The sequence below is a fragment of the Aquimarina sp. AD10 genome (assembly GCF_003443715.1).
GTDB lineage: Bacteria > Bacteroidota > Bacteroidia > Flavobacteriales > Flavobacteriaceae > Aquimarina > Aquimarina aggregata.
Genome location: NZ_CP031965.1, coordinates 4,958,373 through 5,016,043 on the forward strand (window position 1 = coordinate 4,958,373; position 57,671 = coordinate 5,016,043).

At 31.4% G+C, this 57,671-nt stretch carries 45 protein-coding genes and 12 tRNA genes (2 of these 57 cut by a window edge); 39 read left to right on the plus strand and 18 right to left on the minus strand.

Annotation, left to right across the window (positions count from 1 at the left end):
* On the plus strand, positions 1-713 hold the final stretch of the coding sequence (locus D1816_RS20535; RefSeq protein ID WP_118505344.1) for a hypothetical protein. The gene continues 793 nt to the left of window position 1, outside the view; the window shows 713 of its 1,506 coding nt (coding positions 794-1,506); the start codon falls outside the window, past its left edge; the stop codon is at positions 711-713.
* Positions 714-830: 117 nt separating this feature from the next.
* Here the strand turns inward: D1816_RS20535 and D1816_RS20540 are convergent, their stop codons facing one another.
* The 6 genes from D1816_RS20540 to D1816_RS26305 form a co-directional block, all read right to left on the minus strand.
* Complete coding sequence (locus tag D1816_RS20540) at positions 831-1,565, minus strand: LytTR family DNA-binding domain-containing protein (protein ID WP_118505346.1); 735 nt, start codon at positions 1,563-1,565, stop codon at positions 831-833.
* Positions 1,562-3,289, minus strand: a complete 1,728-nt coding sequence (locus D1816_RS20545; protein WP_118505349.1) for a tetratricopeptide repeat-containing sensor histidine kinase — start codon at positions 3,287-3,289, stop codon at positions 1,562-1,564. Before D1816_RS20545 ends, D1816_RS20540 begins: the two co-directional genes overlap by 4 nt.
* Before the next feature lie 134 nt (positions 3,290-3,423).
* A complete protein-coding gene (locus tag D1816_RS20550) occupies positions 3,424-3,948 on the minus strand; it encodes a hypothetical protein (protein WP_118505351.1) in 525 nt (174 codons plus the stop codon).
* An 810-nt stretch (positions 3,949-4,758) separates the two neighbouring features.
* Positions 4,759-7,890, minus strand: coding sequence for an SIR2 family protein (locus tag D1816_RS20555; RefSeq protein WP_118505353.1), 3,132 nt, complete (start codon positions 7,888-7,890; stop codon positions 4,759-4,761).
* A 1,488-nt stretch (positions 7,891-9,378) separates the two neighbouring features.
* Positions 9,379-10,356 carry a lipocalin family protein gene (locus D1816_RS20560; RefSeq protein ID WP_066308232.1) on the minus strand — a complete coding sequence of 326 codons (978 nt, stop codon included), beginning with the start codon at positions 10,354-10,356 and terminating at the stop codon, positions 9,379-9,381.
* 276 nt (positions 10,357-10,632) lie between these two features.
* The gene (locus tag D1816_RS26305) at positions 10,633-10,950 is read right to left on the minus strand and encodes a transposase (RefSeq protein WP_118505355.1); all 318 of its coding nucleotides are present in this window, start codon (positions 10,948-10,950) and stop codon (positions 10,633-10,635) included.
* Between the two features lie 105 nt (positions 10,951-11,055).
* On the opposite strand from D1816_RS26305, the gene D1816_RS20570 reads away from it, so the two are divergent.
* From D1816_RS20570 to D1816_RS20680, 23 genes are all read left to right on the plus strand, one after another.
* The gene (locus D1816_RS20570; protein WP_162900346.1) at positions 11,056-11,616 is read left to right on the plus strand and encodes a Crp/Fnr family transcriptional regulator; all 561 of its coding nucleotides are present in this window, start codon (positions 11,056-11,058) and stop codon (positions 11,614-11,616) included.
* Between the two features lie 134 nt (positions 11,617-11,750).
* Complete coding sequence (locus tag D1816_RS20575; RefSeq protein WP_118505359.1) at positions 11,751-12,641, plus strand: hypothetical protein; 891 nt, start codon at positions 11,751-11,753, stop codon at positions 12,639-12,641.
* A 96-nt stretch (positions 12,642-12,737) separates the two neighbouring features.
* The gene (locus tag D1816_RS20580; RefSeq protein WP_118505361.1) at positions 12,738-14,579 is read left to right on the plus strand and encodes a tetratricopeptide repeat protein; all 1,842 of its coding nucleotides are present in this window, start codon (positions 12,738-12,740) and stop codon (positions 14,577-14,579) included.
* A 318-nt stretch (positions 14,580-14,897) separates the two neighbouring features.
* Positions 14,898-15,617, plus strand: a complete 720-nt coding sequence (locus tag D1816_RS25995) for a putative quinol monooxygenase (RefSeq protein WP_199729955.1) — start codon at positions 14,898-14,900, stop codon at positions 15,615-15,617.
* A 73-nt stretch (positions 15,618-15,690) separates the two neighbouring features.
* A complete protein-coding gene (locus D1816_RS20595) occupies positions 15,691-16,554 on the plus strand; it encodes an AraC family transcriptional regulator (protein WP_118505365.1) in 864 nt (287 codons plus the stop codon).
* Between the two features lie 678 nt (positions 16,555-17,232).
* On the plus strand, positions 17,233-18,633 hold the full coding sequence (locus D1816_RS20600) for a CapA family protein (protein ID WP_233565272.1): 1,401 nt from the start codon (positions 17,233-17,235) through the stop codon (positions 18,631-18,633).
* A gap of 32 nt (positions 18,634-18,665) precedes the next feature.
* Positions 18,666-21,089: a DUF3160 domain-containing protein gene (locus D1816_RS20605; protein WP_118505369.1), complete on the plus strand. Its 2,424-nt coding sequence runs from the start codon at positions 18,666-18,668 to the stop codon at positions 21,087-21,089.
* Positions 21,090-21,877: 788 nt separating this feature from the next.
* Positions 21,878-21,951: transfer RNA gene (locus D1816_RS20610), tRNA-Lys, on the plus strand.
* A gap of 386 nt (positions 21,952-22,337) precedes the next feature.
* Positions 22,338-22,410, plus strand: a tRNA-Cys gene (locus tag D1816_RS20615).
* 102 nt (positions 22,411-22,512) lie between these two features.
* Positions 22,513-22,595 (plus strand) — tRNA-Tyr (locus tag D1816_RS20620).
* A 5-nt stretch (positions 22,596-22,600) separates the two neighbouring features.
* Positions 22,601-22,673: transfer RNA gene (locus D1816_RS20625), tRNA-Asp, on the plus strand.
* Between the two features lie 10 nt (positions 22,674-22,683).
* Positions 22,684-22,755: transfer RNA gene (locus D1816_RS20630), tRNA-Pro, on the plus strand.
* A 6-nt stretch (positions 22,756-22,761) separates the two neighbouring features.
* Positions 22,762-22,826 (plus strand) — tRNA-Glu (locus tag D1816_RS20635).
* 135 nt (positions 22,827-22,961) lie between these two features.
* Positions 22,962-23,035, plus strand: a tRNA-Leu gene (locus D1816_RS20640).
* Between the two features lie 4 nt (positions 23,036-23,039).
* Positions 23,040-23,113, plus strand: a tRNA-Leu gene (locus D1816_RS20645).
* 7 nt (positions 23,114-23,120) lie between these two features.
* Positions 23,121-23,191 (plus strand) — tRNA-Arg (locus D1816_RS20650).
* A gap of 5 nt (positions 23,192-23,196) precedes the next feature.
* Positions 23,197-23,267 (plus strand) — tRNA-Gln (locus D1816_RS20655).
* A gap of 6 nt (positions 23,268-23,273) precedes the next feature.
* A tRNA-His gene (locus D1816_RS20660) sits at positions 23,274-23,347 on the plus strand.
* A 910-nt stretch (positions 23,348-24,257) separates the two neighbouring features.
* Positions 24,258-24,357, plus strand: a tRNA-Lys gene (locus D1816_RS25865).
* Positions 24,358-24,785: 428 nt separating this feature from the next.
* The gene (locus tag D1816_RS20665; protein ID WP_118505371.1) at positions 24,786-25,886 is read left to right on the plus strand and encodes a slipin family protein; all 1,101 of its coding nucleotides are present in this window, start codon (positions 24,786-24,788) and stop codon (positions 25,884-25,886) included.
* A 418-nt stretch (positions 25,887-26,304) separates the two neighbouring features.
* Positions 26,305-26,811, plus strand: coding sequence for a hypothetical protein (locus D1816_RS20670; protein ID WP_118505373.1), 507 nt, complete (start codon positions 26,305-26,307; stop codon positions 26,809-26,811).
* Positions 26,808-27,275: a hypothetical protein gene (locus D1816_RS20675; RefSeq protein ID WP_118505375.1), complete on the plus strand. Its 468-nt coding sequence runs from the start codon at positions 26,808-26,810 to the stop codon at positions 27,273-27,275. Before D1816_RS20670 ends, D1816_RS20675 begins: the two co-directional genes overlap by 4 nt.
* Positions 27,276-27,460: 185 nt before the next feature.
* On the plus strand, positions 27,461-28,273 hold the full coding sequence (locus D1816_RS20680) for a hypothetical protein (protein ID WP_118505377.1): 813 nt from the start codon (positions 27,461-27,463) through the stop codon (positions 28,271-28,273).
* A 287-nt stretch (positions 28,274-28,560) separates the two neighbouring features.
* Here the strand turns inward: D1816_RS20680 and D1816_RS20685 are convergent, their stop codons facing one another.
* Positions 28,561-29,313, minus strand: coding sequence for an SDR family oxidoreductase (locus D1816_RS20685; RefSeq protein WP_066308207.1), 753 nt, complete (start codon positions 29,311-29,313; stop codon positions 28,561-28,563).
* Positions 29,314-29,744: 431 nt separating this feature from the next.
* On the opposite strand from D1816_RS20685, the gene D1816_RS20690 reads away from it, so the two are divergent.
* From D1816_RS20690 to D1816_RS20745, 12 genes are all read left to right on the plus strand, one after another.
* Positions 29,745-30,149: a nuclear transport factor 2 family protein gene (locus D1816_RS20690; protein ID WP_118505379.1), complete on the plus strand. Its 405-nt coding sequence runs from the start codon at positions 29,745-29,747 to the stop codon at positions 30,147-30,149.
* Positions 30,150-30,384: 235 nt separating this feature from the next.
* Complete coding sequence (locus D1816_RS20695) at positions 30,385-30,939, plus strand: peroxiredoxin (protein ID WP_118505381.1); 555 nt, start codon at positions 30,385-30,387, stop codon at positions 30,937-30,939.
* Positions 30,940-30,985: 46 nt separating this feature from the next.
* Entirely contained in the window at positions 30,986-32,083 is a 1,098-nt protein-coding gene (locus tag D1816_RS20700; protein ID WP_118505383.1) for an NADH:flavin oxidoreductase, read from the plus strand.
* A gap of 22 nt (positions 32,084-32,105) precedes the next feature.
* Positions 32,106-32,531, plus strand: coding sequence for a nuclear transport factor 2 family protein (locus D1816_RS20705; RefSeq protein WP_118505385.1), 426 nt, complete (start codon positions 32,106-32,108; stop codon positions 32,529-32,531).
* Between the two features lie 68 nt (positions 32,532-32,599).
* The gene (locus tag D1816_RS20710; protein ID WP_118505387.1) at positions 32,600-33,229 is read left to right on the plus strand and encodes an NAD(P)H-dependent oxidoreductase; all 630 of its coding nucleotides are present in this window, start codon (positions 32,600-32,602) and stop codon (positions 33,227-33,229) included.
* A 115-nt stretch (positions 33,230-33,344) separates the two neighbouring features.
* On the plus strand, positions 33,345-34,187 hold the full coding sequence (locus D1816_RS20715; RefSeq protein WP_066308195.1) for an AraC family transcriptional regulator: 843 nt from the start codon (positions 33,345-33,347) through the stop codon (positions 34,185-34,187).
* Between the two features lie 133 nt (positions 34,188-34,320).
* Positions 34,321-34,854 (plus strand): NAD(P)H-dependent oxidoreductase, encoded by a 534-nt coding sequence (locus D1816_RS20720; protein ID WP_118505388.1) that lies wholly within the window; start codon positions 34,321-34,323, stop codon positions 34,852-34,854.
* A 75-nt stretch (positions 34,855-34,929) separates the two neighbouring features.
* Positions 34,930-35,421, plus strand: coding sequence for a hypothetical protein (locus tag D1816_RS20725; RefSeq protein WP_118505390.1), 492 nt, complete (start codon positions 34,930-34,932; stop codon positions 35,419-35,421).
* Positions 35,422-35,568: 147 nt separating this feature from the next.
* Positions 35,569-35,865 (plus strand): putative quinol monooxygenase, encoded by a 297-nt coding sequence (locus tag D1816_RS20730; RefSeq protein ID WP_118505392.1) that lies wholly within the window; start codon positions 35,569-35,571, stop codon positions 35,863-35,865.
* Positions 35,866-35,913: 48 nt separating this feature from the next.
* A complete protein-coding gene (locus tag D1816_RS20735) occupies positions 35,914-36,678 on the plus strand; it encodes a DUF6503 family protein (protein ID WP_118505394.1) in 765 nt (254 codons plus the stop codon).
* 132 nt (positions 36,679-36,810) lie between these two features.
* Positions 36,811-37,035: a tautomerase family protein gene (locus D1816_RS20740; protein ID WP_066308180.1), complete on the plus strand. Its 225-nt coding sequence runs from the start codon at positions 36,811-36,813 to the stop codon at positions 37,033-37,035.
* 117 nt (positions 37,036-37,152) lie between these two features.
* Positions 37,153-38,220: an alkene reductase gene (locus D1816_RS20745; RefSeq protein ID WP_199729954.1), complete on the plus strand. Its 1,068-nt coding sequence runs from the start codon at positions 37,153-37,155 to the stop codon at positions 38,218-38,220.
* Between the two features lie 204 nt (positions 38,221-38,424).
* Here the strand turns inward: D1816_RS20745 and D1816_RS20750 are convergent, their stop codons facing one another.
* Genes D1816_RS20750 through D1816_RS20765 form a run of 4 tightly spaced genes read right to left on the minus strand, consistent with a single transcriptional unit; the run spans position 38,425 to position 43,472 of the window.
* Positions 38,425-40,623, minus strand: coding sequence for a PepSY domain-containing protein (locus tag D1816_RS20750; protein ID WP_118505398.1), 2,199 nt, complete (start codon positions 40,621-40,623; stop codon positions 38,425-38,427).
* Positions 40,624-40,635: 12 nt separating this feature from the next.
* Positions 40,636-41,130, minus strand: coding sequence for a DUF2271 domain-containing protein (locus D1816_RS20755; protein ID WP_118505400.1), 495 nt, complete (start codon positions 41,128-41,130; stop codon positions 40,636-40,638).
* A 1-nt stretch (position 41,131) separates the two neighbouring features.
* The gene (locus D1816_RS20760) at positions 41,132-42,523 is read right to left on the minus strand and encodes an ankyrin repeat domain-containing protein (protein WP_118505402.1); all 1,392 of its coding nucleotides are present in this window, start codon (positions 42,521-42,523) and stop codon (positions 41,132-41,134) included.
* Between the two features lie 46 nt (positions 42,524-42,569).
* Positions 42,570-43,472, minus strand: coding sequence for a DUF6607 family protein (locus D1816_RS20765; RefSeq protein ID WP_118505404.1), 903 nt, complete (start codon positions 43,470-43,472; stop codon positions 42,570-42,572).
* 105 nt (positions 43,473-43,577) lie between these two features.
* Between D1816_RS20765 and D1816_RS20770 the strand changes: the two genes are divergently transcribed.
* From D1816_RS20770 to D1816_RS20780, 3 genes are all read left to right on the plus strand, one after another.
* The gene (locus D1816_RS20770; protein ID WP_118505406.1) at positions 43,578-45,659 is read left to right on the plus strand and encodes a TonB-dependent siderophore receptor; all 2,082 of its coding nucleotides are present in this window, start codon (positions 43,578-43,580) and stop codon (positions 45,657-45,659) included.
* A gap of 11 nt (positions 45,660-45,670) precedes the next feature.
* Positions 45,671-46,297 carry an HmuY family protein gene (locus tag D1816_RS20775; RefSeq protein ID WP_118505408.1) on the plus strand — a complete coding sequence of 209 codons (627 nt, stop codon included), beginning with the start codon at positions 45,671-45,673 and terminating at the stop codon, positions 46,295-46,297.
* 562 nt (positions 46,298-46,859) lie between these two features.
* Positions 46,860-47,774 (plus strand): LysR family transcriptional regulator, encoded by a 915-nt coding sequence (locus D1816_RS20780; RefSeq protein ID WP_066308176.1) that lies wholly within the window; start codon positions 46,860-46,862, stop codon positions 47,772-47,774.
* A 120-nt stretch (positions 47,775-47,894) separates the two neighbouring features.
* Here D1816_RS20780 and D1816_RS20785 read toward each other — a convergent pair whose 3' ends face one another.
* The 7 genes from D1816_RS20785 to D1816_RS20815 form a co-directional block, all read right to left on the minus strand.
* Entirely contained in the window at positions 47,895-49,505 is a 1,611-nt protein-coding gene (locus tag D1816_RS20785) for an isocitrate lyase (RefSeq protein ID WP_066308175.1), read from the minus strand.
* Between the two features lie 845 nt (positions 49,506-50,350).
* Entirely contained in the window at positions 50,351-50,794 is a 444-nt protein-coding gene (locus D1816_RS20790) for a glycosyltransferase (RefSeq protein ID WP_118505410.1), read from the minus strand.
* 452 nt (positions 50,795-51,246) lie between these two features.
* The gene (locus D1816_RS20795; protein ID WP_118505412.1) at positions 51,247-51,858 is read right to left on the minus strand and encodes a hypothetical protein; all 612 of its coding nucleotides are present in this window, start codon (positions 51,856-51,858) and stop codon (positions 51,247-51,249) included.
* Positions 51,859-52,321: 463 nt separating this feature from the next.
* A complete protein-coding gene (locus tag D1816_RS20800) occupies positions 52,322-53,521 on the minus strand; it encodes a metallophosphoesterase (protein WP_118505414.1) in 1,200 nt (399 codons plus the stop codon).
* A gap of 130 nt (positions 53,522-53,651) precedes the next feature.
* Positions 53,652-55,145: an IPT/TIG domain-containing protein gene (locus tag D1816_RS20805; protein WP_118505416.1), complete on the minus strand. Its 1,494-nt coding sequence runs from the start codon at positions 55,143-55,145 to the stop codon at positions 53,652-53,654.
* 106 nt (positions 55,146-55,251) lie between these two features.
* Positions 55,252-56,406: a hypothetical protein gene (locus tag D1816_RS20810; RefSeq protein ID WP_118505418.1), complete on the minus strand. Its 1,155-nt coding sequence runs from the start codon at positions 56,404-56,406 to the stop codon at positions 55,252-55,254.
* Between the two features lie 17 nt (positions 56,407-56,423).
* Positions 56,424-57,671, minus strand: partial view of a SusD/RagB family nutrient-binding outer membrane lipoprotein gene (locus tag D1816_RS20815; RefSeq protein ID WP_118505420.1) — the 3' portion only. 309 nt of this gene lie beyond the right edge of the window; only the last 1,248 of its 1,557 coding nucleotides appear in the window; its start codon lies beyond the right edge, outside the window; the stop codon is at positions 56,424-56,426.

Consider the following 57,671-nt stretch of genomic DNA (forward strand, 5'->3'; position numbering starts at 1 on the left):
GCATTGGTTTTATGCCGGTCAAGTCTAACTATTTAAGTTTTTCAGGATGCGCGGCAATAGAGATTAACGGTTGTTGTGATGATTGTCATGGAATGTCTGCGTTTGATGTCGATAATGTTGAAATCACTAATTTTACTGCTAGTCATGTTCATGATGGATTAGGTCCTCAAAAAACAGGCGCAAAAGCAACTGGATTAGAAGTATATGGTAGCAATGTTACAGTGACTAACAGCCATGTTAATGACATTACTGCAATTGTACCTCAAGACTTGCAGTCAACAGGATTTAGTGCCAATGGTACTAATATTATTTTTAATTCTTGTACGGCAACACAAGTGACTGTTTTTGATGCGAACGATTGTCCAGACACAGCATATGGTTACGGAACAGGTTTTGGGTGGGCACCAGATCCACGACCTCAATTTGTACATTCTCCTGCAAAACAAGTCGCCTATATTAATTGTATAGCTAATAACTGTCAACTGGGTTTTGACACTTGGAATCATCAAGAGTCAACATGGATTAATCCTTTAACAATAGACTCCGGAAATGATTATTTAATTCAGATCCAAGGTGCAGAGCGAGTTTACTCTATGAATTTCTGCTCAGAATTGCCAAATTCAACTCCATCAAGTCCATCACAAAAATTTCAATGCTATAATCAAATAAACGGGAATGTGTATCCAGAAGAATGGAGTATAGAGGAGGAGTAACAATAAAAAATATTTTTATACAGTTTTTAGATCAGTAATTTCAAACAATAATTAATATTAATGTATTGTTTTATGAAACTAATTTGAAACCCAAGACCTCCTTTTTCAAAGGAGGTTTTACTTTATAATATCAAAACGACGCGTTAACTGTTTTTTATAGCGATCACTAATGGTTATCTTAGCATTAGAGTTTAGATATACCGTGTTTTCGGCTAAATTAATTTGCTTTATTTTGTTAAAATTTACTAGAAATTTTCTGTGAATTTGCTCAAAGTTTTTACCTGTTAGTAGTGGTTTAAGTTTTGCTAATGATTTTTTAACCACATATTTTTCATCTAGCGTATATAATGTGCTATAATTCTCTTCTACCTCAATATATTCAATATCATCCAAGATGAGTTTACATATAGTCTGTTGCTTTTTAATCATTAGGTAACCCGTTGTAATTAAAGGGGTATTTGTGCTTAGTGTATCTTCTTGTTGAAAGTACTTTTCTATAGCCAACTCAATAGTATATTGTAATTCTATCGTGTTAAAAGGCTTTAGTAAATAGGTAAAAGGTTTGGTTAGTTTAGCGGCATTAAAAACGGTTTTACTTTGCATACTAGTAAGAAATAAAAAAGGGATCGATGAAGATGTTTGTTGAAGGTATTTAGCAAATTCAATACCATCCAATTTTCCATTAATATCGATATCTAAGATAGCTAAATCAAAAGTAGAAATGCCTAAAGCTTCTTTAGCTTTTACTAAAGTGTTGACTAAAGTAATGCTATATTCTTGTGATAAAAGATTGATAATGTTTTGTGCATCGTCTATATTATCCTCTAATATCAATATCTGTAGAGTTTTCATGCTGCATCATTTTTTAAGGGTAACTCTAGCGTAATGGTTATACCTTTATCAGTATTGTTAGCTATAGTTAGCTCCCCTTTATTTTTTGTAATTAGTGTTTTGCTTAGTACCAAACCAAGTCCCAATCCTTTAGATCTATCTATTTTTTCTATAGTTAAGCTCTCGTAAGTATTAATGGTATGTAAAACTTCTGAAGACATTCCAATTCCGGTATCTTTTATCGTAATGATACAGTGTTCCGGGGTTAATATTGTCTGTATCCAAATGTTGCCTCCCTCTGGCGTATACTTAATAGCGTTGTCGATTAAATTTCTAAAAGCAATTTTAAATAGTTCCTTATCTAAGCATACTTTAATACTTGGATTGTCAAAAGAAGTGGATAACGAAATATTTTTTGAAAGCGCAAGAGGGGTAAAGTCGAACACAAGTGCATCTATTAAAATTTTGATATGGTGGTTTTCAGGCATACAGAGTAATTGATTGTTTTGCTCTAATGCCCAGTTCAAGATATTATTTAGTGTTTGTGCTGTATTTTCCGAAATAGCTTCACTTTTCGTATTTAACGTTATCGCTTCGTTTATGTCATTTATTTTTAATAATTCCGTTACTTTTTTATGTTGTTTTTTTAGGGTATTTACGGGGGTTCGTAAATCATGAGAAATTACAGAAAGTAAATAATTTTTTGTAGAATTTAAGTTTTCTAGTTGTTCCTTTTGCGTAGTAATTAAAATATGTTGTTTGGTTTTAATTCTGTACAGATAAAATAGAAGTGTTAAGAATAATAAGGCTCCAATAAGCGAAATAGTAACTAATTGTATTCGTTCTTTTTGTTTATTGGTAATTTCTTTTTGTACTGCTACTTCTTTGTCTTTTACAGCTAAAGCAATTTGTTTGTCTTTTTTTAGTAAACTTGATATTTTATCTCTATTCCATAAAGAATCTTTCCATTGTATATATTCTACATAATACTCCACACTTTCTTTGTAACGCTTTCTGTTTTTTTCGACTACTGCCATATTGAGTGTCGTATTTTCCTTGAGTTCAAAACTAGATTGTGTTTTAGCTAAGGTATACGCTTCTTTAAATAAGGGTATGGCTTTATCATCTAGATATTGTTCATAATATGCATTGGCAATATCCTTAGTGGCATAAATAATACTTAGTGTATCATTTTTTTTTTTCGCTAAATTTCTTTCTTTATAGAGATAAGCTGTTGCTTTTTTATAGTTTTTAAGGTGCAAATGGCAGATTCCTATATTATGATATATTGACCCATAATTACTATCCTTTTCGGTTTTTTCTCCCTCTGATTCCCATTCATTAAAAAAAGACAAGGCTTTTTTATACTCTTTTTGATTTGTATGTATGATACCAAGTTTTAGTTTTTTTAAATAATTAAATTGAAATGTATCCGATATTTGGCTAAAACTTTCTTTTGCTTGACTCCAAAGTTTCTTTTTTACGGCACAAGAGCCTTTTAAATAATAGGCATAATCAGACAGTGTAGTTTTCTTCCTTTGTAATAAAAACTCGCTAATATTTATATAGGTAGAGTCAATCTGATTGTTCAAAAAGTTATGTATTGATTTATGAAATAGTGCATTGTGACCAGATGTTTGGCAAATCTCTAGTATAGATGTATCAAAATTCTTAAAATTATGCTGCGCAGACATAGTAGTGTTAACTATAAAACATAGGAGAATAATTGATGTTTTGATTTTCATTTTTTAGGGCTAGTATATAGTTTTTTAGAGTTAGGACTCCAAAGCTTTTTAATAGAACTACATCTGTTTTTTTAAAATAAAACAGATGTAGTTTAGTAATGCTAAAAATAATATAGGTAATCTGGCAAGAATACTTAGGTGGTTTGTGTTTCACTTATATCTCTTACGGTGGTAACGGTTCCTCGCGTAGTTTCTGGGTCATCATATACATAGTTTACAAATATCTTCTCTACAAGATCTTCCTCTTTAGTATGATATTTAAGTTGTAAGGTATATAAATCAAATTCTATTACTTTTTTCTTTAATAATGTAGGTAAAAACTTAAACTGATTAAAATCAAAAAACATATCAATATTATCGAACTCTATAGTAATCTGACGAAAATTACCTATAGGAGGATTTATAGTTTTAGGATTAAGAGTAGTAGGAGGGCATTCAGAAATAAATAAATTATTACTCCATTTTACTAATCCAAGATTGGTTATCTCAGTAGGTAGATAAACAGCTATATCTATCTGATACATATAATTACCATTGTTAAAACTTGGATCTTGAAAATAAGAAGTGGCAACCATAGGTTTTGTTGGTGCATTATGAAGAAAAAAGAGTTTTTGTGATACTTTATCAATAGATAAAGAGTCCATTGTAATTTCAGACATAGTTTAATAGGTTTTAAGGTTTATTAGTTATTAAAAATAAAAATAAAGATAAAGGTATTAGGGTAAATTCCCTTAATGTGCAATAAAAATTAAAGTTAAAACTTAGATTGGTTTATAGATTTTATCTGGGGTACGTACTTCAATATCTTATTTGCCCTGAAATATATTCTGTGAAAACTAGGATATTGAGTTATGCTATCTCGCTTATTAAAATAACTCGTGATAAAAGTCAATGTTTTTATACTTGTTTCTATTTGTTGGTGTTTGCATACTTTAAATAGGTACTTGATAAAAAAGTACCCATTTTAAGTACCCATTTGTAGGTATTTGCAAGTTTTTAGGTACTTCAAAAAAGTTAAAACACTGATAATCAATATGGTTTGAGTGCAACCGAAATGGCTCATAACCCGAAGGTCACAGGTTCGAGTCCTGTTCCCGCTACAACAGATAACCTCTTCATTTTGAAGAGGTTATTTTTGTTTGAGGAAGTTTTTTGTGACCACAAAAGTGTCAAGTTATTGGCTGGAGTACGGAATTGGAGTACGGAATTGGAGTACGGAATTCATATGGGATATAGCTTTTTATGGTTATAAACCGAAAAATTAAATCTGTATTTTTAATCTCTTTTTTATCAATGTAAGGCCTGGTTTATAGTTAATAATCTTATTTTTAAAGATTTGTATTTTTCTAAATGTTCTTATGGTTCTTTTAAATGATTAATTTGCGGTATCCTTTATATCTATGACCATCAGGTAGATTATACGACAGGGCTGAATTTATTTAATAACGAAGGTGTCATTTGGGCATTTTTTACATAAAATATCTATAATCATACTCTACCTTTTCTCTACTCTCTATTAGTTTTCCAATCCTAGCAATTTCATTTGAAGATGAAATTGTCGCTGGTAACTGAGAATACATATTTAAGGAATTCCAATTCATTTTCGTCAATCCTAAAATCTCATTAGCAATTTGCTCTAAACTACCAGTTCCATAATGCTTAATTATCTTTAGAGGTTTAGGAATATATCTGCCTCCTGGATAAAAGTTGTACTTTGGATTTTTTACTGATGGGATAACTCCGTGGGAATATAATAATGCCTCTTTTTCATTTAATTGAATACATGTACCTCGAGAAACTGAGAAACCATCTATATCAGCTTTCCCATTATATATTTTACTGGACACATATCTAATATCATCTTCAAAATTGATTTCTATTAAATCAATATTCTCAATTTTCTTGTTGTCATACAAACTATCCAAAATACCTTGCTTTTCTTCTTCAGTAAAAAATGTTCTTTTGTGAATAACAACCCTTTTAGGAACTTCATTCATAGATTCATAAAATAGGTTTAACACACTTCTTCCAAATTCATATGCATCATCATAGCTTAAATGAGGTTTCCTATTTCTCCATTGAATTTTATCATTACTTATTTTTGACAACTTGTATCTAAGACCTTCACCTGTAGAACTGTATATATGGCTACATCCTAAAACTATATGACTATCATTTTCATCATTCTTATTATTAATACTATAGCCTATTCCTGCAAATGCAGTTGTTTTATTGGTATTATTGATTATCCAAGGGGTTCTAAATGATTTAACAAAATATGATAATGACAGCCACCAATTAATTTGGCAACTTTGACTATTGTCTAAAATTGTTTTTTCTCTAATAAATTGAGAAGTTACTCCTTTTTCTGCACAAAATGCCTTTACATAATCATGTAGATCAAATGATTCTACTCCATCATTATAATGTATAAATTGTTCCCATCTATTTGGGATGTAGATAACCATTATTTTTTGACTACCAATAGTACTCAGTTTTGTTATTTTATCACAAATATTTCTTTTAATTTCATGTACTGTTTCTCTATGAGTTTTATTAATTGGTTCATTTAAGGTTTCCCAGTTTGAAGAAGACTTTAAAGGTATGTTTAGGCTCACACCATAAATATTATAAAACCCTTTAAAATCTATAATATAGTTATCATCAGGATTATTCTTTTGAATTTCTTGATTTTGTTTACTCAAAAAATTATAAAAATTCTCAGCATCATTATCAGGACAAATGACACCTAGATCTATTGTCTTATCTAAAAAACTATTTAAACTAGTTTCAAAAGGTTTGAAATTTACTAATCCTCTCATTGGATGTACATCAAATGCTTCTTTGGTCCCATTGATAGTTGAAAATAACAAGCTTGTTTCCTTAAACTGGACTCCTTTAAGTTTGATTAAATGTTCAGGAACGTTGTGGTGATTTGTATATCTATTGTTTAGATCACAAACATTAGTAAAAATAGGAGCTTTGTTTATACCAAAAGTAAAACCACTACCTGAATTTAACGGAAATTCATATTTTTTTTGATTAAAAAGTTTTTTTCTCCAATTAGTAACATAGTTATTATATTGTTTATTCCATATTTTTTGAAAAAATGCTAAACCTATTTGCTGTTTTATATCCTTTGTTAGATTGTTATTTTCAATATAAAAGTCTGGATTTAAGGATAGATAATATTTACCTTTAATTTTTTCTAATGCAAACCTCAAAGCATTAAAAACCTTTTGATTATGGATTGTTTTATAATCTGATTCAGACCATACTTTGTCCTTGTAGTTTGTTTTTAAATTATTGGTATTAGAAAATAATTTGCATAGGGTTGATAACAGAAGAAAACTCATACTGGAGTTATAAATTTTAATATCTGTTAATGGTTTTCTTACAATATCACCTTGAATTACATCTTTAAATGTATTTTGGATTTCTTCCAATGTTCCAAAAGACCAAATGCTCTTACTATAAGGAACTGCCGTAATATTATTGTTAAGCAGAGTTCTCTCTTTTACAAACTTCCAAGGTTTATCTTTTAAAATTGCATCAAAAACAAAGACTTCTTTAGGAAATTCAATAGGAAATATATTGCTTTTTAGTACTTTGTTTATTCTGTCTAACTTTAAATCAAATGGAGTAAAAGAGTCAATTTTATTGTTAGTATGTTGCAATACATTTAGCTCATTTTTGAGTTCAGCATTCTCTGCAACAACTAACTTTGTAAGACTAATCATTGTAGTATCAAACCCATCTGTAGGGATGTAAAATGCACTTCTATTGTTTTTATTTACATGATTAATTAAATCGGATACTTCTGAGTTTATAGAATTGCCATAACCACACCAAAATAGTCTTCCAGCCCCAGGTTTTGAGTACGCATCCTTTAAAGTATTCATTAGAGATTCATCCCTGCCACTATATCCTAAAATAATTAAATGCTTATCTCCTAAATATTCTATTAGTTTATTCCTAAATGTTTCATCCTGTTTTTGAAGTTCTTCACTTGTGTTTTTTAGTTCTCCATATTTAAAATCACCGTGTAATTTTACTACTGGCAATTCATTACTATTCTGAGCTCTTTGATTTATTCTTTGGACAGAATCCAAAGCAATATCAATTCCCTGAATACCGCCATGGACACAGGAATCATTTACCAAATTATCAAAATTGGTTGTCCATACAGAATCTAATGTACCCTGTTTAACTAAAATAGGAATAGTTCTATAACCAACTGATGGTTTTTTATTTGAACATATTTTTTGAAAGTATTGCCTCCTGTTTTCTTCTATGGGAAAACATTTTTTAGCATAAAATGAGTATTCTTCAAAACTATCTTTTTCAACATAATTACCTTGGTTATCAAGCCAGTTTTGAATTATTGCTTGTACCTTAGGACTTTTATAATTTTCTATCCATTCCTGAGAATTAGCATTATTACTTTGATAGATAATCTTTTTCCATTCCCAAATGCAATCATAAGCAGATTGTATATCTGAACTAATGGAGCATCCTGCTCCTAAAAGTAAAGAATAAGAATCATTTTTGCTTATAGTAACAGATCTAAGAAACTCATCAAATTGTAGTTGGTTAATCATTTCCTATTGTTTTTGTAAAATATCTTATAGGATTTAATATACAAATCATTTTTGTAGCAAATAAAAGATGTAAATAATTTTTATAAAAAATTCTCAACCCTTTCAATAGCTCATTCATATATTTTCCTTCTTAATCATCTCTATCTATTTTAAATGAGAAAAACCTTCTTTATATGAGAAAGAAAAAAATTGAGCTGATAGCAGATTTTCTTATTATTAAGGAAATATAATTTTCAACTTAAAATGCTATTCAAGGTGGTGTAATGGAGTTTGTGATTCATTGAAATTGGAGTATAACCAATGGAAGTGTATTTGTTTTGATTTGTATACAAATGTTGCTGTTTGTTGCCAAATGCAGGTGTTTTCAGGTTGAAAAATAGAGTGAGAAGTGAAATCACGGTACTGACTTTGACAATAATTAGTAAATAGGAAACCATACTCCGTTTTGGAGTATGGTTTTTAAGTATGGAAATGTAGTTAAATGTCACTATTTGCGTACTTCAAAATATTCAAAGTGCTTGTTTTTAGTGATTTGTGTGACCAAAGAATCGTTCTCATAACCCGAAGGTCACAGGTTCGAGTCCTGTTCCCGCTACGAAGAAAACCAGTTGTGAAAGCAACTGGTTTTTTTATACCCGAAAATCTGAAGCACAGCATCAGGTTTTCGGGTATAAAAAAGGTATATGATGCAGTACATCATTGGTTTTCTTTGTGCAAGGTTCCTTAAAAGGGCCAACGACCATAGGGAGTTAATCCTGTTCCCGCTGCTAAGAATAAATTATTGATTTTTAATAAGTTACTTTCGTTTGTGAGAATGAATATCAATTTCATTGTATAGCTATTTAAGTACTGGCAGGGGATATTGGTGGGGTGCAATTTTTACGTTTATTTTATAAAAAAGCGTTGCTTATAAGGTACTATGCTAAAAACAAGTTAGTCGTGAGTCATGGGGTTCCATTGCTATCTCTATCTCTATGGTTATTTTATGATTAGGGTTTCTATATTTAGGATTTATCAGAAAATGAGATGGTTCTGGGTAGTCTTTGAAAACGGGAAGGTATATTAAAAGCAACATTATTTTATCAATGTTGTTTTTCATTTTTATAGTAGTTGATTAATTTTAGAAATATACTTTATAGGCACTTTTTTTGTTTTGTTGGATTCTACTATTTTTTTGTTTTTTGAAATTGTTAGTATACCTAGAAATATCAATAGATAGATCTTCAAAGGATTCTTGGAGAGTATTTCCTTGCATAGCTTATTTAAAAATAGCAATAAAAGTATCATTAATGAACGATACAAATAAGTTATGTTTTCATGTGTTAAGTTCCTTATAAGGAACTAATTATTTTAGTATTAAGATAGAGGTTGCGGAGCATTTTGTTATACTTGATTCTTTTAGGAGTACGTGATGTTATTAAGGATATTAAAAAAATGGAGGTAAACCCTCCATTTTCTTCCTATAACTGATGTATAAACGAACTAATTTTATAGCTTTCTATAAACAAATTCTCTTACCTGTTCATTGGCATTACTATCTATGAATGTGTATATAAGCTTAATGGTATTGTTGTTTTCTAGCAAAAGTTTGACTCCTGAAATATTTTTAAGTGCTATGGTCTTTTCATCTTTTACAATATACTCTAGAGTACTCGTTTTAATAAATTGACATTCTGCACTGGTATCAAAAACAACCGTGCTATTTCCTTTGATAATTGTTGCGTTAATACTTTCTGGTAAAGGATAACTCACACTTACATTATAGTCTAACAAATCTCTACGATTAAAGGTTTTTTTATGTTGAATAAATTCAAAAATACTTTGAGGTTTAAACTCTATTGTATTTTTTTGAAGGCAATCTTTATCAGAGTCGATTTTCCACTTTCCTAATATATTTTGAATTACCTCGGTTCCATCAAAAGTGTCGTCATTATTATCCTCATCTGTCTGGTTATCTGTTTCCACATTATCTGTTTCTTCCTGATTTTCTCCTAATTCGGAATTGTCACTTCTAATAAAAATATCTATTTGATCTTGTTGTTCATTACCATTGGCAACTTTGGAAGTAATCTGTAAAGTATCGTCAATCAGCTCGATTTCAGAATCAAAGTTAAAAAAAGTGACTCTGTTCAAACCAACAACCGTGTAGGTCCCGGATTGTGTAACTGTTCGAGAACAAAGAGTTGTAGAATTACTCCCTAGTTTTAAAAAAGTTACTTCATAGGTGTCGTCTTGATTGAAAGTAGCTGTTGAATTTTTTAAGCATTCGAATTCAGATGGTGAAACATTTTTATTGTCAATAGTGCTGCTTACCAATTTCCAGTTTCCAACTAATTTTTCTTTGGTAACTAGTACTTCTTGAGAAACTTGTTCATTGTTTTCTGGATTAGAATCAGAATCACAAGAAAAAAGAGTTAGAGAAAACAGAATACATAAAATTGATTTGTGGGTTTTAATACGGATCATTTTTGTCTTTTTTAATGTTCGATTTTAATTTTTATCTTTTTTTAGAAAACTTTTTATTTTTCCAGTGTATTAAAGTTTTGCTACAAACATATTTATCAGGTTGATCTTTCACAAAAATAGAAGGTGGACAAAGGGGGGACAGCCTAGATATATGCTCCTAGAATCTGCTACAATTGGTTATAACGAGAAAAAAATCAGAACATAATGAAAAAGTAGTATGCTAAATTATATTATTCTCAAACCTAGACAAAGTAGGCTGATAGGCTAAATCACCTTTCAGAATATTTTATACAAAGGATCGCGTTGTAGATGCAATACATCATAGTAATCGTCATAACCCCGTATCAGCATAACTATTCGATATTTCACTAGCTTATGGATACTATGAGTGATCAAAAGAGAATGATGCTTATCTAGAATCAGATTACTGAAATAATTGATGACCTTATGACTATGTTCCAGTTTTTCTAATAAAACAATAGCACTATCAGAATGTATTTCTTCCGAAGAGAAATCAACAGAAATACATAAAATACTGTATTTTAATACTCCCTTTTGGGTGTGATCAAAAGTGTTAATTCTTTGGTTTGTTATTTAAAGTTAGCACTTAATGCCTTAAGTCAAACAAATACCGTGAATTTTTCGGGTTAACTTTTGTAAACTATGTATCTTTATGAGCATTTTGAATCATCTAAGATAATGCTAAATAACTTCATAAATCAGCTACGAATTACAGAATTAGAACTTCAAGACGAACTTCAAGAAAAATCATCTATAACAATACATAAAAAAGATGATATTATAATAAAGAACAATCAATACATTAAAGTTTTAAAAATTGTTTTAAAAGGAAAAGTAAGGGTATATCAAGAAAATGGAGAACGTGAAATTCTTATTTATTATTTAAATCCTATAGAAGCTTGCACTTTGTCGCTTTCAGCTTGTTTTGAAGATTGTAAGAGTACGGTAAATGCAGTGGTAGAAGAAGACTGTACTATCCTAAATATACCTGTGAGATTTGTTAGAGATTGGAATTTTAAATACAAGTCTTGGAACTCTTTTACCACGAATACGTATAGAGAAAGTTATAATCATCTTATTAATCAATACTCAAATTTAGCATTTCAACCGCTTAAAGATAGATTATTTGATTACTTAGTCTCCAAAGCAAATGATATGGTTGTTAAAAAAACACATCAAGAATTAGCAAAAGAATTAGGAACAACTAGAGAAGTTATTTCTAGGTTGCTAAAAAATTAGAATCTAACGGAAAACTAAACCTAAGACAAAAAGAAATTCAAATTTTAAAATAATTTTTTTACTGTTGTGCCAAAAGTCACAAATAATTATTCTTAAATACTTCTTCCTTTGTATTAAATTAAAATATAAAGAAAATGAAAAGTATTAAAACAGTAATTACAGTCGCAGTATTAATGACAAACTTAACTTCTTGCGGGCAACAGTCGAATACTGAAAAAAACCAAATTAAACAATCTTTTGTAGCACATACACCTACATCACATCACGAAGTAGCATTAGAAGTGTTAAATGCCAGTAAAAATTGGATTATAAATTTTAATTCAGGAAATGCTGCAGCTTGTATAAAAGGATATGATACAAAAGCAATAATGAGAGCTATGCCATTTGGAATCAAAAAAGGGGTATCAGAAATTTCTGGATTTTGGAAGCCTTTCATCTCTTCTGGGGCCACGAATTTAATTTATACAAATGTAAGCATCGAAGTAGTCAATAAAACGACTGCATTTTTATCTGCAAACTGGAGTATGAATGTAGGAAAAGGCATTATTTATCAAGAAAAATGGGAGCGAATAAATGGTAAATGGCTTTTAACTTATGATGATTTTGAGGTTTTAGAGAAATTTGAAACACCAATTAAAAATGATACAAATCCTGTCGCAAATCATATAATTTTAGAAGAAGTTATACAAGCTTCTATTAAGTGGACCAATTCATTTAACTCAGGAGATAATAAGGCTTGTGGAAATGGATATTCTAAAAATGCTTTTATGAATGCTGTACCATTTACTTCTATTCAAGGAAAAGAAGTAATTGAAGATTTTTGGACGAAATTGATTAATGATGGTACTAAAAATTTAACATATCATAATCCAACATTTAAAGTTAAAACGGATAAAAGTGCAACGTTATCATCACAATGGAGCATGAATATAGGTGAAGGCAAAATCTATCAAGAAAAATGGGAACAAATAAATGGCAAATGGCTTTTAACCTATGATGAATTTCAAGTACTGAAACAGTATTAAAACAATATAAAATAAAGAGACGGAGTTAGTACCTTACTTTATTTCCTATGAATGTCATAAATAAACAAAATTTAACTTGATTTAAAAAATCTAAAAATGTTTCTTAAAACCTTTATGTTTTTTTGTTTTTCTATTATTTGTGTTGTTGCAAATGCACAAAATAATAAAGTAGTGGATAGCCTTCTACAAGTTATACATCGAAAATCAGTAGCAGATACAACCCTAGTAAAAGCCTTTAATGATTTAGGGGTTCAACATGCTATTTCAAAACCTTTATTGGCAAAAGATTATATAATGAAGGCATTAGCGATTTCAGAACAAAATAATAACTCTATAGGAATAGCTGGTTCATACAATAGTTTGGGTAAGGTTTATCTTTATCAGAATGAGTATGATACTGCTCTAAAATATTTTGAGAAAGCGTTACAGATTAATAAAAAATCAAATCATATTTGGGGACAGGCTTCTGCACTGCATCAAATTGCTGCTACCCACGTTTATTCAGGAAATTATCTTGAAGGAATCACTGTACTTGAGCAATCAGGAGCGTTGTTTTTGAAAAAGAATGATTCTCTCTCTTATGCAAAATCCCTACAAACTTTAGGGGTTGCTTATAAAGGATTGGGGCAGCTAAGCGTAGCGACTAAGAAATACTTAGCCTCAATAAAAATCTATCAAGAACTTAATATTACAACGGGAATAACACATTCAAAATATCAATTAGGGGATATTTTATCGATAAAAAAAGAATATAGAAAAGCTTTACCTTATTTGAACTCGTCTTTATCAGGCTTTCAAGAAATGGGTAATTTTAAATTCATATTAATTAATCATCAAAATTTAGGATGGTGTTACAAAGAATTAAAAGATTATGATAATGCCATTAAACACTATGAAAAAGCATTAGAAATTTATAAAAACAAATATTCAATATCTAATAGTTCTTATGTATTATCCATGTTAAGTGAGATCTATTACGATTTAGATCAGCTGGATAAAGCTACCTACTATCAAAAAAAAGCCGTACAGGAATTGAATTCCAATAAAAAAATGTACAAGCTAGGGAAAGCGTACACCTATATTTCTATGGGCACACTTTTTCTAAAGCAAAAAAAAACGGACTCAGCAGTCTTTTATGCACAAAAGGCATTAAAATATACACATAAAAATAGTTTTTTACGAGCAAAAATGGATACCTATCATCTATTGGCGCTTGCTGCGGAAGAAAAAAACAATAACATTGTTGCTCTTGAATATTTTAAAAAATTGGCAATATTGAAAGATTCTATACAAGAGTTAGAAAATAAAACGCTGGTTTATGAACTGAGTGCTCAATATGAATCCAACGAAAAAGACTTAAAGATTAAGCAATTCGAAAAAACTACTAAAACGAAACAAAAACAAATTGGGGTATTAATAATTTTGGGGTTAGTTTGTATTGCTTTTTTGCTTGTAGGTGGGAAGATATTAAGAAAAAAAAATAAGCAAAAACGAAAATTAGAGGAAATGGTGAAACGAAAAAATAAAGAGTTAACCGCCAATACACTTCATTTGCTAAGAAAAAATAACACCCTTAATAACGTCAAAGAAAAATTAACAAACTTATGCAACACACCAGGTGAAAATGTATATCCGTATCGCAAGGTGCTACAGGTTATAAATTTTGATGAAAAGGAAGATCAGAATTGGGAACTTTTTAGAGAACTTTTTGAAGAAACCCATCATGGTTTTTACAAAAAAATAAACGATAGGTTTCCTTCTATTACTTCAAAAGAGCTAAGACTTATTTGCTTGTTAAGACTTAACCTTTCTTCAAAAGAGATAAGTAAGTTTCTTAATATATCTCCAGAGGGAGTTAAAAAAGCTCGCTACAGACTAAGAAAAAAAATGAACCTTACTACAAAAGAATCACTTGAAGATTATATTATAAATATTTAATACAAACTTAAACCTTAAGTATTTTGGCTACTAACATGGTGAAATTTTGAGGCATAGTTAAACTATTAAATATGTTTTATTCTAGGAGGGGTTAATACTCAGAGACTGGTGTATATCATAACAATTATGTGAAAGCAGCATACTAAATTGTTTATTGGTATTGACCTACATAAGCTAGTTAGAAAATTATATTACCACAGATCTTTTACTGGATTTAATAGTATTTTTTTGAAAATTATCCATGCATTAGTAAAGAACATCCATTCTATAGTCCTTTGTTTCGCCTCAAATTTGCACCGTAACAAAAAACAAGAAAAGATGAAAACTAAAGTCCCATTAAAATTAGCACTCCTAGTTTTTTTACTAGGATGTACACTTCCAACATTTTCTAATATTAAAAAGAATACTAACATGAGCGACCAAAAAAAAGAAACAATCGGATTACTAGTAACGATGAAAGCTAAACCAGGAAAAGAAAAAGATGTAAAAGATTTTTTACATGGCGGATTGGGATTAGTAAACCAAGAGCCGCTAACGGTATCCTGGTTTGCCTTTCAAATAGATCATAACACCTTTGGAATCTTTGATACTTTTGAAATAGAAGAAGGAAGGCAAGCACATTTAACAGGTGAAGTTGCCAAAGCATTATTAGCAAATGCAAGTGATTTATTAGAGAATTTTAATCCTAGTACAGATATTCAAACAATAGATGTGCTAGCGACTAATCATAAGTCTGGATTACAAAACAAAGGTTTCCTTGTTATAATGAGATCTAAAGATACAAAGACAACAGATGTAGAAAACTTCCTTAATGTTGGCAAACAATTAGTAAGTGATGAGTCAAAGACTTTATCTTGGTATGCAGTAAAAATAGATGCAACTACTTATGCAATCTTTGACACCTTTGCAGATGATTCTGGTAGAAATGCGCATTTATCAGGGAAAGTTGCAGCAGCACTTATGAAAAATGCACCGTTTCTTTTGGAAGGTTTTGAAGCATCAGCAATTCAAGAAATAGACATTATAGCTTCGAAATAATTGTTATTTTTAGAAAGGAGTGTAGCAAGCACTCCTTTCTTTTTAATAAATATGGTTAAATAAAGAAATTCTTATGGCTCAAATTATTGTTGATAATCAAAATGGTGAACTAGCATTTAGACTAGAAAGATTTGAAGATCTTAATCAATTTGACCATTTGCAGAGAAAAAATTATTATTCTATCATTTTACTAAAAGGAAACAATTACAAATTAAGTGTAGACCTTTCTAATTATCAATTGCAAGGCGACCAGATGATTTGCTTGTCGCCTTATCAACCTTTTATGATTACTTCTGATGAATTTTGTTCAGGATGGTTATTAAATTTTCATCCAGATTTTTTTTGTACATATAGACATCAAAATGAAATTGAAACAGAAGGTATTCTTTTTAACAATTATCATGGATTACCGCATTTTAAAATTTATGAAGAAGGGTTATTTTGTAATCTCATAGACCAAATTTCAAAAGAGATGGATAGAGATTCTATAGCTCAACATGAAGTTCTTGTGGCTTTTTTAAAAGTATTTTTAATAGAAGCAGTGAGACAGAAAAAACAATTTGATAAAGATATAGTACCAAAATTTTCTGATGGTCAATCTGAAATCTTACAAAATTTAGTAGATTCTATTGAGAATAATTATTGTGAGTTGCACTCTCCTAAAGATTATGCAGATATTTTGAGTGTTAGTACTAAAACATTGGCAGGAATTGTGAAAAAATATTTGCAGCAAACACCTAGCACATTAATTTCTAATAAAATTGTTATAGAGGCTAAACGTGAACTATATTTAACCTCAAAGCCTTTGAAGCAAATCGCTGCTAGTCTTGGTTATGATGATGAATTTTATTTTAGTAGGTTTTTCAAAAAGAAAGTAGGTGTTTCTCCCGATAATTATAGAAAGACAGTAGGTTTTGCTAAGCTAGAAAAACTATGATTGATTTGTAGTATTTTGTCTGCACCAAAAACCTTAAAAGAGGGTAATTCTACAATTACCTTCCCTAAGAGCACAACTGTCAATTTTATACCAAAAAATGAGATTTAATTGAGTGATTCAAGGCGATAGGAATCACTTTTTGTTTATTGGAAAATCCAGAAAGATAGGAAATACTATGATGGTTATTCATTATGGACCCAGAGGATCTATGGCTAGTTTGAATACAAAGAGGATTAAAATTGAAGAACGTTTCATAAAGGAATTATCACCAGAAATGTTGAAACAAAATGCTTGGGTATTCATTTCTTTGTAAATGAAATTGATGTTACCGAATTGCCAAGTGCTATAAAAATGCTGAAAACCGTTAGAAACCAAATAGATGAATATGGTTGAGGTAACGAAATTAATGAAGTATCACCTTAGGGGTGTATCATGACTGGTGATTGGTAAAAGAATCCACCTTGGAGAAGAAAGAAATAGTGTGTATTGTAAAAATACGATAAATGAGAAATACCTAATTTCCGAACAAATAATAAAAGTAAAATCACTTTACAATTCTTAAATGCAAATATTTTCTCTTAAAAAAATACTCTGGACAATATGATATTTAGAATTTATATTAGCTATATTGAATAGGTTTTATTTCTAAAATTTAAAAAGACATTTCGGTTGAAAAAAGTGAAGTTTTTATTGATAGTTACAGCATTATTTTTTTCTTGTCAAAATGAGCATTCTTCATTAGGTATAATGTTTACTGGAGATGTGATTTTAGATCGGGGAGTAAAAGATCAAGTAACGCTTCATGGGGATTCATTACTAACTAAAGCTTTTTACAAGGCAAAATCAGAAGATTTTCTTATTGTTAATTATGAAGGGACATTTACTAACCAAGTAGCTAGCCAGCGTGATAAATTTAACTTTAGTCAACAAGCCAAATATGCTTCCTTATTAGCTAAAAGTGGCGTTACCCACGTATCAATAGCCAATAATCACAGTTACGATTATTATGAAGAAGGATTTAAAGATACGGTAGAGGCGTTATCTCAAAACAATCTTGATGTTTTGGGTAATACTTGTAACCCTAAGATACTTAGTAAAGGTGAGTATAATTGTGCTATTTTAGGTGCTTCACTTACTACGCATAATGAAAACTTATGTATTTCTTCTATAAAGAAGTTAAAAAGTAGTGTTATTAACTTCAAGAAAAATCATCCAGAAATACCTTTGGTGTTGTATATTCATTGGGGGCTTGAGTTACAGTATACTCCAGAAAAATGGCAAAAAGAACTAGCTGTTGATCTAGTAAATTTGGGTGTAGATGCTATTATTGGGCATCACCCACATGTTGTTCAAACCATTGATTTTATTAATGATGTACCAGTATTTTACAGCTTAGGTAATTATATCGCAGATGCCTATTTACCAAATACCAATATATCATATACTATAAGTTTAAAAGTTACGGATCAAATAGATCAGGTTAATTTGATTCCTATTGAATTGAAACGATATTTCCCCTTTCATATCAATAAAGATCGACAGCTTTCTTATCTCAAAAAATACTTGTCATTTTCAAATGGAGTTTGTGCATTGCAAAATAAAGAAAGTTGGATATTGAAACCTTTGGAAATGGTAGATTTTAAAGAAGAAACCACCTTGTGGGTATCTACAAAAGATACTATATATTCAACCATAAAAAAGATGCAATCAGGACAGAAGGTTTTAACAGTTCATACACCAAATTCTCGATCTAATACTGTTGGGTTATTTGGAGAACTATCAGAAATGCATTTTTCTGATATTGATAATAATGGGATAACAGATATTTTGTTAGGAATAAAAAAGAAAGTACACTTTGATCAAGAAGAAAAAAAGAGATTAAATATATATAGCTATAAAGAAAAGCGTCTTAGTCCATTATGGTTGGGGACAAAGTTTATCGATGATGTAGATAGTTTTAGCCCGTATACCAAAAATCGATATAATTACCTACAAACTATAGAAGTAGATAAAAAAGGTAAAAAACATCAAAGAATCTATAAATGGGATGACTTTGGATTTGCTTTAACTAATAAATGAAATCAACCAACCTTATGATAAAAATTAAATAGATGAAAATTTATAAAATCATTTTTTTTCTGGCATTAGTATCAATAATAACTAATTGCAAAAAAAAGACAGCACCCCCAAAAGAAAAAGAACAAAAAAAGGTCGAAGTAATAGATCAATCCTCAATGGATCAGCCACCATCAGAGCTTGTTTCAGTCGATTATGGAGCTAAAGGATATTTAAAAAAGTACTATGAAATCCCTCATATTCAAGAGTTTTATGAGTGGCAAGACATGAAATATCAGATATGGGAACCTAAAAAATTCCCAGAAGATTTATCAGTTTTATCATATGATGAGTTGCGCTTATTACGTAACGAAATCTATGCTCGAAATGGACATTTGTTTGATGATGCTTTTTTGAGAGGTCATTTTAATCGCTCAAAATGGTACATGCCAATATTTGATGTAGATGATTTTGAAGTTATTCTTTCAGAAGAAGAACAAGAATTGATTAGTAAGATTAAAGAAGAAGAGGAGAAAAGGAAAGAACTTAAAACAATTACGGATAAAAATAGATTAGAATTATACAATGCCGATCTCATTGTGAATAAAAAACAGTTCAAAGAAATTCCACAAAAAGTTCAGAATGATTTTAGTAATCAAAATTTTAGTATTCTTGAAGCCAATAGATCTATGCCCTTTTATACCTATGATGAAAATGCTTATGAATACATTCCTCATTATATTACTACAGATTTGTACTTGTTTATACTACATAAATATTTCTCGACGAGTTTAGAAAAACTTGATGAAAATTTCATGTATGTGCAATTAAAAACGATACTAGAAGAAGCATCTTATAAACTCTCTGCACTAGCAAAAAGTGAAGACAATAAAAACCTTAAATCTTCCTTAGAATGGGCACAGATGTATACTGCTACCGCCCAATATGCAATGGGAGAAAAAAAATATGTTGCTCCAGATGATTATGCTCTCGAGTTTGATTCAGAAAAAAAAGCGATAAACCAAATTCAGGGAAAACCAAGTTTTATCCCAAATATATTGGTTAATTATAAAGAACTAAAACCAAGAGGACATTATACCAAAAGTGACACGCTTAAAAAATATTTTAAAGGGTTTAAATGGATTAGCTTAAATGGGATCAACATTAAAAATAAAAAAGAACTCAAAGGGCTAATAACAATGGCGTATGCTATAAAAAATGATCAAAACCTGTATGAGAAATACCAACAATATGTTTCTATTATAGAAAAATTAGCAGGGCAAGAAGATAATCTCTCCATGGCTAACCTTATTCAAGCATTAGGAGATACTAATTTGGAGGAAACGTTATCAGATACTAACGTAAATAAAATTATAACGTATTTAGATGGCTTGGATAAAGAACGAGTAAAAAGAGTATTTGGAAAAGAATTTAAAAATGAAGAAAAAGAAATTAAAAGACTATTTTTCTTATCGAGTACATATTCTATCACCGGAGAAATTTTTTCCAGATTAGTGCATGTAGATGATCTAAATTCTAAACGTCCTTTTCCTAATGGTTTGGATCTTCCAGCTGTATTTAATAACAAAACTGCTGAAGAAATACTTTTCAACGAATACAAATACGGCGATAAATGGTCAGAGTTTAATGAAAGATTATCTAGTCTACAAGAACAATTTTATAAGTTCGAAGATTGGGACAACAATTATGGTTATAAAGGGGTTCAAACTGCTTTACAGGCAGCTTCAGAAGATGACCGTTATCCGGATTATATGAAAACCAATGCCTATAATAGAAAAGAGTTGTCAACCGCATTAGCATCTTGGGCTCATATCAAACATGATTTGATATTGTATCAAGAAAAACCATTTGCCGCAGAGTCCGGACAGGGAGGAGGACCAGAACCTCCACAACATTATAGTTATGTAGAACCTAATTTAAGGTTCTGGGATACTGCATTAGAACTAGTTAAATGGTTGGAAAATGTTTCCAAATTTGATTCAACCTTTGCTTCCGAATTAAAAGAAATAAAAGATCTAGGAGAGAAATTGAGATTAGTAGCGTATCAACAAGTAGAAGGAAAAACTGTTTCAAGTGAAATCTATGATGAATTACATCATGTGGGCGGAACTATAGAATATATTCTTTTTGGACTGTTAGAAACAGATCATCTTTCCGAACGTGAGAAATCAATGGCACTTATAGCCGATGTCTACTCTTACAAAAGGAGCAATCTAAATGTTGCGGTTGGACATGCAGATGATATATATGTGATAGTTCCCATAAATGGAGAATATTATATTTCTCGAGGTTCTATATTTTCATATCATGAGTTTATAGGAGAAATATTTGATGATGATCAATGGAAATCAAAAGTAAAAAAAGGAAACATTCCAGATCGACCAAAATGGATTCAACCTATTATCAATGATAATATAAAAGAGTTAGAAGGACAATTAGAGTTTAGAGTTGGAGGTTAACATTTCTTAGAAATAATAGGCTTAATATCTAATAATGAAAACAAAAAAAGATTCCAATTTCAAAAATAAATTTGGAAGTTAAATTATAAATAACAAATATTTGTATAACAAAATGACACAAAATAGAATACATACCGCACCGAAATCACTGTTTAACCAGTGTGACTATCGATGGATTAATAGATTATCCATTCGAAACAGGACGTTATGTAACTATTTGAATCATTTTTGAGATGATATAAATTAGAAAACTACTATAAATAGCAAGCGTCCAAGAAATTGGACGCTTTTTTTATGAATTTTTTTTAAAATAATGAACAAAGGTTAATTAGCACATAAAGATTAGTATTTGGAAAGTAAGCATCAGGGAGACAGACGATTGCCAAAACATCCAATATCCGTTGAAAAACGGACAGGGATTCTTACATCTAATTTTAACCATAAAGTGCTGATTACCAAATAAATAATATTAAAAAATGTTTGCAGGTTTAAAAAAAGTTTTCATCTTTGCATCGCAATCAAAACAAAAATAATAATCAAGATCGCACTATTGTTAATAGGATAAAACGTATAAAAATGATACCGAATAATTTTCAACATATTTTAAATCGACTCTTTACCAAGCAAAGGGGATATTGTTCTGATAAGAGCATAAGAGGTGTCTATTTTATAGAGAAGATGATTATAAGAACATAGCTTATACATACATCATATATATAAAAAGACGCCCGAACAAGGCGTCTTTTTTTATTGCCATAGTTCATTGATATTTTGAAAACCAAACACATTGACGTGTAGCTTAATAGGATAAAGCACTCGGCTTTTAACCGAGGTGATGTAGGTTCAATTCCTACTACGTCAACATAATGGAAAGGAAAGCCAATAGTTGGTGATCACAGCCTTGACAAGTTCACTATTGAACAACACCTATAGGTAAAAGAAAACAGGAGTGAAGACTGTTAGGGGTTAATGACTCGAGTGAGTTGGATTTCCATTAGAGATTGGGTAAATATTGGTTTGTTATGTCCGCCTGCTAAGCGACTTCACGTCTAGTGAATGATGAAGTTTCAAAATGCTATGCATTCATGAAATCTTATTTAATACTATAATAAACCATGAATAATCCTTTGCTCTCCGCAATAAAGATACTGTAGCTTAATGGTTAGCGCTGATGAGCTGTTATTCATAAAAAATAGTAGAGCCTGTGCCGGACTTGATCCGGTATTCGAGTCCTATCAGTATCGCAAAGACAAGGTGGCTGAATGGTTAAGGCAGCAGACTGCAAATCTGTTTTTTATGAGTTCAAATCTCATCCTTGTCTCAATGATTGGATCAGCATCAAACTTGTTTGAATACTGTGACAATCCATTTTGCGACTTGATGAGAAAGCATAGCAATCTCATCCTTGTCTCAAAAAAACTATGGAAGTATTGAGCAATTGGTTGGCTCGCCAGACTGTAAATCTGTTCTCTTCTGAGCTTGTAGGTTCGAGTCCTACTACTTCCACAATTAGTACCGTAGCACAATGGCTAGTGCACCCGACTGTCTCTCGGAAGGTCGCGGGTTCGAATCCCGTCGGTACTGCAATAATCATCTGGGGATATAACAATGGTAGTTTACCCGCCTTGGACGCGGGAGGTTATAGGTTCGAGTCCTGTTCCCCAGACAAATTGCTCCATTAGTTTAGTGCATCCGGTTTTCTACCGGAAGACAAGGGTTCGATTCTCTTATGGAGTACAAATTGAGGTATAACTCAGTCGGTAGAGTACTGTGCTGATATCAGAGAAATCTTGGCTTCGAAATGCAGAGCATTCACGAATACTGCTGTATCAAATAATAATTTGATGAACTAATCCCAATGCCTCAATAAATGCAGGGATGGCGAAACTGGCAAACGCGTCTGACTTAGAATCAGAATTTTGAGAGTTCGAATCTCTCTCCCTGCACAATGCTCTGCTAGCCCAATTGGAAGAGGCATCGGGTTTAAGCCCCGTATAGTCTTAGTTCGAATCCGAGGTGGAGTACAATTATGGGCTCATGGTGTAACGGAAGCACCCAAGGCTACGAACCTTGGAGTATAGGTTCGAATCCTATTGAGCTTACAAACTGACCTGTGATGTAACGGCAGCATCCAAGATTTTGATTCTTGGTGTAAAGGTTCGAATCCTTTCAGGTCATCAAAATGGTGTCTCTAGCTTATCTGGTAAAGCGCCCCGCTGTGAACGGGAGGAACAGGGTTCGAGTCCCGGAGTACACCCAAAAAGGAACAGTAACAAAGTTTGTCAATACGCAGGATTGAAATCTGTTCCATTAATTTTTTAAAATAATGTTTAACCAATTCATTCAAGTATTATGAAAACTCACTTTATTATTACCAAAAGAAAAAAGAAAGGTTTGAAGCTTTTGATCACTAGAATGTTATCAAAGTGGGCTTCAAATTATATTAAAGCGATGAGTAAAGCTTTATACCCTTCTGAAACACAAGGAGTAAAAAGTAAAAATGACAGACATCGAATTTTTTATAAATGATCTAATTTATCTACGCAAAAAGACTGCGTAGTATAATGTCACCTTTGTAATGTAATTAAAACAAACCCTCATCTTTAATGGGGTATAAATGAGGGTTTGGAGTAGTGCCCTGTTACAAAATAGGGAAAGTAGCAGGGCATAAATAAGCACCTCTATAGCTTAAAAGGAAAAACTGTAGTAGAGACATGGTACAGTAATGAGCCAGATGAAGCGATGATAAGATCGTAACTACAGAGTGATTGGATTAACATTGTTAGTGGCTTGCCTACTAATGAATAGAATTTGCACAAGCACCAAAATGAACAAGAATCAGAGTAGGAAAGTGCATTTAGAGCCAACCTGTCCGCCAATAACGGAAGTAGCAGCTCGAATCTGGTAAGAGGTATAAAATATAAGTTCTTTAAAATATCAAGCAAGTCTTGTTGTGTGTTTCTGTATAGCACCATTGTATGAGGTATTGCAAATTTGTATTATCACTTCATATACAACTTGACTTGAAGGTTGCGATTATTTTCCAAAAAGTAATCACCGGATCTGTAGGTCGTGGGTTCGACTCCCACTCTCTTAAGTTGAGATAGTTCAGAGGTTAGAACAACAGACAATTAGGTGTCGCGGGTTCGACTCCCGTCATAGACTCATGGTTTATGTAGCTCAGTGGTAGAGCACTACACTTTTAATGTAGGATATGGACTGAAAATCCATTTTTCAGAAGTTGATCATCTTTTAAAACTGATCGCCAGCCTGTCACGCTGTTAAATATGACAAGAACTGTGATTGCAGATCAGTTGCTATAGTATTCTTGCTATATCAACAGTCGCGAATGTGCTTTGAAATATTGGTATTGTTAGTATTCAAAATAATTACTTTTTTGGATTTAGATTTTAGAATCGTAACATCTTTTTAAGATATTATGATTCTTTTCTCTCTTCCTTAAAACTGGTTATTGAAAATATAATAAACCAGTGTTTCCGCACAGGAAAGATGATTTGCTTTCACTGTTTTTTTAGAAAACAATATTCTGATTCTAAAAATCGGTAAAAATATATTTTGAGAAAAGAGCTATATACTTGGTTCTGGATTAAAATAGGCAAGGTCTCCGTTACAGCAATTGCCATGTATTAAATGTTTAACCCGTCTGTCTAAAAAACAGGTTTAAAAAGTAAAAAAATGAAAAGAGTAAGAATTAATGCGGGCAAAGTAGGTTTAGTTTTCAAAAAAGGAGATTACCACCGTGTAATTACCAAAGGAATCCATTGGTTAAGATTTAATGAAAGCATTATACAATATGAGCTTACTAAACCTTTTACTGCACCAGTAGCATTGGAACTCTTATTGCAAGATCAAGAGTTGGGGGCCATGCTACATGTAATTGAAGTAAAAGATAATGAAATTGTATTAATGTATGAGAATGGTAATTTTAAAACTACACTACCCGCTGGTCGTTATGTGTACTGGAAAGGACTGATCGACTATGAATTTGTTACTGCAGATTTAAGTAAGATTTACATCACCGAAAAAATTGATAAATCATTATTTAGTCATTATGCATTGACTCAATATATCAGAGTATTTGAGGTCGCTGCCTATGAAAAAGCAGTACTAATAGTTGATGATGTGTATACCAAAACTTTAGAAAGCGGTACATACCGTTTCTGGAGAAACGATACCTCTATCAAGATTGCCAAAGCTGATTTACGTCAATTGCAATTAGAAATTGCTGGTCAGGAATTGTTAACCAAAGATAAAGCAGCCGTTCGTATCAATTTTTATACACAGTACAAAGTTATTGATATTGAAAAAGCTTTATTGGATAACAAAGACTATGAAAAACAATTATATATCGCAATGCAATTAGTATTACGTGCTTATGTAGGTACCTATACTTTGGATGAACTTTTGGAACGTAAAGAAAGTATTGCACATTCAGTATTTGAAGATACCAAAACAAAAGTTACCAAGCTAGGTGTACAACTTCTAAACTGTGGTATCCGTGATGTGATCTTAACTGGTGAAATGAAGGATATCATGAATCAGGTGTTGGTCGCTCAAAAAAGAGCTCAGGCAAATATCATTACACGTCGAGAAGAGACAGCCTCTACTCGTAGTTTGCTAAATACAGCCAAACTTATGGAAGAGAACGAAATGCTCTACAAACTAAAAGAAATGGAGTATGTAGAGAAGATTGCTGATAAGATCGGTGAGATTAGCGTCTCTGGAGACGGTGGTATGGTAAAACAATTGAAAGATATATTCTCTGTGAATAGGTAGGTGTGAAAAGAATGCACTGGTTTTTATAGCTGGTGCATTTTTAATATAACTTCATATGTAACTCAATAAATATTTAAACCACATTATTTTACCTAAATTCTTATTTGAGAGAAATAAAAGTAAACCATTTCCATGCTTGTAGTATAGAAAAAACTAAAATCTAATTTAAGTAAAATATAGAAGTGTAATTAAATTGCTATGTATGAACTTTTAAGTTATTAAAGTCTAAATAAATGATCGAAAATCTACTTGTTCTTAGTTGTCTACAGAGAATATTTTCGTTAATAAAATTTATTAAATTAGAGGTGAGAATAATAATTAGTGTTACAATTCTTTTGTTGAAATAGGTGAGTTAACAGAAAAAATTAACACTGGTAAAAAGGTTTAGTTTTGTAGGATGATTAAAGTTTAATAATTTATGTACACTAAGAATAATGCGGTTGAATTTGTTAAGGAACTACAAATTAAATTGGGGAATTCTGCAAAATTAGTAGATAGTTTTGAGTCAATAGATTATATATTCTATTGTTTTATAGATTCAGGAACAGATAGGTTTTCTATATACTCTAATTTCCCTCGTAAATATGATAACAAAGATCCATTACAAGAAATATTTTATGTAGTGTATTCTTACTTTATAGCGGGTAGTTGTAAAATATATGATCTAGAAACCCTAAGTAAGGAAAGAAGAGGTGTGGGAACATTGGGATTAAAGTATTTTGAAAAATATATATGTCTTTTTTATAAAAATAAATTAAAAAAAATTACAGGAAATTTAATATATCATCCTATACGTTATAAAGATATGTCAAAAGATGAAGTATTTTATAAATTAAAGAATTTCTATCAGAAAAATGGATATTCTGTAGTGATGAATCTAGATACGATAGAACACAAAAATCCTTATATTGAAAAACTATTATGAAAATACATAGAGCTCATAAATTGTTAGTGTTAATTGCCTTTGTTTTAATAGGTTTATTGAGCTTTGGGCAAGAGGATTTTGATTTCAAAAAGTTTGAATCGTTTAGTTTAAAGGATACTATATATATTGATCTGAATGGAAACAATATCATGGAAAAGGTATACATTAAAGAGAGTGAGTGCAGGAAATTATTTATAAGGGAGGAAGGAAGTAAACCTATTTTTTTTGGTTGTGGTAATAAGGATGGTTTGGATTTGTTAAGTGAAGTCGAGTGGGTGGATCAATGGTGTATAGTATTTGACAAACAGGTAAAAGAAGTTCTTTTCAAAGAGGATGGAGATATTGATAAAGACACATTATTTAATTTAGAAAGACCAAGTATTTATATCGGAAAAAAAGAGACTGGAGGTGGTATAATAACCTATAAAGAAGGAGAACTATACTGGATTCATCAAGCAGATTAATACAAAACAATCAAAGGATGAAAATTTTTGCAATAGCGCTAATGTTGATAGGAATGTTACTATTTTTTTTCGGTGTGATATTTAAAATATTACATTGGCCTGGGATCTATTATTTACTTGTTTCTGGACCAATACTTGTAATGATTGGTTTTATTTTGATCCTAAAAAAGGATAAAATATAATACATGGAAATAAGAACCAAAAAGCGTAATACACAGATAGAAATAAATTCTCTTCTTGAAAACATAAAACCATCTGCAACAAAACTGATATTAGATGGGTCTAAAATTGATGTTGTTGATGTCATTAAATTAACTTTTTTTGATTTAATCTTAAAACAAATATTAAGGATCAAAAAAGAATATAAAAAGGCACACCCAAGGGATACAACTATAAGAGAATATATTACTGTAGAAACAGGAGAAAAGTTCTCAAAATATAACCCAGATCAATTTGAATCATATTTTATTGATGTTATTGATGAAAACAGTTTTTACTATTTAAAAGGTTATTTAAGAAAAGTCTATAAAGATTTACCTTCTAATTACAAATGCTATCAATATGTAATCAAAAGCTCTAAGGTAAGCAATAGCTTCAATTCTAATTTACTTACTCAAATATTTCGATTGACTTTACTTAATAGTCAAGGGAAATTTTTTAGAAAGGAAATAGAAGCTTATTTAGATAAAATCGATAAAGAAATTTTACATCTAATAGATAATAACCCAGAAGAAGCATTGAAAATCGTGAATTCATTAAAGGGACACATATTTCTACTGAATAATGTGAAATTTGAATTATTCGAAAAACTTAAGCCACTTTCAAGAGCTACAAGAACTAATGATGAAGGTTATAATGACGCTTATGATATATTCTATATGGATAATACTTTTGATGAACTATTTGATACAATAAGTGATACTTTTGAATCCATAGATGATTTTTTTAATGACAATACATCTTTTGATGATTGGGGTGATGCGGATATTGATTTTTAATAAAAAAACTAGATTTTCAAATTCATAAAATGAAGGTCTTAAGTTCTGGTCCTTCTACAAAGAAAATCGATTGAGAACAAATGGTTTTATACTCGAAAATCTAATACCTTACCTAAAGATTGTAGCTTGCTTCTTTTGTATAAGGATGCTTATGGTAATAAACTTTTTAAATGCTAAATTGATTAGATAGATACAAGTTTTGATAACTCTCATCTACCTAATCAATTTGTGATTTTAATTAACGAAGGCTACGCCTTATCTATATTTTATCAACTCTTTAAAATTGATTAAAAATCCTGAACTGTTGGGCGAATAACTATTTCATTAACATCTACATCTGCGGGTTGTTCTATAGCAAAAGCAATAGTTCTGGCAATAGAACTTGACGGGATAGCAATCTCATAAAAATCTTTTACAAAATCAGAACTTTCTTTATGTGAACTACCATGTTTTAATTCAGAATCTATAAGTCCTGGTTCTATAGAAGTCGTTCTAATATTTCCGCCAACCTCATGACGTAATCCTTCAGATATGGCGCGAACCGCAAATTTTGTTCCGCTGTAAACGGTTCCTCCTGGACTAAATACTTTTACTCCTGCAACAGAAGAAATATTGATAAAATGCCCTGAATCTTGCTTCTGAAAAATAGGTAAAGCAGAAGCTACGCCATATAAAACTCCTTTTACATTAATGTCGATCATGCGATCCCATTCATCAACTTTAACTTCACTCATAGGTGCGATAGACATTAACCCGGCATTATTAACCATTACATCTAATTTACCAAATTCGTTTATTGCCGTGTCAACCAAATTTTGTACATCTTCTTTTTTAGTAACATCGGTTTTAACGTAGACCGCTTTACCGTTTCCTTTAGTATTGATTTCTTTTGTGATCGTTTGTAGACGGTCTTCTCGTCTAGCGCCTAAAACTACGTTTGCACCTTTAGATGCCAAATAACGCGCAGTAGTTTCTCCTAATCCACTACTTGCACCTGTAATTACTACTACTTTTCCTGTTATGTTATCAGTTAAATCCATATTATTTGTTTTATAAAATTTACATTTTTTAGCATTTTGTCTATGCCAGAATAATTAATTATTTATCTAAGGCAAAAATAGATACCATATGTAAAATTTAGTAGGATAAATGGGCCTTATACATGGACATTTAGGCCAAATTAGATTACTTTCTTAAAAAAATGGAATAAGTGTTATTTCCTTTTTAGTGAGTATACGCTAAACAATTCTGATTCTTGTTTTGTTTTTAGAGGTGTACTAATAATCAGATTTCATTTTGTTATAGAATATAATAAATGATATACAATACCTAATGTGAACGTATTGTCCATATCAAAGAACTTTTTCTCCATTTCTTGTTTGCATAACGACAATACCTTTGTGATGACAATGAGCTATTAAGATTATTCAGATAGATCAAAATTTAGTTATCAATAAAATTTAAAATAAAAATGGAAACAATAACAAAAGAAACAGTACAAGACGAGATTCAAAACTTTAGTGAATATCAAGAAGTAGTAAAAGCACTTCAACCATATATCGAAAGTGCAAAAACAGGAGACGGAAAAGTAATTCGTACTGCATTTTATGATCATGCACATATAGTAGGATCAATGAATGGAGATCATTTAAATCATACTGCCGATCAGTTTGCCGAAGCAGTAGGTTCTCTTGGAACATCAGAAAATGTAAAACATCATATTGCTTGGATTGATATTTCAGGTCCGGCAGCAGCAGCAAAGGTTGAGTTCATTGATTGGCTTGGTTTTCGATTTACAGATTTCTTTGTGCTATATAAGAAAGATGGACAATGGAAAATTAGTGGGAAAGTATATGACTCTCATTCAAAAAATTAATTTAACCTAGTGTAAAACTATACACAAAGGCTGGGTATATTATGATAGATTGATATGAATGGTGTACTTAATGATATCCAGCCTTTGTTGATTAATAAAGAAAATTACTGATCACGTATAAGAAAGAAGCTCTGATAAAATAATGAATTATAGGTTTAATAGAAACGGGAGCAGATGAGGTAGTCATTAATAAAATAGATATACCTTTTTTACTAAGAAACTAATTTTAAAAACAATGGCAAAGATAATAGAGAATGACCTTTTCATACCTTTTAAGGCAGAAGATATCAATGGAGAGACAATAAATCTAATTGATTACATGGGGCAAAAATTATATCTGGTTTTTTTTAGGAAAGCTGCTTGTCCCTTTTGTAATATGGGAGTTAGAGAATTGATAAAAAAACATGATGAATTTATAAAAAAAGGGATAAAGGTGGTTGCTCTTTTTGCTTCATCAAAAGCAGAGATTCTAAAGTACGCTGGAGAACAAAAGGCACCATTCCCGATCATTCCTGATGAGAAATACAATATTTATAAAAAATATGGGATCGATATTTCGTACAAGGGAATGTTAAAAACCATGTTTAATCCGGGTAAAGTATCCAAAGCTATAACCGGAGGTTTTTTTAGTTTGAAAACGACATTTCAAGACCCTGTTTTACCTGCAGACTTTTTGATTGATGAAGAACAAAACGTGGTAAAAGCACACTATGGAAATACATATGATGACCATTTACCAGTGTCCAAGATTCTAGAATGGAATACTGTCTCTACTTTAGAAATGAATTAAAAAATAACTTTTCAGATTTAGATATTTAAAAAAATTAATCATCAAAATGAGCGTAGTCAATTACAAAGTGAATAAAGCTAATGAAACTTTAAAGTTTACTAGTAAAAAAGTCATGAAGAATAGGTTTATGTTGGCTCCTTTGACCAATAAACAAAGTCATGATGATGGGAGATTATCAGATCTAGAACTTCATTGGTTAACAATGAGAGCCAAGGGACAATTTGGATTGGTGATGACATGCGCCTCAAATGTAATGGCCAATGGAAAAGTATGGGAAGGGGAGTTAGGTATTTATTCTGATGAACATGTACCGGGGCATCAAAAACTAACAAAGAGTATTAAATCTCATGGTAGTCTTGCTGTTATACAAATCTTTCATGGTGGAATGCGTTCTCCTAAAGATTTAATAGATGGGCAACCAGTAGGCCCTTCAATCAATAAAGAATTTGATGCAAGGGAGTTATCTTTAAGAGAAGTACATGAGGTAAGAAATAATTTCATATTGGCTGCAGTCAGAGCAAAAGAAGCAGGCTACGATGGAGTAGAAATTCATAGCGCACATGGATACTTGATCGCGCAATTTTTGAGTAGTGAGATTAACCATCGTATAGATGAATACGGTGGTAGCCTTGAAAACAGGTCCAGATTATTACTCGAAATTGTAGATGGTATACGACTTGCTTGTGGAAACGATTTTCTTATCGGTGTTCGGTTATCACCAGAACGTTACGGAATGATTTTAGAAGAAGTAAAATTGATAACTAAACTATTGATTAATACAGATAAAATTGACTTTATAGATCTTTCACTATGGGATGTTTTTAAAATTCCTGAAGGACAAACAGAAACTAATAAATCATTGTTAGATCATTTTTTAGAATTAGACTATAAAAGTGTTAAGCTTACTGTGGCCGGTAAAATAACTGGTGGTGCAGAAGTACATAAGGTTCTTAATTCTGGGGTAGACTTTGTAACCATAGGAAAATCTGGCATTGTACATCACGATTTTCCTAAACAAGTATTAAATAATAAAGATTTTATCCCTTTAAATCTTCCTGTTTCGGCAGAACATCTTAAAAAAGAGGGACTTAGTTCTAAATTCATTAAATTGATGAGAACATGGAGTAATTTTGTTAAAAATTAAATAACACATAAACTATAAAAACATGAGAAAGATTTTATTAATAGTAATTATAATAATGACAGCTGTAACAACAGAACTTAAAGCGCAGCAAACAGATTTACAGCATATAGAAGAGACAGTAAATTATTATCTGACAGGACTTGTAAATAACGATGCTAAAACACTTACCAAAGCATTTCATCCTACGGCCACTATGAAATGGATTGGCGACGACTATAAAGAAGTTAATGCTATTGAAGGCTTAACAGAAGGTATGGATGGAACTCCGCATAAGGAGAAGATAACTACTCGTGTCGTTTCAGTAAACATTGCTGGTGACGCTGCGAGTGCACAGTTAGAAATTCAGTTCCCAACCTTTACATACATAGATTTTATGCATTTGTTAAAAGTTGATGGAGAGTGGAAAATAGTAAGTAAAATATTTTATACTAGACAAGAGTCAAAATAGCACATGCCTAAAAATAAGGTGTAACCTGTAACCCGCCAGATAGCGGGTTATGCTGTACAATATATCACATGAAATTAATTGAAAACCTAAAGTGGCGATATGCTACCAAAAAATATGATTCATCAAAGAAAGTTAATGATGAAGATTTACAAAAAATTAAAGAAGCAATCCAATTATCAGCTTCTTCTTATGGATTACAGTTGTTCAAAGTTCTTATCATTAATGATAAAACCGTAAGAGAAAAACTAAAACCAGTATCTTGGGGACAGTCTCAAATAACAGATGCGTCCCATCTGATGGTTTTTTGTAATTATAATAAGGTTACAGACGACGATGTAGAGACTTACATAAATCTAAAAGCAGAAGTACAAGATTTGCCAATTTCTAGTTTGGAGGGGGCAGCTGATTTTATGAAAGCTAAAATGAAAGAAAAATCAGCAGAAGAGAAAATTTCTTGGACAGCAAGACAAACCTATATTGCACTCTCTAATGCTTTAAATGCTTGTGCAGAACTTAAATTAGATAGTACTCCTATTGAAGGGTTTGATCCAGAAGCATACAGTGAACTTTTAAAATTAAAAGAAAAAGGTCTTAGTGCTAGTGTAGTAATGGCTATTGGATATAGAAGCGAAGACGATGCTACACAACATGCAAAAAAAGTTAGAAAACCATTGAAAGCACTTTTTGAAACCCTATAAAATTTGTAGGCACTATGTTTTCCTTAAAAAAGAACAGAAATAGTATATTTATATAAAATACTATTTCTGTTTATTGATATACTTATATATAAATAGACTTACAAAAAATAACTAAATGATTCTTGAGCGACTTACATTTGAATATGACAATAAAATCCTTATCGAAAAGGTGAAAATCGGGACTCCTTTTAGATATGAGGCTATTTTTGAAAACAGTGGTTGTTTTATATATTTTAAAGATAGAGCACCTAAGTTATTATCTGCAGAACAGAATGTCCAAGTAAATAGTCAAGAAGCAGTTTTGTTAAAGTGCGGCAACCATTTTTTGGATATGTTGAAGAAAACCGATGATGAACAAGTCGAAGTTATGGTCGTGCATTTATATCCAGAAGTACTAAAGAAAATATATGCAAATGAGTTACCTAAAATAATAGAACAAGGAGACTGTAATATACAAAGTAAAGTAGTAGTGTCAAGAGAGGTTATTTCAAGATTTATAGAATCTCTAGAGTTCTATTTTCAGAATCCAATTTTGATAAATAACGATCTACTTGAGTTAAAAATAAAAGAACTGGTGCTATTGCTCATACAATCCGAAAATGTTTGTTCTATACAAGAATTAATCTCTGATCTATATTCAACTAGGAGCGTTCATGTAAAAAATGTAATCGAGTTGCACCGCTATTCAAATTTAGGGTTAGACGAGTTGGCCAAATTATGTAATCTGAGCCTGTCTTCTTTTAAACGAGAATTTAAAAAAGTGTTTAATGACACCCCTAATAATTACATAACTGACCAAAAATTAAAAAGGGCCAAAGAACTTCTTCGTATTACAGAAATGCCTGTTAGTGAAATTGCTTACGGAGTAGGATTTAATGATCCTTTATATTTCACTCGAATTTTTAAAAAGAAAATTGGGGGTTCTCCAACAGAGTATCGTCAAAAAAATATGGCTTGAACCTATAATCCATATCTGCGGACTTTTCCTCCATTTGTTGCCCATTTGATCTCAATAACTTTGTTTTAGAAACATTTTATAAAACAAATAACACATAAAAAGATTCAATAGATGTGTTCTAAAACAAATGAGTATGGAGAAAACATTAATTATAGTAACGCATCCTAAATTAGGGAGTTCTAAAATAAATAAACGTTGGATTCAAGAACTTCAAAAATATCCGGATAAATATATTATCCATGATTTACATTCTACATATCCAACTCTGGAAATAGATGTCATAAAAGAACAACTTTTACTAGAATCTGTAAATAAAATAGTGCTTCAATTCCCGTTTTATTGGTTCAATTGTCCACCTTTTTTAAAGAAATGGATAGATGATGTCTTGACTCATGGATGGGCATTTGGTAAAAATAGTGGTTATAAACTTGCAGGTAAAAAATTTGCATTAGCCGTTACTGCGGGTATTAAAGAAGACGATTATAGGGCATCAGGACAATACGAATATACGCTCGAAGAACTTACCAGACCTTTTGAAACTACTTTTAAGTATGTTAACGCAGATTATAGACCGCTCTATGCGTTCTATGGCGAAGAACATAATCCAACTCAAGAGGATATCGAGGCGAATGCCAAAAACTACATAAACTTTATAGAAAACTTGTAAATCAAGTAACTAAAAGTGTTCGTAATCAATTAAACACCCCTAATAATTTTTAATAACAATAATGAATAAAGAAAAATGAGAAAGTTCTTTTTAACAGTATTAATAGGCTTTTTAGTAGCCTCTTGTGCAAACAAAGAAAAAGTAGCACAAACAGCAGAACAAAAAAAGCAGGAAGAAGCAAATCTAATGGAAGCAAGTCGCCAATGGGCAAAATCTGTTAGCCCAGAGGAGTTTTTTAGTTTCATTGCTGAAGATGCCTTAATGATGCCACCCGATAAACCAGTCATTAAAGGACACGAAGATATGGCGAAAACGTTACAAGAATTTCAATCACTACCAGGCTTCAAAATCGCATGGGAACCACAAGAAGCTTTTGTATCTAAAAGCGGAGACCTTGGTTATTGTGTAGATAGAATTTTGGTAAATTTTGATGGTAAAGACGGCAACATTGTAAACCTATTTGAAAAAGGAGTAAGTATTTGGAAAAAGAATGATAAAGGCGAATGGAAAATGGCTGTTGATATTTGGAATGTGGATCCTACTATCACCTCAATTTACAAATACTAAATCTTTTAGCTATCAAACGTATGTGTTAAAAATAGGCTATACAAGGAAGAGGGCAAGCAAACATTTATGATGTTAGATTGATAACATATAAAAAGTCGACGGGGATTAGATGATTATAATACGCTAGGAAATAAAAAAGCAGATATTATGAAAATTATGGTAAAAATCGAGTTAGTTGCTCAACCAGAAAATACCGAAGAGGTCTATCTTTTTTTTAAAAGAATACTTCCTGGTACAAGAAACTATGAAGGATGTGAAAGTGCAAAAATATCAAGATCCACAATGGAACCCTACAAATATGTCCTTATAGAGCATTGGGAATCAAGTCAACATTACCTTGATTATGGAGAATGGAGAAATAGAACGGGCGATTTTAAAGTGCTGAGATCGATGCTTTTTACCGAAATAGACTTGCAAATTCTAGAAGTATTGACAGATGCCTAAAAACAACGATGAATTCACAAAATACAAATAATAGATAAACATAAAAAAATGAGAAACACAATTAAAACCCTACTAATAGCAATCTTTACACTACCTACGGTATCTGCTCAAAATGCTGAAAAAATAATTGCAGACATGATTAATGAATTAGGAGGAAAGAAAGCCTTCTACAATATGAAAAATGTCACTTATGATGTAGAATATAAAGACCCAAATACGCCAATGTCTCTTGTGAGCAAGGAAATCTATGTTTTTGATGAAGAACGCTCTTTTGCAACGTATTCTGAGCATTCTATGTTAAAAGGAAAAGGTAAAGTAACAGAAGCATATGACGGAGAAAATGTTTGGATAAAGTTTGATGATAAAATTTCTAATGATAAGCAGGCAAATCAAATAGCAAGATTTTGGAGAAAGACAAATTATTATTGGTTCGCCATGTTCTTTAAGTTACAGGATAAAGGATTAAATCTGCAACATATTGGTAACAAAAAAGTAGAAGGACGTGATTATGATCTGGTAAAGGTAACATTTGGTAATAACATTGGAGACTCTCAAGATACTTATGTGTTATATGTTAACAAAAAAACAAAGTTAATTGATCAATTATTGTTTACAGTTGTAGCATTTGGAATCACAGAACCAGAATTGTTAAAGCTTCATTACGAAACAATCGATGGTATAAAAGTACCTACAGAACGTGTAGAAATTTCTTCTAATTGGGAAGGCGAAATTGTAGGTAAAAAATGGGCGACAACCTATTGGACAAATATCAAGTTTAATACTAAAATTGATATGGACATCTACGCAAAGTAGTTTGAAATAATATTCTGAGGATAAAAGTAAAGTAAAACGTGAGATTAAAGAAGGATGTTTTCTATTTAAACAATCCTATATCACTCCTCATAAAAAATGTAAATAAATTATAAACCTTTAATAACTTAAAAAATGCCAACAGTAAAAATTAGTACGCCAAAAGGAATGCTTACAGAAGAAATTAAAAAAGAAATCCATAAAGGGATAACAGAATTGATGATCAAAACAGAGGGAAGAGGCAATGAAGATTTTGCCAAGTTTGTAACAGTAATCATAGATGAACAAGATCCAATTAATTGGAGTATTGGAGGTAATGTAGTTACTTCCGAAATAGTCGAAAATCTTGCTTCAGCTTAGCTAAAGATAATAGTTGACATTTTAGTTTAATACGGGTAAGAACTTGTTTTAGTAACAAAATTGATATGCCCATATTCATGAAGTAGTATAAAGACGATGATATAAAAAATAATAAATATGAAAACGTTTGAAAAATTCAAGTTAGGGGATATACAATTAAATAATAGAATTGTTATGGCTCCTTTAACAAGAAATCGAGCTATTAATAATGTTCCAAATGAATTAATGCGCAAATACTACGCACAAAGAGCTACCGCTGGATTAATCATTTCAGAAGGTACTTCTCCCTCACCTAATGGTCTTGGATATGCTAGGACACCAGGTGCATATTCTAAAGTACAGATTGAAGGATGGAAAAACATTGCAGAAGGGGTTCATGAAAATGGAGGTAATATTTTTGTGCAACTTATGCATACTGGTCGGGTATCATCGCTGTTAAACCTACCCGAAAACTCACAGGTATTTGCACCATCTTCGATAATGCTAGAAGGAGAAATATATACAGATAGTAAAGGGTTTCAGCCACATGATACACCACAAGAAATGACTATTGCAGATATCAAAAAAGTTCAAGACGATTATGTGAACGCTGCAAAGCAATTGATTGATGCAGGTGTTGATGGAGTCGAGCTTCATGCAGCAAATGGATATTTATTAGAACAATTCATTAATCCGAAAACTAACGTTAGAACAGACGAATACGGGGGGGATTATAAAAATAGAGCCCGTTTTGTACTGGAACTGGCAATACGTGTAGCAGATGCTATAGGAAGTAATAAAGTTGGAGTTCGTGTTTCTCCTTATGGTGTTTTTAATGATATGAAAGGAGATTATGATGACCTGGTAGATATCTATACATATATGGCAGAGGAGCTTGGTAAATTAGGTATAGCTTATATTCATATTGTTGATCAAAGAGTTGCTATGAATGCTCCCGATTTTACTACAAATATAAAACGAACGATAAAGACTGTTTTTGAAGGAAATATAATCGTAGGAGGAGATGTAGACAGTATACCTAAATCTGAGAAACTACTTAATGAAGGATACGATTTAGTATATATAGGAAGACCATTTATTTCAAATCCAAACCTGGTTGAAAAGCTAAAAAATAATCAAGAACTTACAGATCCTAATCCTGATACTTTCTATACACCTGGCGAAGTAGGTTATACAGATTATTAGTAATGCAATTACAGATAAAAGAGTAGAAATAATACTTTGAGCCGTGTAATTATGTGGTTTAAAGTATTATTTTGTTTTTTAATAATATATCTAACATCTGTAATGTCTATTGGTTATTTGGATTTGAAAATAAATACAGTAGTTGTTCCTTTGCTCAGTATTTTTTGTAATCGTGTATGGTGCGCTAAATTTTGTATTAATTATTTAGTAACAATCCATTTTAATTTGATTTTTTTTCTGAAAATTACTTAACGGAACGCATAACTCGGTTTCTGAAATAATCTCTAAGGTTTTGAGTACTTCCTTTTGCATAGTTGTAGAGCCACAAATCATGATTATTCCTTTATTATGTAAGATTCTGGCAATAAGATGAGGTTTTTTCTTAAGTATATCTTGCACATAGATTTTTTCTTTTTGTTCCTGTGAGTAGCAGAGATGGAGACTGGCTATTTTTTTTGTTAATATTCCTTTAGTAATGTAATTATCATACATTTTAATAGAATCTTTAGTACGACATCCAAATATTAAATGAGTATTGGTTTTATTTTCTTTGTTTGCCAGCATTCCCAAAAAAGGGGCAATTCCCGTTCCGTTGGCAATCATGATCATTTCTTTTTTAGTATTTGGAAAATGAAAATCTGGATTTTGCTTTATAGAAGCTTTAATAGTATCTCCTGGATGTAGTTTGCTAAGATATCGAGAACAGATTCCAAATTCATGTTTTTTTATGGCTAGTACGATTTCTCCATGTATCCTACCGATAGAATATAATCGTTCAATATTGTCTTCTTCAGGAAAGAAAGCTAGTAAGTCTCCAGATTCAAATTGTATATCATTTTGCGGTTGTAAACGAAGTAAGAAAGTTTGATCATTATTTATTTTTGATCTTTCAATGACATTGAAATTCTCACTTTTGGTAGTATGCTGTTTTATAGAATCTTTAATTTGTAAAGGAATTCCTGTTTGCTTACTCCAAGCAGAAACCCAAGCTTTAAAATCAGTAAAAGATTGATTGTTGATTTTATAAGGTTCTAAAATCGACTCGAATTTTGAATTGGTTTTAAGAAGAGTATCTAAATCAAGAGCGAATTTGCAAAAATGGGGATATGCTAGAGAGCCCAATCCTACAATAGAAAACTGAAGTTTATTTAATGGTGAAATAGTATTGAAAATGTGATTAAATTTTCTTGCATTTGTTGGAGGTTCACCAATACCATATGTAGCTGTGAATATGATAAGGTGACGTGCATTTTTATAAAGAGAATAGTTGTTTAATTCTGAAACAAACACCTTTTTTCCGCTAGATGAAAGTGCTTCGGCAAAAAGATTGGCAAATGTAAATGTACTCCCTGTTTCTGAACCTACTAAAATAATGTACTCTGATTCATGTTTTTTGTACTTAAAATTGTTAATACTACTGCTTCTTTTTCTTTTTAGGCTTAGCATAAAACCCGAATACATAAAAAAGAGGATAGAACAACTAGCGATCAATAATATAAAAGACCATATTACATTTCCTTGACCAGTGTGCAATGAAAGACTCCATAAAGATATAAAAGCCATAAATGGATATGGTTTGCTACTTATAATTTCTCCATTAAATTGATTCACGACTAGTTCTTTGTTAGATAGTTTAATAACAAAGTAATCTTCAATAGCATTAGAAAATGGAAATTCTACAGACCTAACATTGCCCAACATTATAGATCTGAAAACTTCAAAATCCCTAATAGCTATTTTGTTAGGTGGTCTAGAATCATCAATATCTAGTTGATGAGTAATTGCGGTTTTGGGTACTATCGAAAACTTTTCTAGAGATAAATATACTCCTGTTACTGCAATGATAAGTATTGGTAAGAGAAATAATCTACCCAGAACAACATGGTAGTACTGTGCGAAATAGTCGTTTTCAATTTTAGAAAAAAAATACTTTATACCTCCTTGTCTTTTTAGTATCAATACGATACCCGTTACGGCAATAATAATCAATAACAAAGAAATAAATCCAACAAAAAATCTACCGATACTTTTTAGAAAAAGTGAACGATGTAGATTCGTTGCAAATTTAAAAATTGCCGCTTTTTCTTTAGGTTTACCCAGTGTTTCTCCTGTAATTGGGTTTACATATATAGTTTCGCTATTTCCATTTTTAGTAATTACCGATGCTATCATGGCATCATTGGCATCTATTTCAAAATTAATGACCTCTGCAAAATTATTATGTAGGGTGGCTATGGTTTCTGCTAGTGTTAGGTCTTTTCCATCTTCTATGTTATTAGAGTATAATGAATCCGAAATAGGCTCTAAAGCTAATATGATACCTGTTATGGATGCAATACTTAAAAAAAGAGAAGAAGATATAGCTAAAGCAAGGTGACTATACCTCCATATAGAAATTGTCATACAATCATATAATTATTGGGGTAGCATACGTATATATCGTATAAATCCTTTGCCTTCTACTTTGCTTTTAATGGTTTCTGAGGTAAGTTCAAATTCTATATCATTTTTGTAATATTCTTGATCTTCAACAGCAGTTTCAAAGCGAATTTTATAACCAGCATCAATTTTATCGTTTTCTATTTCAATAATGCTAATAGAACGATTACCTCCGCTAATGGTTGCGCCAGTAATTGCATCTATGTTTGGTCTTCTTTTTCCATAAAAACTCCACCATTCTGGGATATCATGATACCATTCTTCATCTTCACCTTGTACATATAACGTTTGATAGTAATCCCCTTCTTTATCAAGTAAAGAAATAATTACATAGGCTCCTTCTCCTGTGTAATTAGTCATTTGAATAAGACATTTGTATTTTGTAATAGCTGTTGTTTTGAAGCTGAAGAATGAGTATATCGTGAGTGAGAATATCAAAAAGGTTGATAGTACAAAAAATTTGTTCTTCATATTATTTTAAAAAATTTAAGGCAATGTTGTTTTTTTTAAGCAACTCATTTTCAGTAGCTAAATCTAATACGGATTCTTCAAAATCTGTTTTGATGGTTTTATCTGCTCCTATAGATAATAGAAACCTAAGTATACGATCATCTTTTGCGGTCATAGCGGCTTTATGCAATGCTGTAAGGCCTTGTTTATTTTTTGCATTGACATCAATGTTTAAAGCTTTAATTTTTTTTAATAAATCGATGTCATTTTTTTCTAACGCCAGATGAAATAGTGTATTTCCTTTACCTTGAGATTCAGTCACGTCTAGACCTTTCAGAATTAGTAGCTCTAACTTTTGATTAAATACGTCTTTTTTTCTTGAATTATAAGAAGCAATAAGGTAATGAGTGAGATTATTTCCTTTTTTATCTTTAATAAAAATATCAGCTCCATTATTTATGAAAAACATAGTGATTTCTATAGAGTTTTTATGGATAGCATTTGTCAATGGCGATTTTCCATTTTTATTTTGTTGGTTAATATCGATTCCCCTATTAAGAAAATACTCCAAAACTTTTACGTCTTTAGTTTTAGATGCTAATAGGTGTAATGGGGTTACTCCGTTTTTTGTTGTGATGTTTGGATTAATACCGAGACTTTCGAGGTATTTGAATGTATCTAAATTATTTACATGTCCACGTGTTCCTTGACTTGCAAAAATCATAGCATTTTCACCTTTTTTGTTAAGATGCTTAAAAGAGATGCCTTTTTTGATCAAGGCATTCATAAAGGTAATATTGCCTTTTTTAGCAGCGTAATTAAAGATATTATTTTCAAAATCATCTGTGCTGCGTAAATCGATTCCTTTGGAGGTAAAATAGTCTACAAGTTTTACTTCTTTAATAAAAGGAGCTACAAGTAACAGTGCATTTGCACCATCGGGATTTTTTTCTTCTTTAAGTTTAGCACCATGAGCTATACAAAAATCATACAATTTTGTATTAAGTTGTCCCGTTACTGCTGCAAAATTTAATAAAGAGTATCCGTGACTATCAATGATATTGGTTTTTGCGCCATTATCTACAAGAAATTGCATCATCTCTAAATTATTACGATAGGCGGCCCAAAAAATGTATGTTCGACCATCATGAGTTAATTTATTAACTCCGTTTCCCTTTTTAGTAAGTAGATGTTTGATAGTTTTATTCTCCACTTTTTCGATAAGTGCATAAGATACTGCATCAAAAAAATGTTTATTGTGCTGGGTAATATCATTTCCTTCTTTTATTTTTTCTTCGATAGCGGCGATAGTAGGATTTGTTTTCCAATAATCACGATTTAAAAAGATGTTTGTTTCTTGGGCAAACATCAAACCTGTAGTTAGTAACAGGTATATACAAAATCTGTTTTTCATCAATTTATTCTATTAATTTTTATGCTCTGATTAAGAGGAGTGTTTTTTACTTTTTTACAAATGATTCTATCACCTTTGCAATATCGTTTTCTTGAGTGTACTCTTCAGAAAATAAATGTTTGTATAAAGCTTTATTATCGACCTTGGTTTCTAGAGATAGATTTGAGTTTCTATTAAATACTTCATCCCATTTTCCGCGCACTAAAGCCCATTTTTGATGATGTTCTTTCCACCAGTTTGAAGCAACTTTACAGCGACTATCATCAACCTTTACATAAGTGTTATATCCTTTTTCTTTTGCTAACAAAATATCTTCTTTTCCATCTTTTCGAATTAACTTGTCATTATCTTGATCGTGAACCCATCCTGTACTGGTAATTTCATGTCTATTTCCTCTCATCATTAAATTATAATCACTTCTTGTGGTTTTCTCACGTCTTGGTAAAGGTGCAGTCGTACTGTTTTCCCAATAACTTTTTCCGTCTATGTGCACCCAAGTAGCAGAACCTTCATATCTGGGGCTATCATCAACTTGATATACTTTCTGTGTCCATTGTCCTTTTACATCAGATTTTGATTTGTTTTTATATGCCCAGTTATTATTACCATTAAACATATAAAAATCAGTATTCTCGTATAACCAGTCTTGTCGCCAATGTTTTACAATATGTGGTTTAGATGGGTTTCCAACTTGAAGTATATGTTGGATTGATACTTTATCTTTTTCGTCAACAACTAATTGTGCCCATTCTAAGCCTTTATCTGTTTTAGATTTTGATCCTTTATATAATGAGTCTTTACTGTACTGAAAAGTTTCGGCAAAATTAAAGGTAACTTCAAAACATCCACACATACTTTTAATCGCCTTAAGGTCTTTTGACAACTTATTTTGTGCGTTAAGAGAAAAAGTAATAAAAATTCCAAATAGTATAGATGATATTGTTTTCATGATGTGATAGTTTGAATATTTTTTTTCAAAATTAATTAAATTTATTTAGAATAAATAAAAATAAGAAATATATTTGTTGACTATTAAGAATGATTATAAATAAAAATGAGTATTAAATATCTGTTTACTAGTTTTTTATGTGCTTTTTCTCTTTTGAAAGTGTATTCGCAAGAAACTTTTGTTGATAGCACAAAAGTTACAGAAATAGATGAAGTTGTACTTACTGCTACACGAACTGCAAGGCAACTTTCTTCATTACCACTACCCGTTACTTTGGTTACCAAGAAAAATATTACTCGATCTGGAACGGTACGACTTAACGAAATTCTCGCTGAACAAACAGGTATTGTTACGGTTGCAGATGAAAGTGGGTTTGAGGGGGTTCAGATTCAAGGAATTGCTTCAGACTATATTTTGATCTTAATTGATGGTGTTCCTTTAGTAGGTAGAAGTGCAGGTAATTTTGATATAAGTAGGCTTACAGTAGGTAATATAAAACAGGTTGAGGTTGTAAAAGGACCGTCGAGTAGTTTATATGGTTCTGAGGCTTTAGGAGGTGTTATTAATATCATTACAGAGAAACCAACAAAAGAAATTGTATCTGGAAATTTATCTTATAGAATAGGTAGTTTCATGCAACAAGATATAAACTTGGATCTTAAACAGCGCATCAAAGGATTTCGATATGGAGTTTTTGTGAACCGTTTCTCTAGCGAAGGATATGACCTAAACCCAGAAGTAGCTGGGCAAACGGTAAATCCATTTGAAAATTATACAGTTAATGCTAGGGTTTATAATGATTTTTCTAAAAAGGTATCTGTATTCGCTTCTGCACGATACTACAATCAAAATCAAGATGCAAGTTTTAGTCTAAATGACACAAATTTTGAAGGTGATAGTAAAGAAGAGGAGTGGAATATGCACCTTCGATTTAATCATATCTGGAATTCAAAGCAAGCTTTTGAATATGAATTATATTATACAAATTATACAGCAGTTGAAAAACTTATGGATCCAATATCTGCTGATATTCTTACAGATAGTAATTTTGATCAACGTCTTTTGCGGCCAGAGATTAGAGGAACTCATACCTTTAATAATACAAGTAAGCTTACTGCAGGTTTAGGAGTGCAGTATGATCAATTAGATCGTACGTTTTTTGATGAAAAAGTGACATTTAATTCTCAATATGTATATCTACAATATGATGTTGATTTTTTTGAAAAATTAAATGTAATTGCAGGTGCTCGATTTGATAATCATTCAGAATATAGTAATCAGTTGAGTCCCAAATTGGCACTCCGTTATAAAGTGACAAATCATATTGCTGTCAAGGCATCTGCAGGATATGGATTTAAAGCACCAGATTTTAGACAATTATATTTTGATTTCACCAATTCTGCAGTAGGATACACAGTATTGGGGTACAATGTTGCTATTGATAAGTTAAGAGCTTTACAAAATCAAGGGCAAATTCTAGATATTGTTGTTCCTGAAAGTGATTTGCAAAATCCATTAGAAGCCGAAAGTTCTGTCGGGTATAATATTGGTGTTACTTATAGAAAGAGAAACTGGAATACAGAAATAAATTTCTTCAGGAATGATTTTCAAAACCTAATTGATACTAGAATTATAGCTAGAAAAACCAATGGACAGAATGTCTTTAGTTATTTCAATTTTGATGAAGTATATACAACAGGTGTAGAGACCAATATTGGTTACAAATTTGATCATTTTGCCGTTAATGCGGGATATCAATTACTCTATGCTTTTGACAAAACAAAAAAAAAACAAGTAAAGAACGGACAGGTGTTTGCTCGTGACCCACAAACGAACGAAACAATTGAAGTGAAAAAATCAGAATATTTTGGGTTGGTTAATCGGTCAAGACACAATGCAAATTTTAAGGTTTTCTATGAAATTCCATCTGTAGCAGCAAACATCAACCTAAGATTTATTTATAGGAGTAAATATGGACTATTTGATACCAATGGTAATGATCTAATAGATGATTATGACACTAGTTTTGTTGATGGATTTGTTACTGCTAATATAGCTGCAAGCAAAAAAATATATAAAGATTTTATGCTACAAATAGGAGCTAATAATCTATTCGATTATACAGATTCTAATATCTCTTCATTACCAGGAATACAGCTGTATACTCGACTTAATTATAATTTTTAAATACAATCAAAATGAAAAAAGGAATTTTATTACTAGCAATTTTTAGTCTCATACTCGCTTCATGTAGCGATGATGATAACGGGAATGGTCCAGATCCAGTGCCGATTGAATCGAATCAAGTAACGAATTTAACAGCTCCGCAAATAGGAGGGCAAGGAACTGGACAGGATATTGGAGGCCCATTTACTAAATTTGATTTTGAGACAGGAGCTATAACCACAAGTGATACGGATTGGGATATTGCGTTTAGAGGCACCACAATTGCTGTAAATGGGGGAGAAGTTACTGGTACAGCTGATGAACCAATTCGAAATGGTAATACAGGAGCTGCAATTGCTACAGGCACTTTTGCTAGCGTGACTAGTGCAGAAGGTTTAACTTTTGCTCAAGATAACAGCAGTGCTTTTGCTATACCAACGGGAAGTGATAATGGATGGTACAATTATAATTTTATGACTAATATTATATCTCCTATTCCTGGTAAAGTTTTAGTGTTTAGAACCAGAAACGGAAACTACGCAAAAGTGGAAATAGTAAGTTATTATAAGGATCAGGATAGTTCAAATCCTGCTAATGGACGTTTTTATACTTTCAATTATGTCTATAACCCAAATGTGGGAGAAACCTCTTTCGAATAGTTTTTTAGTTTTTTGATGTTAATTTAGTTTTACTAGAAATACAATATGAAATAAAGACAGATATTTTTGGAAAGAATTACTGAAACCCTTGTAAAAATTGATTTTTATAAGGGTTTTTGATTTGCCGTTATTTCCTTAAATAAGATTGAAATACTTAGGGATCAATTGTGATTACCTTGATAAATTAAAAACCTGTTTGGGTCATAAGAGAATTCCTAAAAATTCATTATCCATCAGAATCGAATTGTTGACACTTATTAATGTTTATAGAATTATAAATCAACTAGAATATGAAACTTAAAAATATGCTTGAATAGTTATGATCTCCAATTTAAACAGTTGATAAGCGCTTTATTCATTTATCTATTTTATAGCTATTCGTTTTGCTATTGTCCTTCAAAAGAGTCCTTTGTTTTATTAATTTGTACAATATTAATTTTTATGAATTACTTAGGTCTTAGTGTTTTAAGTTTAAGCAAATCATTCATGATAACTACTAACTTAAAAAATGAGGTTCATTTACTTTTATTTATTTTTGGTGTAAAATAGATAAAAGTATTTTATGCATTATACACTTCATCAATTACAGATTTTTTCTAAAATAGTTGAAAAACAAAGTATAACTAAAGCTTCTGAAGAATTACATCTAACTCAGCCAGCGGTTTCAATACAATTAAGAAATTTTCAGAATCAATTTCCTATTCCTTTAACTGAAGTCATTGGAAGAAAGCTTTATGTTACAGATTTTGGAAAAGAAATTGCCATAGCCGCAGAGAAAATACTACAAGAAGTAAAAGATATAAACTATAAGACATTAGCATATCAAGGGCAGCTATCTGGGGTGTTAAAAATTTCTGTGGTATCTACAGGTAAATATATTATGCCGTATTTCTTATCTGATTTTATAAAGCAACATAAAGATGTAGAGCTTGTTCTTGATGTTACTAATAAAGCACAGGTCATTCAAAGTCTAGAAAAAAACACAGTAGATTTTTCATTAGTTTCAGTTCTTCCAGATAAGTTACAAATAGAAAAAATTGAGTTAATGGAAAATCAACTTTATCTAGTAGGAAATAATGATGAAAAATTCGAAAAAGATATATATGATAAATCTATTTTTGCAAAATTACCTTTAATTTATAGAGAACAAGGGTCTGGGACTAGGTTTACTATGGAACAGTTTATTGAAAAGAATAACCTACCCGTAAGTAAAAAAATGGAACTCACTTCTAATGAGGCTGTAAAGCAAGCAGTGATCGCAGGACTTGGCTATTCTATTATGCCTATTATTGGGATACGAAACGAACTTAAAACTGGACGTTTACAAATTATTCCTATCAAGGATTTTCCGATTAAATCCAATTGGCATATGATATGGTTGAAGGATAAAAAGTTCTCTTTAGTTGCCACTACCTTTCTCGAATATTTGAAAAAGGAAAAGAGTACCATTATCAAAAAGAGATTTGATAATTTTTAGGGACTTAAAAATTATATCTAATACAATGGTTGTTTTTTTAAATGATACATTTTTAGAACTATAGAAAAGGTGACCCATAAAATAGAGTCACCCTTTTTATACATAACTGAGACAAAGGTTTTATTTGTCCAAGGCCAATTCTGGCTCTTTAGTACTTGTTTTAATTTCAAATTGATTACTGGTATTTTTCTCTCCACCGGCTTTTAAAGCTTTTTCACCCGCAAAGAAGGTTTTGTGATCATCTCCTAAGTCTGAACCTGCCATACGTTGGTGCTTTACACAAGATACACCTTTTCGTATTTCTTGACGTTGAACAGAATCTACATAAGCTAACATTCCCATATCACCGAAATAACCTTCAACAAGATCGTTCATATGTAATGCAGTTGTATGGTATGTAGGCAGTGTGATTAGGTGATGAAATACACCGGCATCGCGAGAAGCCTCTGCTTGGAACATACGAATCATTTCATCTGCTCGGTCCGACAATTCAGTACCATCATATTTGGCATCCATTAATTCATCACGGTTATAGGCAGATGTATCTTCACCAGTTGCCACCATAAGGTCAAATGCTTGTTGACGAAAATTAATGGTCCAGTTAAAAGAAGGTGAGTTGTTATATACTAATTTTGCATTTGGCACTTGTTCCTTAACTCGGTTTACCATATGCGCAATTTGTTTCACATTTGGTGTTGGAGTCTCAATCCATAATAAATCTGCACCATTCTCTAAACTCGTAATACAGTCTAATACCACCCTATCAATATTAGACCCTTCTTTAAATTTATACAAGCCATTTGGCATACGTACAGGACGAACTAGTTTACCATCACGTTTAAACAACACATCATTTTCATTAACTTCTCCTATAGCAACTTCTTCTGCTTCAACAAAATCCATATACTGTGATGCAAGATCTCCTTCTTCCATAGATACGGGTAATTTTTGTGTTAAGCCCGCACCTTCAGAATCTGTTCGAGCAACAATTACACCTTCTTCTATACCTAACTCTAAGAAAGCATAACGTAGGGCATTTAGCTTAGCAATAAAATCTTCGTGAGGTACCGTTACTTTACCGTCTTGGTGACCACATTGCTTAGCATCAGATACCTGGTTTTCGATTTGTAGAGCGCAAGCACCTGCCTCAATCATTTTTTTTGCTAAAAGATATGTGGCTTCTTCATTTCCAAAACCTGCATCAATATCGGCAATGATAGGTACAACATGAGTTTCAAAATTATCGATCTCGGCCTGAACATCTTCTCCTGCATCCAGACGACGAAAAAGATCATTTAATTCTACTGCATCCGCTTGACGTAAGAATGTGTATATTTCTTCAATTAATTTAGGAACTGAAGTTTTTTCGTGCATTGATTGATCAGGTAAAGGCCCTAACTCAGAACGTAATGCTGCTACCATCCAACCCGACAGATACAAGTATGTTTTATCTGTTGTGCCTTTATGTTTTTTTACAGCAATCATTTTTTGTTGTGCCACAAATCCATGCCAGCAACCTAATGACTGGGTGTAGTTTAGATTGTTTTCATCATATTCGGCCATGTCTTTACGCATAATAGATGCCGTATATTTAGCTATGTCTAATCCTGTTTTAAATCTATTTTGTACAGCAATACGTGCTGCATTTTCTGGCTTTATGGTCGCCCATGTATTTCCATGTTTTGCTTTCAGTTTACGTACAATATCAAGGGCTGAATTATAATTAGTCATAATGTTATTTTTAATTTTACTTTAAGGTTAATTTCTTTATTTAACTATCGCTTTTTTCTGAGTACTGTAATCATGGGTATTATTAATAGCCCAATTTGTAACCAATGTTTTAGTCTTTACTTGAGATTTCATTTTTTTAGTTTTTGTTATTTTATTAATAATATGATTCCCATTATCTACGTAGCAGCATCTGTGGGGTTCTTTCTTTTGTAATACAATTCAGAAAATCATAATCTTATCTATCCGTTTTAATGTGGTTTGATTGCTTTTATGCTAAAGCAGTCAGCTGTTTGATAAAATCACTGATTAGTTTTCGTATTCAATTAATTACAAGGCAATATTATAAAAAAGTTTTTGATTAAAAAAGCGAACGTTCGCTAAATGTTTATAAAAAATTAAAATGATCACGTTCGCAGATAACTTTTTTTAAGCAGATAGCTTCGATGAAATATTTGTGTTTATTGAATTTTAATACTGATAATCAGTTGCTTATAATATTCTGGAAAGATTGAGCTCTTTTAAGTATTTAAGCTTTTGATTGATAGAAAACTGATACTTAAAAAAATAGATAATATGTATAAGATGTCTCTGAAATTGAAAAAAATACTTTGTTTTTAAAGAAATTAGCTATGTTTTTTAGACATCTACGTTATTAAAATCTAATAAATACACTCTTACTAAATTAATTTTTATATAGATTTTGTGGATTCAACAGGTATTCCTCTGGACTTACTAATCGTTTTTAATTTGTTTATGTCTTTTGAGGTATTATCTCTGGTATTTTAATGAATTGAAAATAGAACAAATGAAATTTTATGATGAAGAAATTTTATAAATCAAGCATTTTAAATGTTTGTATCATTTGCAGAAATAATGCTTTCGTACATTTTTTTAAACTCTTTAAGGCTTTTTTTAGTTCTGGAACCGAATACCATGCCTAATCTGTAATTTGTTTTTAATGATTTTAATAGCTCATCGGCATCTTTCACAGTAGTGGATAAACTTGCATCTATAAACCCTACAAATGTTATGTCTCCTCTGCTATGAAGATATCTGGCACCAGCTCTTACAGCTTCTGCTTTGCCACAATTCTTTTTTATATCTACTACGCTTACTTTTAACGGGTTATCCATTTGTATGGTTTTTAATAAAGAAATTGTGTCATCTTTACTACCGTTATTAACAAAACATAAATGAAATTTGTCTTCTCGATTTATAAAATTTAAAAATAGAGTAGTATTTAATCTTTTTTCTTCATTGTAACACGATATTATTATTCCGGTCTTCATGGTAAGAGTGATCTTTTTAGCGATTAGATGCCCTAAATTAATTAGAATTTAAGCTCGTAATCTTAGTGTTTCGATGAGATAGAAATTGGTTGTGGTGAATGGTATAGAATAGAGGTTAAAATGAATTTTGATATCGAGTTTATTAGATAAAGGGGTGTGTTAAAAACGTAAACCTTAGTATTGATAAAACAGCAGGACATAATAATTTATATCCTGCTGTTTTAGGGTGAAACTTGTTAATTAGCTATAATTTGATAGTACTTTATTGTTATACTATTAGTACTACTTTTTTATCCTTAAGTCGTTCCTCCTAATGGTTATATGTAATTTGTTAAACTAATTTACTTACTTATTCGTGATTGAATTCTTTTCGTAAATAAGGTTTTACACTACTCGTAATATTTCTTTCTTAAACTTAAATAAGATTGGTAGATACTCGGTTGTATAGAAACTCATCGGTTATTGATCGTTATAATTTGTTGAATTAACTCACTTACTTGTTCGCTATTAAATTCTTTTCGTAAATAAGGTTTTACTCTACTCATGATATTTCCATCTACGTCTAAGTGATGTAATCCTAGAGAATGACCAATTTCATGAGGGCTTGTTGTTTTAAACAGAAACTCATCTGTTATGAATGTTCTTTGGGTTACTCCTAAGCCTGCAATGGCAATGGTATTGGTTCTGGGTATAATATACATATTCAAACGGTCCGGTTTACAGGTGCCCTTTGTTTCTCTCTCAAAAATCGCTGATTCATTACCGCGATCGTCTTTAAGGTCATATAATTCTGGATTTACTAACGTTCTGGATTCTCCCAAAACAATTCCGATATCATGCCGATTAAAAAAACAGCCGTTTAAATAATCTAAATATTTTGATTCATCGATGTTATATTTCGATTTCGCATACTTCTCATTTGGGAGAACATAAATTATATCTAATTTTAATTTAAATGTAGGATTATTCATATATATTGGTTCAATGAATAACGGAGCAGAGTCATCTTCTACAGAACATGAAGGTAATAAGAGCACTAGTAAAAGAAAAGTCAATTGTTTCATAGTTTTTAGTGCTTTAAGTTAATAATTAATTGATTGTAGAAATAGGGCGCGCAGTTTTCTATTTTCCTATTATTAAGGTACTTATTTACATGAGGGTATTTTTCTTTTTTAGATGAAAGGTTTTTTTGATCGTTTAAATGCATAGTAATTACGACGAACGATTTGGGTTTTTTTCGATAATAAGTAGATTTTGAAAGACTATTGGATATATTTGATCGATAAGTGGCAAAAATGATGATTATGTTATACGACGAGCTGAAGCTAAAGTAAAACCCAGTACAGAAAGCTGTTTCTGAACATTCTTACTCAATTTTTTGGCATGAAAAGCATGAAAATGTGATATACAAAATCGTTATTTTAATTCACATATAATTTTGTTCAGTGTTATACGCTTCTAACGTTGTTGTTTTTATTGGTCAATTAGTATGAGGGTATACAAGAATAGTATAATTGTCGGCTGTAATTACTTGGTGAAATCTAATTTAATTTTTTTTCCAAGATCATTTACTTTGAAATAATTGCCTTTCTCTATGAGCAGTGCCTGGGATCTGCTACTAAACTTTTCTTTGGGGTGTTTTATAGCTACTCTAATAACCTTACCGTTAAAATCACTTGTTATTTCTTTATCGATAATAGTATGTCCTATTATGATGTGATTTACCTTATAAAATTTTAAAATATGTTCTAAGGAGTTGCTATCTAGTTTAGTATAATGCTGCTTATAATCCTTAACTAATCCTCTGTACCATAAAGGGCCCATTCTTCCGAATATCAAATTAACATACTCATTGTTTTTTGATTTTTTATCAAAGTTTTCCCGAATATTGTTTCTTACATGTTCATTAATTTCCTCTATAGATAAACCGGTATCAATCATATCTTCACTAATACCGCCATGAAGAATTAGGTTATCACCAATCTTTTCGATTGTATTTTTAGATTTTATCCATTTTACTAATTCGTTAGCGTCAGACATTAAGTTCTTATATGCAATCTTTTGATTGGTTTTTGGTTCTGAAATTATTTTTGCTAGTTCAAGATATTTTGATTGTACATATTTTAAGTTAAGTTGTAAGTTCATTACATCATGATTACCTAATACAAAATGGACTTGCCCATTTTTTAATTTAGCTTCTTGTTCTAATTTGTATAAAAGCCATAAACAAGGTAAAACTTCGGTGCCTCGATCCATCATATCACCGGCAATAACCAAATGGCCATTACCAAATGTCCAATTATAGTCTTTATCCATTATTTTATTACCTATTAAAAGACTATAAAAAGTATTGAAATTACCTTCGATATCCGATGTAATAAATATTTTTTCTTGGGGTTCGTACATTGCATTAGGAACCAAATATTTATTCATTAATGAAAATGTAAAGCTATCATTCTCTTTATTGTTGACTTTGCTTATAAATTTTTGCTTTTGTATTCTTTTTACGACTTTCTTTTTTACATAAAATTCGGAGTTTTTTCTTTCCTCTACAGAGATAACTTCTAGACTATCCTCGGTTTTAGTGTAAATATAAGGGCCATCAAAACTATCTAGTGTTGTGGACTTAGTTTTATGTTCATATAGGTTATTAGTCTCTTTGTTTTTACAGCTAAAAACGACCAACATGTAACATAAAACTATATATATCGATACAATACGTTTCATTTTTTATAGGGATTGTTATAGGTTTTGTAATCTTAACAGCGCTAACAAAATATTTGCAAACGCTGTTAAGTCAAGACCAATTCAAATAATATATAGCTACATCTATAGCATAAAAAATCTTAATTATTTATTATTGATAGATTACGGTTAGTTCTGCTCCATCATCAGGGGTGGACGAGGAGTAATTTTCTGCTTCTCTACCGGTAGAACTACTAGTAGCACCAACACTTACACCTGTATGTTTCATTATAATGCAAATACTATTTCCAGATACCCAGCCAGGTCTATTTACTATCTCTTGTACAATACTTGATAAATCAACAGTTTTTTGAGCATCTAATCTATCGCCTGCAGCAAGCCAAGGTTCAATAGACCAGACAACACTTGTTGTAGTAAGTGGTCTTGCTGATATATTTCCATTTGTTTCTTCGAACGTTTGTGCGTTATCTACAGCTTCTCCATAAATTGTTACTTCTACTGGATCAGAACCATCGTCATCACATTTAAATTGAATCATAGCTTGAGTGACGCTTGCTCCTTGCGGGATAGTGACATTATTAAATCGTAGACCAATATTCTGTAATCCCTGGTTACTACTGATTTCTCCAAATTCTAAATCGCTGCTTCCTAAATCCATATCACCTACCATTGGAATAGGATCTCCCGGATCAATTGTAGGATCAACTTCGGAAACTTCTTCTGCATCATCATTTTCATTATCAATAGGAATGACCAAAGTGATGGGGTTTGTAGGTGCAACCTCTATTGTAAAATCGGGCCCTGTAGCAGTTTTCCCATTTACCATAATACCGATAGCTCCAGTGGTGGCTCCTGTGGGTACCGTTGTTGTAATAGAAGTTCCTGTAGCCATAGTAACAACAGCTGGAGTACCGTTAAAATCAATAATATTATCAGCTGCTGTTGTACTGAAACTGGTGCCTGTAATAGTAATAGTATCTCCTTCTTCTCCTGTTAAAGGATCAATTGCGGTAATTACCGGTACAATATCAAAACCAGAAAAAGTAGCAGTTTGTCCTGCAATTGTAACAGTGATATCACCAGATCCTGCTGTAGAACCTATCGGTATTGAAGTCGTAATACTCGTTTCAGTGGCCTCGGTTATTGTAGCTACAATGCCATTAATGACAATTGAATTATTATCTATAATATCACTAAACTTTGTTCCTGTTATCGTTATTATATCTCCTTCTGCTCCACTAGTAGGGCTAACCTCTGAAATTGTTGGGATAGAAATAATGTTAAATATTGGTCCAGTAACCGTTAATTGATAGTGCGAAACGGTTATGGGTCCCGCTGTAGCTCCTTCAGGAACTGTTACGGTTAGGGCTGTTGGGGTAGCAGCCGTAACCAAGGCACTTACTCCATTAAAGCTAACTTTATTGTTAGATCTAACAGGACTAAAATTGGTTCCCATAATCATAATAGAATTTCCAACTTCACCTACTTCAGGATTAATACTACTAATGGTATGTGGCAAAATAGGATCTGGCACAAATGTATAATCTTCATCATCACAGGAGATAAACCCTACTATTAAAGCGATGATTGCTATGATAATTTGAAATATCTCTTTTGATATTCCTAGTTGTTTTTTTGTATCCATAATTTTTTATCAATTTTATTTAAGAAATAATAAGGACAAATTTTAAAGTGTTTTTTCTAATTGTATGCTTTACTTCACTCTGTCTATATATTAACTGTACTTTAGTTTAATTTTCGGGTACATAAACCAACATCGAATCAAAGTAAATTTCCTCATTTCCGCTATCAATTTCGGCATCTATGATTAAAGTATAGGCAGTAATATTATCCAGAAACCCGGAATCGGCAACTCTCCATAAACCTTCAACATCGTTCAAGCCAGAGCCACTTAAATTAAGTAACTCTATAGTTTCTGTTGCTGCACCTGCTCTTTCAATCATAGCATAAATGCGCAGTGTGTCATCATCTTCCCAAGAAGTTGAACGAAGAAAATATTGTATTTGTACTCCAGTTTGTGGATTAGTTACTGGATCAACATTTACCGTATCAAAGGTTAATCTAAATAGCCCATCAACATCTTCTAGTTGAAATCCTTGAATACCGTCTATATAGCCACCGACATCCTCAGTTTTTTGAGTTACACCTATTTCTTCATTAGAAAAACCACCATTGCCATTACTAAAAAACTCTGATCTAAATCCAATTTCATCATCTAAACCTGTTCCCACAGCAGTATGCATTACATGGCGTTGTCCGGGATTATTTAATAATTCTCCCTCGACATCATTATCAGCAGTTCTAATATAATCTTCTGATGGGTCTGCTGCGGCAAAAGGCTCTTCAAACGAAGTCCCTCTTAATTTTTTCGGAGGAGGGAAGAAAAGCGTAAATCTAAAATCTAGGGCATTCTTAGGTGAACTACTAAATACATTGGGAGCTATACTGCCTCCTTCTTGTTCGTTAGTATCAGGATTAAAATCCACAGGTAACCCAATAAAAATACCATTTGTTGTGGTTACTGTAGCTACAAACCTAAATGAGTCATCGGCGGCTAGATCACTTGATGATATACCAAGTGCATCTAATATGTCTTGACCTAGAATAGTAAAACTATTAGGAAAAGAAGTTACAGTCAGAAAATTATCAACTTCTACATCATTATAGATCAATGTTAAATCATATGAAGTAGCATTGTTGTTAGGGTCTACTACGTTGGCAGTAAAGGATACATTGGCAAAATCTAATATATTGAAAGGAGAAAAATCTGGAATTTCTGCGAATTCGATAAGACCTCCTCGATCAAGTTCGTCATCAAGTATATTATTATCATCTTGACATGATACCGCTAACAGTATTAGTGCAATTATAAATATATGTTTCATTATCATAGTGTTTAATATTATTGTATAAAACCTGCGGGGTTAGTATCCCAAAATACTTGTGTGGTGATAGGTCGTTGTCTTATATTACTATTTGTATCTACTACATCATCTGGATACGAATATGTTCTTGGAAAAGGATTGCTTTCGTTTTTAATTGGTATTTGTAAATTAGAAGGAAAGCCTGTTCTTCTGTATCCGTTATAAGATTCGATGGCATTTCCAAAGGATGATAAATAATATTCTCTCATCACTATATCTAATTTGGTTTCGTTTGTGGCGGCGTTATATTCTGTCATAACGGCTGTCACATAAGCATCAACATCTTCATTTGTGGCTGCAAATGGTGATCCCTCATCAGCATTTTTAAAATTCAAAACTTTATTCATAGATGCTCTAATACCAGCTTCTAATAAAGCAGCAGGGTCTCCTGTAGTACCGATAGACAATGCAGCTTCTGCTCTTAAAAACTTCACATATGAAGATAATAGTATTGGAAAAATCCCTGCTCCACCAAGGTTAGGAGATCGTTCACCACTATCTGGATTATCTGCATCAAAAGTTCCTCCTGCGGGGTAAACACCATAAGTTGTTTTTGTTTGTCCATCAGAAGGGCTACCGCCATCATCACCATGATCTCTTCCTGAATAAAAATCACCAACATAACAAAAATCAAAAATTGGTTCTCCTCCACATGTTGTTATATTTCTAGCACTCTGACGGTATATGTAGTATCTAAGTCTAGGGTCTCTTACCGTTTTAGAATCTTTAAGTAACCAAAGGAAATAGTTGCCTATATATTGAGAAAAACCATCAGGAAGGTATCCTCTTTGAAAATAAGGATGTCTGCTTTCTGGGACCGCTGTTATACCATAGTTGAACTGAAAATCTTCATCAATAGTTTCTATAAAATTATCTTCAGCTAATAATGCATTCAATCGAGTTTGATCTCCAATATTTACCAACATTTTAAGTTTTAAAGAATTTGCAAATTTTATCCATTTATCTTCATCTCCATCAAAATACAGGTCTGTATCTGGTCTAAGCTCAACATTATTAAAATCTTCAATTGCTAAATCAATATCACTTAATACCGCAGCATATACCTCTTCTCCAGGTGTTACCATTGGATTTGGTATTTCTACTGCATTATTAGCTTCAAAAAATGGGATATCTCCAAAATAATCAACTAATGTGATTGTGGCATATGCTCTTAGTACTTTGGCTATTCCTCTATGAAAACGTAAGTCTTCATTTTGAGCAACCAA

Bases quoted from the DNA above. Each gene is read 5' to 3' on its own strand.
- D1816_RS20540 (WP_118505346.1), bottom strand. From the start codon at position 1,565: ATGAAAACTCTACAGATATTGATATTAGAGGATAATATAGACGATGCA.
- D1816_RS20545 (WP_118505349.1), bottom strand. From the start codon at position 3,289: ATGAAAATCAAAACATCAATTATTCTCCTATGTTTTATAGTTAACACT.
- D1816_RS20550 (WP_118505351.1), bottom strand. From the start codon at position 3,948: ATGTCTGAAATTACAATGGACTCTTTATCTATTGATAAAGTATCACAA.
- D1816_RS20555 (WP_118505353.1), bottom strand. From the start codon at position 7,890: ATGATTAACCAACTACAATTTGATGAGTTTCTTAGATCTGTTACTATA.
- D1816_RS20560 (WP_066308232.1), bottom strand. From the start codon at position 10,356: ATGATCCGTATTAAAACCCACAAATCAATTTTATGTATTCTGTTTTCT.
- D1816_RS20570 (WP_162900346.1), top strand. From the start codon at position 11,056: ATGCTAAATAACTTCATAAATCAGCTACGAATTACAGAATTAGAACTT.
- D1816_RS20575 (WP_118505359.1), top strand. From the start codon at position 11,751: ATGAAAAGTATTAAAACAGTAATTACAGTCGCAGTATTAATGACAAAC.
- D1816_RS20580 (WP_118505361.1), top strand. From the start codon at position 12,738: ATGTTTCTTAAAACCTTTATGTTTTTTTGTTTTTCTATTATTTGTGTT.
- D1816_RS25995 (WP_199729955.1), top strand. From the start codon at position 14,898: ATGAAAACTAAAGTCCCATTAAAATTAGCACTCCTAGTTTTTTTACTA.
- D1816_RS20595 (WP_118505365.1), top strand. From the start codon at position 15,691: ATGGCTCAAATTATTGTTGATAATCAAAATGGTGAACTAGCATTTAGA.
- D1816_RS20605 (WP_118505369.1), top strand. From the start codon at position 18,666: ATGAAAATTTATAAAATCATTTTTTTTCTGGCATTAGTATCAATAATA.
- D1816_RS20665 (WP_118505371.1), top strand. From the start codon at position 24,786: ATGAAAAGAGTAAGAATTAATGCGGGCAAAGTAGGTTTAGTTTTCAAA.
- D1816_RS20670 (WP_118505373.1), top strand. From the start codon at position 26,305: ATGTACACTAAGAATAATGCGGTTGAATTTGTTAAGGAACTACAAATT.
- D1816_RS20675 (WP_118505375.1), top strand. From the start codon at position 26,808: ATGAAAATACATAGAGCTCATAAATTGTTAGTGTTAATTGCCTTTGTT.
- D1816_RS20680 (WP_118505377.1), top strand. From the start codon at position 27,461: ATGGAAATAAGAACCAAAAAGCGTAATACACAGATAGAAATAAATTCT.
- D1816_RS20685 (WP_066308207.1), bottom strand. From the start codon at position 29,313: ATGGATTTAACTGATAACATAACAGGAAAAGTAGTAGTAATTACAGGT.
- D1816_RS20690 (WP_118505379.1), top strand. From the start codon at position 29,745: ATGGAAACAATAACAAAAGAAACAGTACAAGACGAGATTCAAAACTTT.
- D1816_RS20695 (WP_118505381.1), top strand. From the start codon at position 30,385: ATGGCAAAGATAATAGAGAATGACCTTTTCATACCTTTTAAGGCAGAA.
- D1816_RS20700 (WP_118505383.1), top strand. From the start codon at position 30,986: ATGAGCGTAGTCAATTACAAAGTGAATAAAGCTAATGAAACTTTAAAG.
- D1816_RS20705 (WP_118505385.1), top strand. From the start codon at position 32,106: ATGAGAAAGATTTTATTAATAGTAATTATAATAATGACAGCTGTAACA.
- D1816_RS20710 (WP_118505387.1), top strand. From the start codon at position 32,600: ATGAAATTAATTGAAAACCTAAAGTGGCGATATGCTACCAAAAAATAT.
- D1816_RS20715 (WP_066308195.1), top strand. From the start codon at position 33,345: ATGATTCTTGAGCGACTTACATTTGAATATGACAATAAAATCCTTATC.
- D1816_RS20720 (WP_118505388.1), top strand. From the start codon at position 34,321: ATGGAGAAAACATTAATTATAGTAACGCATCCTAAATTAGGGAGTTCT.
- D1816_RS20725 (WP_118505390.1), top strand. From the start codon at position 34,930: ATGAGAAAGTTCTTTTTAACAGTATTAATAGGCTTTTTAGTAGCCTCT.
- D1816_RS20730 (WP_118505392.1), top strand. From the start codon at position 35,569: ATGAAAATTATGGTAAAAATCGAGTTAGTTGCTCAACCAGAAAATACC.
- D1816_RS20735 (WP_118505394.1), top strand. From the start codon at position 35,914: ATGAGAAACACAATTAAAACCCTACTAATAGCAATCTTTACACTACCT.
- D1816_RS20740 (WP_066308180.1), top strand. From the start codon at position 36,811: ATGCCAACAGTAAAAATTAGTACGCCAAAAGGAATGCTTACAGAAGAA.
- D1816_RS20745 (WP_199729954.1), top strand. From the start codon at position 37,153: ATGAAAACGTTTGAAAAATTCAAGTTAGGGGATATACAATTAAATAAT.
- D1816_RS20750 (WP_118505398.1), bottom strand. From the start codon at position 40,623: ATGACAATTTCTATATGGAGGTATAGTCACCTTGCTTTAGCTATATCT.
- D1816_RS20755 (WP_118505400.1), bottom strand. From the start codon at position 41,130: ATGAAGAACAAATTTTTTGTACTATCAACCTTTTTGATATTCTCACTC.
- D1816_RS20760 (WP_118505402.1), bottom strand. From the start codon at position 42,523: ATGAAAAACAGATTTTGTATATACCTGTTACTAACTACAGGTTTGATG.
- D1816_RS20765 (WP_118505404.1), bottom strand. From the start codon at position 43,472: ATGAAAACAATATCATCTATACTATTTGGAATTTTTATTACTTTTTCT.
- D1816_RS20770 (WP_118505406.1), top strand. From the start codon at position 43,578: ATGAGTATTAAATATCTGTTTACTAGTTTTTTATGTGCTTTTTCTCTT.
- D1816_RS20775 (WP_118505408.1), top strand. From the start codon at position 45,671: ATGAAAAAAGGAATTTTATTACTAGCAATTTTTAGTCTCATACTCGCT.
- D1816_RS20780 (WP_066308176.1), top strand. From the start codon at position 46,860: ATGCATTATACACTTCATCAATTACAGATTTTTTCTAAAATAGTTGAA.
- D1816_RS20785 (WP_066308175.1), bottom strand. From the start codon at position 49,505: ATGACTAATTATAATTCAGCCCTTGATATTGTACGTAAACTGAAAGCA.
- D1816_RS20790 (WP_118505410.1), bottom strand. From the start codon at position 50,794: ATGAAGACCGGAATAATAATATCGTGTTACAATGAAGAAAAAAGATTA.
- D1816_RS20795 (WP_118505412.1), bottom strand. From the start codon at position 51,858: ATGAAACAATTGACTTTTCTTTTACTAGTGCTCTTATTACCTTCATGT.
- D1816_RS20800 (WP_118505414.1), bottom strand. From the start codon at position 53,521: ATGAAACGTATTGTATCGATATATATAGTTTTATGTTACATGTTGGTC.
- D1816_RS20805 (WP_118505416.1), bottom strand. From the start codon at position 55,145: ATGGATACAAAAAAACAACTAGGAATATCAAAAGAGATATTTCAAATT.
- D1816_RS20810 (WP_118505418.1), bottom strand. From the start codon at position 56,406: ATGAAACATATATTTATAATTGCACTAATACTGTTAGCGGTATCATGT.